Annotated in this window: 45 protein-coding genes and 2 pseudogenes; 39 read left to right on the plus strand and 8 right to left on the minus strand. The window is 45.0% G+C overall.

Annotation, left to right across the window (positions count from 1 at the left end; all coding sequences use genetic code 11):
- A pseudogene (locus tag AKG43_RS12765) lies at nucleotides 1-107 on the plus strand (IS1595 family transposase); the annotation flags it as partial.
- 229 nt (nucleotides 108-336) lie between these two features.
- Here AKG43_RS12765 and tssC read toward each other — a convergent pair.
- Together tssC and tssB are read right to left on the minus strand one after the other, a co-directional pair.
- Nucleotides 337-1,875 (minus strand): type VI secretion system contractile sheath large subunit, encoded by a 1,539-nt coding sequence (tssC, locus tag AKG43_RS07380; RefSeq protein WP_054599928.1) that lies wholly within the window; start codon nucleotides 1,873-1,875, stop codon nucleotides 337-339.
- 37 nt (nucleotides 1,876-1,912) lie between these two features.
- Nucleotides 1,913-2,413 carry a type VI secretion system contractile sheath small subunit gene (gene tssB, locus AKG43_RS07385; RefSeq protein WP_054599929.1) on the minus strand — a complete coding sequence of 167 codons (501 nt, stop codon included), beginning with the start codon at nucleotides 2,411-2,413 and terminating at the stop codon, nucleotides 1,913-1,915.
- Between the two features lie 156 nt (nucleotides 2,414-2,569).
- On the opposite strand from tssB, the gene tssK reads away from it, so the two are divergent.
- The 8 genes from tssK to AKG43_RS07425 all read left to right on the plus strand — a co-directional run bounded on the left by tssK (nucleotide 2,570) and on the right by AKG43_RS07425 (nucleotide 12,633).
- Nucleotides 2,570-3,973 (plus strand): type VI secretion system baseplate subunit TssK, encoded by a 1,404-nt coding sequence (gene tssK, locus AKG43_RS07390; RefSeq protein WP_231718130.1) that lies wholly within the window; start codon nucleotides 2,570-2,572, stop codon nucleotides 3,971-3,973.
- A gap of 17 nt (nucleotides 3,974-3,990) precedes the next feature.
- Nucleotides 3,991-4,650, plus strand: coding sequence for a DotU family type IV/VI secretion system protein (locus AKG43_RS07395; protein WP_054599931.1), 660 nt, complete (start codon nucleotides 3,991-3,993; stop codon nucleotides 4,648-4,650).
- Between the two features lie 13 nt (nucleotides 4,651-4,663).
- A complete protein-coding gene (locus AKG43_RS07400) occupies nucleotides 4,664-6,322 on the plus strand; it encodes an OmpA family protein (protein ID WP_054599932.1) in 1,659 nt (552 codons plus the stop codon).
- A 152-nt stretch (nucleotides 6,323-6,474) separates the two neighbouring features.
- Nucleotides 6,475-6,963, plus strand: a complete 489-nt coding sequence (locus AKG43_RS07405; protein ID WP_054599933.1) for an Hcp family type VI secretion system effector — start codon at nucleotides 6,475-6,477, stop codon at nucleotides 6,961-6,963.
- 61 nt (nucleotides 6,964-7,024) lie between these two features.
- Nucleotides 7,025-9,799 carry a type VI secretion system ATPase TssH gene (gene tssH, locus AKG43_RS07410; protein ID WP_054599934.1) on the plus strand — a complete coding sequence of 925 codons (2,775 nt, stop codon included), beginning with the start codon at nucleotides 7,025-7,027 and terminating at the stop codon, nucleotides 9,797-9,799.
- 387 nt (nucleotides 9,800-10,186) lie between these two features.
- On the plus strand, nucleotides 10,187-10,693 hold the full coding sequence (gene luxS / locus AKG43_RS07415; protein ID WP_054599935.1) for an S-ribosylhomocysteine lyase: 507 nt from the start codon (nucleotides 10,187-10,189) through the stop codon (nucleotides 10,691-10,693).
- Between the two features lie 465 nt (nucleotides 10,694-11,158).
- Nucleotides 11,159-11,635, plus strand: a complete 477-nt coding sequence (locus AKG43_RS07420) for a hypothetical protein (RefSeq protein WP_054599936.1) — start codon at nucleotides 11,159-11,161, stop codon at nucleotides 11,633-11,635.
- A gap of 158 nt (nucleotides 11,636-11,793) precedes the next feature.
- A complete protein-coding gene (locus AKG43_RS07425; protein ID WP_054599937.1) occupies nucleotides 11,794-12,633 on the plus strand; it encodes a hypothetical protein in 840 nt (279 codons plus the stop codon).
- 239 nt (nucleotides 12,634-12,872) lie between these two features.
- On the opposite strand, the gene rnhA is transcribed toward AKG43_RS07425, so the two are convergent.
- From rnhA to AKG43_RS07455, 6 genes are all read right to left on the minus strand, one after another.
- Complete coding sequence (gene rnhA / locus AKG43_RS07430) at nucleotides 12,873-13,313, minus strand: ribonuclease HI (RefSeq protein WP_054599964.1); 441 nt, start codon at nucleotides 13,311-13,313, stop codon at nucleotides 12,873-12,875.
- Nucleotides 13,314-13,415: 102 nt separating this feature from the next.
- The gene (locus tag AKG43_RS07435; protein ID WP_054599965.1) at nucleotides 13,416-13,787 is read right to left on the minus strand and encodes a VanZ family protein; all 372 of its coding nucleotides are present in this window, start codon (nucleotides 13,785-13,787) and stop codon (nucleotides 13,416-13,418) included.
- Between the two features lie 2 nt (nucleotides 13,788-13,789).
- Nucleotides 13,790-13,993, minus strand: a complete 204-nt coding sequence (locus tag AKG43_RS07440) for a hypothetical protein (RefSeq protein ID WP_054599938.1) — start codon at nucleotides 13,991-13,993, stop codon at nucleotides 13,790-13,792.
- An 886-nt stretch (nucleotides 13,994-14,879) separates the two neighbouring features.
- Nucleotides 14,880-16,208 (minus strand): DUF3482 domain-containing protein, encoded by a 1,329-nt coding sequence (locus tag AKG43_RS07445; protein WP_054599939.1) that lies wholly within the window; start codon nucleotides 16,206-16,208, stop codon nucleotides 14,880-14,882.
- Between the two features lie 81 nt (nucleotides 16,209-16,289).
- A complete protein-coding gene (locus AKG43_RS07450; protein WP_054599940.1) occupies nucleotides 16,290-16,967 on the minus strand; it encodes a hypothetical protein in 678 nt (225 codons plus the stop codon).
- A gap of 63 nt (nucleotides 16,968-17,030) precedes the next feature.
- Nucleotides 17,031-18,389, minus strand: coding sequence for a DUF2868 domain-containing protein (locus tag AKG43_RS07455; RefSeq protein WP_054599941.1), 1,359 nt, complete (start codon nucleotides 18,387-18,389; stop codon nucleotides 17,031-17,033).
- A gap of 126 nt (nucleotides 18,390-18,515) precedes the next feature.
- Between AKG43_RS07455 and AKG43_RS13655 the strand changes: the two are divergent.
- The 30 genes and pseudogenes from AKG43_RS13655 to AKG43_RS07595 form a co-directional block, all read left to right on the plus strand.
- Nucleotides 18,516-18,683: pseudogene (locus AKG43_RS13655) on the plus strand (lipoprotein signal peptidase); the annotation flags it as partial.
- Between the two features lie 702 nt (nucleotides 18,684-19,385).
- Nucleotides 19,386-20,108, plus strand: coding sequence for a lytic transglycosylase domain-containing protein (locus AKG43_RS07460; protein ID WP_231718131.1), 723 nt, complete (start codon nucleotides 19,386-19,388; stop codon nucleotides 20,106-20,108).
- A gap of 88 nt (nucleotides 20,109-20,196) precedes the next feature.
- Nucleotides 20,197-20,517, plus strand: a complete 321-nt coding sequence (locus tag AKG43_RS07465; protein WP_054599943.1) for a TrbC/VirB2 family protein — start codon at nucleotides 20,197-20,199, stop codon at nucleotides 20,515-20,517.
- 15 nt (nucleotides 20,518-20,532) lie between these two features.
- Complete coding sequence (locus tag AKG43_RS07470) at nucleotides 20,533-20,964, plus strand: VirB3 family type IV secretion system protein (protein ID WP_054599944.1); 432 nt, start codon at nucleotides 20,533-20,535, stop codon at nucleotides 20,962-20,964.
- A complete protein-coding gene (locus tag AKG43_RS07475) occupies nucleotides 20,876-23,272 on the plus strand; it encodes a conjugal transfer protein (RefSeq protein WP_054599945.1) in 2,397 nt (798 codons plus the stop codon). The genes AKG43_RS07470 and AKG43_RS07475 overlap by 89 nt, the downstream gene beginning before the upstream one ends.
- Before the next feature lie 82 nt (nucleotides 23,273-23,354).
- A complete protein-coding gene (locus AKG43_RS07480; RefSeq protein WP_054599946.1) occupies nucleotides 23,355-24,023 on the plus strand; it encodes a type IV secretion system protein in 669 nt (222 codons plus the stop codon).
- A gap of 9 nt (nucleotides 24,024-24,032) precedes the next feature.
- Nucleotides 24,033-24,251, plus strand: a complete 219-nt coding sequence (locus AKG43_RS12770) for a conjugal transfer protein TraH (protein WP_156300637.1) — start codon at nucleotides 24,033-24,035, stop codon at nucleotides 24,249-24,251.
- A gap of 60 nt (nucleotides 24,252-24,311) precedes the next feature.
- Nucleotides 24,312-25,283 (plus strand): type IV secretion system protein, encoded by a 972-nt coding sequence (locus AKG43_RS07485; RefSeq protein ID WP_054599947.1) that lies wholly within the window; start codon nucleotides 24,312-24,314, stop codon nucleotides 25,281-25,283.
- Nucleotides 25,284-25,301: 18 nt separating this feature from the next.
- The gene (locus tag AKG43_RS07490; protein ID WP_054599948.1) at nucleotides 25,302-25,772 is read left to right on the plus strand and encodes a hypothetical protein; all 471 of its coding nucleotides are present in this window, start codon (nucleotides 25,302-25,304) and stop codon (nucleotides 25,770-25,772) included.
- A 408-nt stretch (nucleotides 25,773-26,180) separates the two neighbouring features.
- Nucleotides 26,181-26,933: a virB8 family protein gene (locus tag AKG43_RS07495; RefSeq protein WP_197273134.1), complete on the plus strand. Its 753-nt coding sequence runs from the start codon at nucleotides 26,181-26,183 to the stop codon at nucleotides 26,931-26,933.
- Between the two features lie 9 nt (nucleotides 26,934-26,942).
- On the plus strand, nucleotides 26,943-27,776 hold the full coding sequence (gene virB9 / locus AKG43_RS07500) for a P-type conjugative transfer protein VirB9 (protein WP_054599949.1): 834 nt from the start codon (nucleotides 26,943-26,945) through the stop codon (nucleotides 27,774-27,776).
- Entirely contained in the window at nucleotides 27,773-29,014 is a 1,242-nt protein-coding gene (virB10, locus tag AKG43_RS07505) for a type IV secretion system protein VirB10 (protein ID WP_054599950.1), read from the plus strand. The genes virB9 and virB10 overlap by 4 nt, the downstream gene beginning before the upstream one ends.
- Before the next feature lie 90 nt (nucleotides 29,015-29,104).
- On the plus strand, nucleotides 29,105-30,199 hold the full coding sequence (locus AKG43_RS07510; RefSeq protein ID WP_369799570.1) for an ATPase, T2SS/T4P/T4SS family: 1,095 nt from the start codon (nucleotides 29,105-29,107) through the stop codon (nucleotides 30,197-30,199).
- Between the two features lie 57 nt (nucleotides 30,200-30,256).
- Complete coding sequence (locus AKG43_RS07515; protein WP_231718132.1) at nucleotides 30,257-31,036, plus strand: hypothetical protein; 780 nt, start codon at nucleotides 30,257-30,259, stop codon at nucleotides 31,034-31,036.
- Between the two features lie 2 nt (nucleotides 31,037-31,038).
- On the plus strand, nucleotides 31,039-31,407 hold the full coding sequence (locus tag AKG43_RS07520; protein WP_054599951.1) for a hypothetical protein: 369 nt from the start codon (nucleotides 31,039-31,041) through the stop codon (nucleotides 31,405-31,407).
- 422 nt (nucleotides 31,408-31,829) lie between these two features.
- On the plus strand, nucleotides 31,830-32,567 hold the full coding sequence (locus AKG43_RS07525; protein WP_054599952.1) for a DUF5131 family protein: 738 nt from the start codon (nucleotides 31,830-31,832) through the stop codon (nucleotides 32,565-32,567).
- A gap of 25 nt (nucleotides 32,568-32,592) precedes the next feature.
- Nucleotides 32,593-34,002, plus strand: a complete 1,410-nt coding sequence (gene tcmP / locus AKG43_RS07530) for a three-Cys-motif partner protein TcmP (protein ID WP_054599953.1) — start codon at nucleotides 32,593-32,595, stop codon at nucleotides 34,000-34,002.
- A gap of 87 nt (nucleotides 34,003-34,089) precedes the next feature.
- Nucleotides 34,090-34,485: a single-stranded DNA-binding protein gene (locus AKG43_RS12335; protein ID WP_082403019.1), complete on the plus strand. Its 396-nt coding sequence runs from the start codon at nucleotides 34,090-34,092 to the stop codon at nucleotides 34,483-34,485.
- 61 nt (nucleotides 34,486-34,546) lie between these two features.
- Entirely contained in the window at nucleotides 34,547-36,583 is a 2,037-nt protein-coding gene (locus AKG43_RS07540) for a type IV secretory system conjugative DNA transfer family protein (RefSeq protein ID WP_054599954.1), read from the plus strand.
- Between the two features lie 64 nt (nucleotides 36,584-36,647).
- Nucleotides 36,648-37,271 carry a hypothetical protein gene (locus AKG43_RS07545; RefSeq protein WP_054599955.1) on the plus strand — a complete coding sequence of 208 codons (624 nt, stop codon included), beginning with the start codon at nucleotides 36,648-36,650 and terminating at the stop codon, nucleotides 37,269-37,271.
- 22 nt (nucleotides 37,272-37,293) lie between these two features.
- Entirely contained in the window at nucleotides 37,294-39,747 is a 2,454-nt protein-coding gene (locus AKG43_RS07550; protein WP_054599956.1) for a UvrD-helicase domain-containing protein, read from the plus strand.
- Nucleotides 39,748-39,817: 70 nt separating this feature from the next.
- The gene (locus tag AKG43_RS07555) at nucleotides 39,818-42,829 is read left to right on the plus strand and encodes an LPD7 domain-containing protein (protein ID WP_054599970.1); all 3,012 of its coding nucleotides are present in this window, start codon (nucleotides 39,818-39,820) and stop codon (nucleotides 42,827-42,829) included.
- A gap of 113 nt (nucleotides 42,830-42,942) precedes the next feature.
- Nucleotides 42,943-43,143, plus strand: a complete 201-nt coding sequence (locus AKG43_RS07560; protein ID WP_004285818.1) for a hypothetical protein — start codon at nucleotides 42,943-42,945, stop codon at nucleotides 43,141-43,143.
- Nucleotides 43,130-43,405: a type II toxin-antitoxin system mRNA interferase toxin, RelE/StbE family gene (locus AKG43_RS07565; protein WP_054599957.1), complete on the plus strand. Its 276-nt coding sequence runs from the start codon at nucleotides 43,130-43,132 to the stop codon at nucleotides 43,403-43,405. Before AKG43_RS07560 ends, AKG43_RS07565 begins: the two co-directional genes overlap by 14 nt.
- Before the next feature lie 115 nt (nucleotides 43,406-43,520).
- Nucleotides 43,521-44,459 (plus strand): hypothetical protein, encoded by a 939-nt coding sequence (locus tag AKG43_RS07570; protein WP_054599958.1) that lies wholly within the window; start codon nucleotides 43,521-43,523, stop codon nucleotides 44,457-44,459.
- Between the two features lie 68 nt (nucleotides 44,460-44,527).
- Nucleotides 44,528-45,073 carry a plasmid mobilization relaxosome protein MobC gene (gene mobC / locus AKG43_RS07575; protein WP_054599959.1) on the plus strand — a complete coding sequence of 182 codons (546 nt, stop codon included), beginning with the start codon at nucleotides 44,528-44,530 and terminating at the stop codon, nucleotides 45,071-45,073.
- A 16-nt stretch (nucleotides 45,074-45,089) separates the two neighbouring features.
- On the plus strand, nucleotides 45,090-46,160 hold the full coding sequence (locus AKG43_RS07580) for a hypothetical protein (protein WP_054599960.1): 1,071 nt from the start codon (nucleotides 45,090-45,092) through the stop codon (nucleotides 46,158-46,160).
- A gap of 89 nt (nucleotides 46,161-46,249) precedes the next feature.
- On the plus strand, nucleotides 46,250-47,254 hold the full coding sequence (locus AKG43_RS07585; RefSeq protein WP_054599961.1) for a site-specific DNA-methyltransferase: 1,005 nt from the start codon (nucleotides 46,250-46,252) through the stop codon (nucleotides 47,252-47,254).
- A gap of 36 nt (nucleotides 47,255-47,290) precedes the next feature.
- On the plus strand, nucleotides 47,291-47,623 hold the full coding sequence (locus AKG43_RS07590) for a hypothetical protein (RefSeq protein WP_054599962.1): 333 nt from the start codon (nucleotides 47,291-47,293) through the stop codon (nucleotides 47,621-47,623).
- A 71-nt stretch (nucleotides 47,624-47,694) separates the two neighbouring features.
- Nucleotides 47,695-48,423 (plus strand): phage Gp37/Gp68 family protein, encoded by a 729-nt coding sequence (locus AKG43_RS07595; protein ID WP_054599963.1) that lies wholly within the window; start codon nucleotides 47,695-47,697, stop codon nucleotides 48,421-48,423.
- Nucleotides 48,424-48,609 lie beyond the last annotated feature (186 nt).

Raw genomic sequence — 48,609 nt, forward strand, 5'->3', positions numbered from 1 at the left:
TCGACCGAAAATCTTTTCCTCTGTTCTTGAAAGAATGTGAGTTTCGTTTTAACTTCGGGACACCAAAGCAGCAGTTAAAAACTTTGCGGCTTTGGTGTGGTGTTTAGGGCTAATCTACTTCAGCCCCTTAACTTTTACGACGGCGTTGCTTCGCCTTAGCTCAAAGAGAACGATGGTGTAAGCCGCTGAAGCGCGCCGACCGTACTGTCTGCGGCTTACTGCCTTGTATTAAAAATTAAGTGGATTAACTATAAGAATAAAAAGGCCGTCTGAATTTTCAGACGGCCTCGTATAAAAAAGCACTCTTCATCAGAGTGCTTTTTGCATAACCAAAACTTATTTCTTTTCTTTCGGCATTTGTGATACCAAAGACAAGTTCACATCCAAGCCCTCAATTTGGAAGTGCGGGCGGGCATACAAGCGCACTTTGAAGAAGCCCGGATTATCTTCGATATCTTCAACAATCACTTTGGCCTCTCTCAAGGGATGGGTAGCTTGCAATTCATCGCTCGGATCGGTCATTTCCGTTACCAAACCGCTAATCCAAGTGTTCAACTCCAATTCGAGCATGCGGCGGTCTTTAGTAGTGCCGATGTTTTCACGTTGAATCAGCTTCAGGTAGTGAGCCAGACGCGACAGCAAGAATACATACGGCAAGCGTGAGTTGATGCGGCTGTTGGCCGTTGCCTCTTTGGTTTCAAACAAAGCCGGTTTTTGTGCCGAGTTAGCAGAGAAGAAGCAGGCGTAATCACGGTTTTTATAGAATGAGAGCGGCACAAAGCCCAAGTTGGCAAATTCAAATTCACGCGTTTCGGGAATCAATACCTCAGTAGGAATTTTCACCTGATTTCCTGTGCCCAAGTCGTACATATGAATCGGCAAATCCTCAATCAAACCGCCTGCCTGCGGACCGCGAATCTGTACACACCAGCCATTGTTAATAAAGCTGCGAACCATATTGGCAGCAAAGGCGAAAGAAGCATTCGCCCACAGATAACGCTCGTGATCATTGCCTTTAACCTGCTCTTCATAATTAAAGCTGCGCACCGGCACTGTATCGCTGCCATAAGGCAAACGGGCGAGGAAGCGCGGCAAAGTCAAACCGATGTAGCGTGAATCTTCACTTTCGCGGAAGCTCTTCCATTTAATGTATTCGGCACGGTCAACATAACTGGCAATATCCTGAATCGCAGCCACTTCTTCCATATGCTCTTTACCGAAAAATTCCGCACCTACCGAACCGATAAAAGGCATGTGCGCAGAGGCTGAAACACGGGAAATATTGCGGAGCAACGCGATATCCTGCGGATTTCTGCCGAATTCGTAATTGGAAATAATGGCACCGATCGGTTCTCCGCCCGGCGTATCGTATTCCATCGTATAAGTATGGCGGTAAAGGCCGCTTTGTGAAATTTCTGGCGCATCTTCAAAGTCTTGCACCAAATCTTCTTTAGAAATATCCAGAATTTCGATTTTTACGTTGCGACGGAAATCGGTGCGGTCAACCAAAAATTTCAAACCGCGCCAACCCGATTCCACTTTCTGAAATTCTTCGTTATGCAGAATTTCATCTAATTGCCGGCTGATTTTTTCATCTATTCTAGAGATATGATAATCCAATAAACTACGGTCAAGACGTTCCACTTTTTGGGAAGAATCCTGCACCATTTTCAAAAATACGTTAACCGCCGCCGCAATCCTTTCATCGGCAGAAGATTCCGACATTTTCTCATTGCTTTGGAACTTCTCGATATCGATAACAGAATCAACGGTATTTAAATTGATTTTTTGGCAAAGTGTTTCGTAAATATTACCGCTTTGAATATTTTCAGTTTTTTCAACAACCGCTGTTTTAGCCTGCTGGACTTTTTGCATTTTATTTTCCTTGTTCAATATTCTCACGTTGCTGAAATTACTTATCAACCGGCGCGATTTTTTCCAACTCGTTACGCAGTTCTTTAGATAGCGATTCATCTTTCAAAATCGTTTCCAGCTCACGGCGGAAACCGGCGTCATCAAGCAAATTGGATTTCAAATCACGCAACAGGTTACGCATTGCCAGCAAAGCACGCAGTTCGGGAACGCTTCTGGCAATCTGTTCGGGATGGAAATCGTCCATCGAAGTGAAGTTCAGATCCACGTTCAAATCGCTGCCGTCGCCGGCCAAAGTGTTTTTAACGGCGATATTCACTTTCGGGTTGTAATCGGCAAGAACCGAATCAAAGTTGTTTTTGTTTACGTTAACTTTTTCACGCTCTGCAAGCGGGCGGTGATCCTGTCCGTTACTGTAATCGCCCGCTACCAATAATTTAAGAGGCAGTTCCACCTTCTTCTGCGCTCCGCCCGTATGCAAATCCAATTTGATATTAATCCGCGCAGGCGGTACTTCGTTTTGAAAACTCTTGCTACTCATGATCGTCGTTATCCTAAAGATTGTTGTTTAAATCATACAAAGATAAAACCTTGTACACGTTTTAAAAAACCATACCGCGGCAATGAATCAATATCCTATTCGCTCAGTTTTGAAAATATACCGCTAATTATTTATTTTGAGTATATGAGCTAAGATATGCTATTGTCCAGAAATGATGATTATCGGTTATTTTTTAGGAATAAAGCAGTCGTGAAAATTTACAAACCATTATGGGAAGAAGGCATATTATTGTCACCCCAGCATTTTCAACAACAAAATCAATATAATGATTTTGTAGCGGCTACTATGCTGAAAACAACAGGGGCGTTTAATTGGGGAGTTGTGCAGCAACATCTTGATCACAAAGCACTTGAAGTCGGAAAAATCAAAATCGATTTCATACAACTGTGCCTGCCCGACGGTATTGTTTTAGATACCCGTTTAAGCAACGATATTATTGAAGCCCGTCCTTTAGATATCATTCCGGAGTCGGCCAAAAATGTTTTGGTTTATCTGGCTGTTCCCATTTGGCAAAGCCACACCTCGAATTTGTCGGGCAAACAAGACACTGCAGGCGCACCACGCCGTTTCAAAAAATATTTTGAAACGGTTTCCGATTTATTTTCAGACGAAGAAGTGGAAATTGCCGTCGAGCAATACAACCTCCAAATCAGATTCGATTTTGAAGACAACGACAACTATATTTTATGCCCGGTTGCCAGATTGTCTAAAAACGAACACGGAAAATTCACTTTCGACAGCCGCTATGTTCCCCCTTCTGTGCTGCTTGAAAGCTCGCCTTATCTTGTTGAGCTTTTACAAAGGCTTAAGTCTTTATTATTTTCACGCATACACAGTTTGTCGGCACGTCGGAAAGCCCGTAGCGAAGATCTTGTAGATTTCTCCGTTTCCGATTCGACTTTGTTTTGGTTTTTGCACAGCCTCAACAGCGTGTATCCCGAAATATCGCATCTTGAACTGCATCCGAACCACCATCCCGAAGAGTTGTACAAGCTGATGAGCAGACTTTTAGGGATGTTGTACACCTTCCGCATCTCCGAATCCGTTGAAAACATAGACAACTACAACCACTTAAATTTATATAAAACTTTCAATAATTTAGAAATAAAAATTCGAGACTTGCTAGACGAAGTGATTCCATCCCCCGTTATTGAAATCAGTTTGGATCACTTCAAGCCGACGCAATGGAGAGCACAGATATTCGATAGCCGCATTGATGGTTCGGCAGAATTTTTCCTGTCTGCACACTCTGAAACCTTATCGTTCCTCGACCTTCAGAAACAATTGCCTTTAGTCAGCAAAGTCGGCGCACCTGATGATGTGGAAAGAGTTATCAACACCGCTGTGTTGGGCGTGCCTTTGCAATTGTTGAATCAAGCGCCGGCAGGCTTGCCGGTACGCATGGACAATGTTTATTTCCGATTGGATAAAAACCACCCTGCTTTCAAACGCATGTTGGAATCTCAAGCATTCAGCATCTATGTTCCGGCATCTGTTACCAATTTGCGTTTAAGTTTATATGCTGTTGTAAACCTTTGAGTGAAAGAAACCCATAAATGAATAATCAATTTTTAATCAGAAGCAGCCTGCGGGATACCGCGATTGCCGTTGCCACTCTCTCTTCCGGCGCCACACCCGAAACCGCAGCTACTTGGCACGAATATGGAAAAACATTGGTTGCGCAATTCAAAAACCATCTGCACGAGCATGGTTTTTCATCAGAAGAAATCGATGCCCTATCGTATGCCCAATGCGCCCTTCTGGATGAGATGGCATTAAAACACCTTCAAGGGCAAGACCGGGACGTTTGGGAAATGGAACCTTTGCAAGTCCACTTTTTCCAGTCTTATCACGCAGGGGATGTTTTGTGCGACAGAATCGAAAAATTATGCTCAGAAAAAACGCCCGACAGCAAAATTGCCGAAGGATATTTAAGTATTTTGAATTTAGGCTTCAGAGGCCGATATGTTTTAGATGAGCAGGAAGCGCAAAAGTGGCGCAACGAGTTAAGCCGTTTTGTGCCCAAGCCCGCTTATTCCGCCGATACTTCAGACGGCCACTTTTTCTATTCAGACTACAAAGGCACATTGCTGAAAAAAGGTTTCTCTTTCAATCCGGGTTGGGTATTTGCCTGTTTATTGGCTATTACCGTTGTAACGTATTTTATATACGATTTTTATTTGAGTAATTTAGCGCAACAAATCACAACCAAATAAGCATAACTGAAATATGGATTCAAACCGCTATACTTTTTTATCCTTGCTGCTGGCCTCCGGGCTGGCAGCTTTCTGCATCATCGTTTTTTATATCGACACCCATTGGTTGATAAAAAGCGTTGCCCTTTTACTAATCGTAATCGGCTGTGTATCGCTATGGTTTTTCAAAAGAAAAGAATTTCTTTCAAAAAACACGGGCTATCAAGGTGAATGGTTTGACATCCGCAACCAGATTAAGAACCTTGAGCAGACAGTTAAGTTTATTTTCATTTTGGATACCGACTTAACGGATAACAAAGTTAATGTTTCAGACGGCATCGCCTATATTCCAGTAAACAATTCGGAATATCTAAACAAAATAGCACTCGGATTAATGGATGAATACAAAAGCAAACCTCTTTTTTTGGGGTTGGCTCTGGTATGTCGTCCTGCAAAACATAGCGATATAACCCCTCTACTGAAAAACTGGCTGAGAAATATTCTTTTTCTGCAAAAAAACATTGATGCTTGCGTTCCTGTAAATCTGATTATCAATATGCCTGCAGATTTTTTAGGGGTGAATGAATTTTCAGAACCTGTGTGGTTTGCACAAAAATTAAACACGGGTATCCAAGAATCAAATCTGCCCAAGCAGTTTGAAAGCTTTCAACAACATTTGGCATCAGAATTTATCCATAATCACAATATTCTGAACAACCAACATTATATTCACCTGATCGAAGCACTTGATTGCTTAAAACAATATTTCAACCATCAGCATGATATAGGTTGGTCTTATATCGATGTACGCAGTATCGGCCTTGTTAACCGTTCAGACGCCACTCCGCATTCCCAATGGCATAAATTTATCTCAAACCGTACAGGCAAACTGAATATTCAATACTCAAATATCCGGAAGGTTTATCCATCCTATACGCTGCATTTACCCGAAAAAATTATCGGTCGGGATTCTTTCCATCAAACCAACTGGCTGCAAAAACTGTTATTCAAAATATCTTCAATCATAGTTGCCGCCATTTGTGTAGCCGTTATGTGTTCAGGCTATAACAATGCCGCTTTTCTTAAAGGAATACAGGCACACGTTAACGACTTTAAAAACAAAGAAAATCTTTCCGAATCCGAACGTCTGAAAGTAACCGATACCCTATATGCCGAGCTGAATATGCTTAAACGTTACCAAAACGAAGGAATTCCTACCCATTACGGTCTCGGCCTTTACCACGGTAACGACTTAATCATCAGCCTGGAAAAAATGCTTACCCCTTCCAAGCCTGCCACGCCGCAGCCCACGCCTAAGAAGGAACCGGTGGTATTGACGATTGACAGCCTTGCCCTCTTCGAATCAGGGCAATACGAATTAAAAGCCAATGCCAACAAAGCGTTAATCAAAGTGATCCGGGCAATTGAGGAGCAGCCTGATACACAAGTCATTATCGAAGGCCATACCGATAATGTCGGCAACCCGGCAGCCAACCAGAAATTATCCGAGCAACGTGCCGTTGCCGTGCGCGATTGGCTGGTTATTTCTTCCAATATCCCTGCCAGCCGCTTTGCAACCAAAGGTTACGGAGATACGAAACCTATAGCCGATAATGAAACCGAACACGGCAAAGCACAAAACAGACGGGTTGAAATCACCTTGATTCCCAACGAAATGATTAATCACAAATGACATCTGTCTTAAAAATATGACTTTCGTCTAAAAAATAAATTTAATATAGATAATTTCATTAGAATAAAGAAAGTTTACCAATATGCTTATTGGGCAAACTTTCTCCCTTTCAGGGAGTATCTTAACCTTCCTCATTACACAAGGAGTAATATATGGCAATTCCTGCTTATATGTGGCTGAAAGACGACGGTGGCTCTGCCATTAAGGGTTCTGTAGATGTAAACGGCCGTGAAAACAGCGTTGAAATCGTTGAATTCCAACACAACGTACGTATTCCTACTGATGCAAACACCGGCAAATTAACCGGCACCCGCGTACACGAGCCGATCGTTTTGTATAAAGAATACGATGCTTCTTCTCCCTACTTGTTTAAAGCGGTTACTACCGGCCAAACTTTAAAAGAAGTAGAGATCAAATGGTATCAAATCGACGAATCCGGCCAAGAGAAAGAGTATTTCAATACCAAGCTGGATAACGTTAAAGTGGTAGGTGTTGCACCTGTAATGTACAACATCAAAGATCCGCAACGCGAGCGCTACAACCACTTGGAGCGCGTAGAATTGCGTTACGAAAAAATCACTTGGACTTACAAAGACGGCAACATCATCCACTCTGACAGCTGGAACGAAAGCCGCGCTTAAGCCGCTAAAGTGCTGCCCACCGGCAGCACTTTTTATTAAACACATTAACTAGAGAATTATTATGTCTGCTCAGAATCAAGCCATGCTTCTCCGACGTTTGAACCATTACTGCCAACAGGCTATGGAAGCGGCGGCCAGTTTATGTCAAACCCGCGGTCATGCCGAAATTACCGTCGACCACCTATTTATCAAACTGTTGGAGCTGGATGAAGGCGATATTGTATCGATTCTCCGCCGCTATGAAATCAATTCAGACGGCATCTGGAATCCCCTTCTGGCAACCATGGACAAACTGCCCCGAAATGTGCGCGGCAACCCCAGCCTGTCCAAATCATTGGTTGCACTATTGTCTGATGCCTGGCTGCAGGCTTCTGATGACGGCAGCACAGAAATCCGTTCCTCACACCTTTACATTGCTTTATTAAAATCACCCTACCGCTTAATGAGCCAAGATGCCTGGCCGCTTTTCAGCATCACCGAAACACAGATAGGCCGTCTGAAAAACTGGCTGGACGAAGTTTCTACCGAAGGCATCCAACACACAAGCGATGCGGCGGAAAACGCCTCATCTGCAACAGCAGGCAATACCGAATCAGCCGCTTTTTCCGTTGCCCAAAACCACCAAAACGAAGCCTTGGCCAAATTTACCGTTAACCTTACCGAAAAAGCACAAAAAGGCGAGATAGACCCTATTTTCGGAAGAGAAACCGAAATCCGCCAGATGATCGACATTCTGCTGCGCCGCCGTAAAAACAATCCCATTTTGGTCGGCGAACCCGGTGTCGGCAAAACTGCATTGGTAGAAGGCTTGGCATTGAAAATTGCAGCCGACGAAGTGCCTGCCATTTTGAAAGACACTCAATTACTGGTATTGGATTTAGGCTTGCTGCAAGCCGGAGCCGGCGTGAAAGGCGAATTCGAACAACGCTTGAGAAACGTAATCGAAGCCGTTCAAAACGCTGAAAAATCAACATTGCTGTTTATTGACGAAGCACACACTTTAATTGGTGCGGGCAACAGCGCCGGCGGCGCCGACGCCGCCAACTTGCTCAAACCCGCATTGGCCAGAGGCGAATTGCGCACCATTGCCGCAACCACTTGGAGCGAATACAAACAGTATTTTGAAAAAGACGCCGCCCTAGAGCGCCGTTTCCAAATGGTTAAAGTGGACGAACCCGATGATGAATCGGCCTTTACCATGCTGCGCGGCTTGAAACAGCACTATGCCGCCTACCATAACGTACATATTCAAGATTCCGCCATCGTGGCAGCCGTTCAACTTTCCCGCAAATACATTACCGGCCGCCAACTGCCCGACAAAGCAGTTGATTTGTTGGATACGGCTTCTGCCCGTGTCCGCATGAGTTTGGACACCGTACCGCATCAGTTCAGCCTGATGGATGCCCAAGCCGCATCTTTGCAACGTGAAATTGAAGCGTTGAAAACCGATGATTTATTAAGCCAAGCAACCGAATCAGAGCAAGAAAAAATGGCTTTGGCCCAGCAAGAACTCGACGAACTAAATGCCAAAAAAGCAGCATTAACTGCACGTTATGAAGCAGAAAAACAGCTGGCCGATAAAGTGCAGGAATTAATCGCAAAAATCAAACACCCCGACACCGATGAATCCGCTCGCATTCACGCGAAAGACGAATTGCACGCAGCCCAAGCCGAATTGGAAAAAATGGCTTCAGACGGCCAAAGTTTAATATTTACCAGCGTTGACGAAAGCGTGATCGCCAACATCATCGCCGACTGGACCGGCGTGCCGACAGGCAGCATTCTCAAAGACGAACTGGCCAACCTGCTGCAATTGGAAAGCATCATGTCTAAGCGCGTGGTAGGCCAAGACGAAGCCGTCCACGCCATTGCGCAAAGCCTGCGCGCCGTTAAAGCCGGTTTGAAAACCAATGAATCCCCGTTGGGCGTATTCCTGCTTTCCGGCCCATCCGGTGTCGGCAAAACCGAAACCGCATTGGCATTGGCCGATGCTTTATTCGGCGGCGAAAAATCTCTCATTACCATCAATATGTCTGAATATCGGGAGGCTCATACCGTATCACAACTGAAAGGCTCTCCTCCCGGATATGTCGGTTACGGGCAAGGCGGCATCTTAACCGAAGCCGTCCGCCAAAAGCCTTACAGCGTGGTTTTATTGGACGAAATTGAAAAAGCCCATAAAGATATTCTCAACCTTTTCTATCAGGTGTTCGACAAAGGCATCATGCGGGACGGAGAAGGCAGGGAAATCGACTTCAAAAACACCGTTATTTTGATGACTTCAAACCTGGGTGCCGACGAACTGCTCCAGCTGCTCCAACCTGTTGAAGACGCTCCGGCAGGACAGCCCGAAACAGAAGGTTCATCCACTCCGGAATCTACCGAATCCGAACAAAAACAGCCCGAAATGCCGGAAGAAGACAGCAGCACGGAAACACCGGAATACACGCAGGCAGAACTCCAAGAAGCTATCCGCCCTATTTTGGTAGATCATTTCCAAGCCGCATTGCTGGCGCGGATGCAGGTTATACTGTACAGACCGTTGCAAACAGAAGCCTTGGCTGAAATCGTGCGTCTCAAGCTCAATAAAGTAGCGGCACATCTGCACGAACAACATCAAACCAAACTGGTGTACAGCGATGAATTTGTTCATCTGATTGCATCTTCCTGCACAATCAACGACAGCGGCGCCCGCAATATCGACCACCTGCTCAACCAGCAAGTGCTGCCGGTTATTGCACAAAGCTTCCTGCAATGGCAGCAAACCGTCGGCCACCCGCCCAAACAGGCAACATTGGCGGTAGCCAACGGCGAGATTGATGTATTGTTTGAATAACGATTGTTCAACTTCCCAAATGCTTGTGCCGGCTTTTACACAACGTCTCCAAAATGCTTCAAAAGATTGGATGTATTGTGAAAAAACCGGCACAAGCTTTTTCACTCGTTCATACAGCCGGACACCTTTGTAACATCTCCGTATGCGGATGCAGTTCGAAGCATAGCAGCGCAATAAACACATCATATTCGCAAATAATCTCAACTTGCTCCGTCGTTGCTGCATCTCCGACGGAGTTCTTGCAAAAGCCCCACCTTATCTGCCCGGCCATTCGTTTTCAGACGGCCTCACCCGCAAAAAAATGTTATGATTCTGCCAAACTCAATGCCTGCTGCCAGATACGCTTGTTGCAGGCTCGCGAAACCGATATTTGAAAAGGAAGTTACCATGCCATTGCTGGACAGTTTTAAAGTCGACCACACCCGTATGCACGCTCCGGCGGTGCGGGTAGCCAAAACCATGCGCACGCCCAAAGGCGACGATATTACCGTATATGATTTGCGTTTCTGCGTGCCTAACCGTGAGATATTGTCGGAAAAAGGCATACACACGTTGGAACATCTGTTTGCCGGATTCATGCGCGAACATTTAAACGGTGAAAACGTAGAAATTATCGACATTTCACCAATGGGCTGCCGTACCGGCTTTTACATGAGCCTGATCGGCACCCCCGATGAGGAACAAGTTGCCGCAGCTTGGCTTGCTTCTATGCAAGACGTTTTAAACGTGCAGAATCAAAACGAAATCCCCGAATTAAACGAATACCAATGCGGCACTTATCAAATGCATTCGCTGATTGAGGCACAAGACATTGCCAAAAATGTGTTGGAGCGCAAAATCAGCGTAAATAAAAGCGAAGATCTGATGCTGGACGAGCGTTTGCTCAATTCATAAACACCAAAGCAAACGATACCGTGCGCTTTTACGGCAACCGGTATCTTTAATCTTCTGCATCAAGGCCGTCTGAAACCATTCAGACGGCCTTGATGTATTGGCCACTGCCATACCCAACCAAAATTTTCCTATATAACCAAATCAACTCACTTTTACTCCAGCATTGTGGCACCTTGCCATTATAGTTAAGTAGATTGACTATACTTGTGTTGTCTGCTGCTTGCTGCCTAGTATCAAAAATAAGTTTATTCGCGATATGGGCTCTTTTCAAAACCCTATGATTTTTAATCCAAAAGCATAAAGCATAGCATTTCACTCAAGAATTTACTCAATTAATTCCCATTTAAAACATAAGCTTATAAAATATATTACTAATAATAACAATTATCATTTGCAAGACAGCATTTTTTCCGTATAATGCACATCAACGGTTCAGCACATGAACAGATGCAAAAGGAGAAAGAAATGCCTGAAAGTATTTTTAAGCAGATTTCTCTCGATATTCTGAGATTGCACCAAAAAGCTGTGCGTTCACTGCTGGCAACACAATGTAGCGACTGTCCGGAAATCCATAGCGCAGTGTTTATCACGCTAAACGGCAGATATTACGTTTGGCTTGAACACAACCCGCAAAACGAACCCGATACCGGCATTCTGCTCATTGAAACCGAAGACGCCTCTACCCGCTTAAGCTGGATCACTTCAGCCCGTACCGTAGAGCAAAAAGACAAACTGCACCAACGCGTTACCGCAGCACTACAACGACATTTGCGTGCAACCAAAGAAACATTTATCCAAGCTGCAAACAGCCGCCTGATCGAACTTACCCCCCGTCAAGGCCGCTTAACTACAGCAGATAATCGGGATTATACGCTTTCGCCTTCCGACTTAATGAAGGCTTTATATCCGGCAAAACAAACAATAGAAGAATTTGCCCTGTAAAAGTTTTGGTAGTGGTTTGTGTTCCTTTTGCGCCCCCTAGTGGGGCGGTTTTTTTGGTTCACGATTCCGCGCAACAAACTTTATTGAAACAAAACATAACGCTTTTAAAAACAGCCATACCGATTTACAATCGGTAAAAATATTCCAAAAGAATAAAAATGGCTCGTTTTTACAATATCGCACTTCTTTGCTGTGCTTTTCTGCCAGGTATCCGCACCGCTTCAGCCGAACCAATGCACAACCGCATCCAATTTTCTGTGGGTGCAGAAAATTACCTAGAAACCTATCGAGAATACAGACACGGCTCCCAACGCATTATGCAGCAGCGCGGCAAGTTATGGTCTGTTTCGGCAGGCATGGCATACCCGTTCAACCGTTACCATAGCGCAAACCTGAATGCCCGTTATGCCCAAGGCAAGTCGGATTATACTGGAGGCATAACGGCCAATCATGAAACGTCCGCCACACCTTACGGCTCTGTTTCCTACCATAATACGCCCCGCAAAGCCTACCATATACAAGCCGCTTACCAATACCGTTACCCGATTGGTGAAAAAACATCGCTTTTGTTGGAAACAGGCTTAGGTTACCGTGTACTTAAAGACTTACCCCGCAAACAAAACGAACACGATTACGACCGCCAAAACCAAACCGTTTACGCCCGCGCAGCGGCCGGCCTGCACATTAAGCTGCCACGCTCGTTAGAACTCACACCGTTGGTGGCGTACCATCATGTACTTCACAGCCGACAACACAGCTACAACAACCGCTTTAACGTCACATTAAAACAAAAAAACGGCAAAGGTTTCGAAGCAACCCTGCCTTTATCGAAGCGTTTTTCTGATCAATCCGCAGTAAGCATCGGCCCGTTTTACCGGGGATGGAAAATATTTGATTCCGATACCGGCTACATTCGCAACGGCAACCAAACCCTTTCCGTTATCGAGCCCAAAAACTATACACACGAAGCAGGGTTAAGACTGGAATACCACTTTTAAACCGAAAGCTTTATGAAAATAGCTTTATACAGTCAATAAGTTGGAGCTGGCAGAAATACCCGTCCTGTGATATTTATTGTAAAGACATAAAAACTGCTTAGCCAAAACCATTAAAAAAGATACACATAAAAATGCGTATCTTTTTTTAGTTCGGTAAAAATATTCTATAAAGGGGAAAACAGCCTTCGCGCGGCTGCATTAAACCGAAAAGGGTTTTCCCCAAAATTTTCAGACGGCCTCTAGCCTGTGTATAACCCAACTCCCCTATTGGCCAACTCATCCGCCCGTTCGTTTTCTGCATGACTGGCATGCCCTTTCACCCAAGTCCAACTGACATGATGCCGGCCGACCAAACCGTCCAATTCCCGCCACAAATCCTCGTTTTTTACCGGCTGCTTCGAAGCCGTTTTCCAGCCGTTTTTCTTCCAACCGTAAATCCAACTCTCCATGCCGTTTTTCACATATTGCGAATCCGTACAAATCTGCACATTGCAAGGCCGCTTCAATGCTTTCAGCCCTTCGATAACAGCGGTTAACTCCATTCGGTTATTGGTTGTTTCCGCCTCGCCCCCGAACAATTCTTTCTCATGATCACCATAACGCATCAACACGCCCCAACCGCCCGCACCCGGATTGCCCTTACATGCGCCGTCCGTATAAAGATAAACCGTTTTTTCCATATCAATCTGCTTTACTTTTGATTGAGCCATCATATCACAGGCCGTCTGAAAAGCTTTTTTCAGACGGCCTCAATACTGCCTAAGCACTTGTTATTAAAGTCGTTAAGACTTCAAGAGCTTGGCCTCTCTCACTTTACTTGCCAGCCACAAAGCCGCCGCCACTCCGAAAACATCTGCCAAAACATCCGCCAAACTGCCTTCTCTGGTTGTTGTCCACACAGCTTGCGCCACTTCGCTTCCCACCGCAAACAGCATAGCCAAAACAAATAACATCCGATAAGGAATCGGTTCGCCTTCTGCAATAAAAGCCTTTGCACACAACCAAGTTTGGGCAAAAAAGAGGGCGAAATGCGCTACTTTGTCAAAATGGCGGAACGGCGGCGCACCGCCCGAATCACGCAACAGCAAAAAATACACCCCGGCAAAAAACCACAACACGGCAAAAACAGTATAACGGTTGGCAGGCAGCCTAATCATTAACTCTCCTCATCCAGCCACGTTTGGCATTGCGCAGCCAAACGGGCAAATTTACCCCCACGTTTGGTTAACACATCGCGCCAAGTCTCAACTTCTTGAATTGAAGGCGCTTCATCCAAACTACATTCATACAAAAAGAAATCCAATGTTTCGGCAACAGCTGCCGGAGCTTCGGTGCTCATTAGTTCCAAAAGTGGCGTCATATTTCACAATAAGAATAAAAAGCAGATTGAACCGGCTGAAAATCCGCATGTTTTTTTCAAAAGAGCCGTTCTGATTGTCAAAGCAGATATTCTATAACGAACTCAATCAAACAAAATCGAATCTTCAACATGCAACCGCTTAAATCTGCCTGAAATAATACAACGAAAAAAGATAAAAAAATGCACACAATCGTAAGATTGTGTGCCAAGTCTACAAAGGAGAAATAGAGGAGAAACTATCAGCTGACTACTCAAATCAGCCAACGTCGCGAATTATGCCCAAGCATTTGAGCTGCGTCAATATTTTTATTTATATAATTTATCAATTCAGCCATTAAAATTATTTATAAGACTCTATTTTTCTGCAGCTTTGAAACCAATCATAGGGTATCGGATCATCTTAATATCAGAAATATCTTACATGTTCGCAAACGAATAAAAACGATGAATATAAATCCTGCTTTTTTTTAGAAACAACAAACCAAATCTGCCAAACAACCTTCAACATGTTTTATCTCAACCGTTGGGTTACGATGGCTACATTCATAAAAACTGCTTCGCAACCTAAACTGCTATCAAAGCATATTATATTAAGTGCATGATTTATATAAAAATATAAAATCATTTATCCTATAAAACCTTCAGGCAAAAAAATGCGCATAGCCCGTTAGGGTATGCGCCAAGTCTACAAAGGAGAAATAGAGGAGAAAACATCAAGCTGCACAAAGCAACCTGATGTGCGTATTATGCCAAGCCTTAAATTTGAAGTCAAACAAAATTTTCAAAATATTTTCGCCATCAACCAAAAAAGCAACAAACACCGTTCGTTTTATGTTCGGTTATGTTCCTTTATCCAAAAATCATACACTGCAAAGCGCATAACCTCTCATAACCTAGCTGCAAGCTGCTTTGCCGCTTCCTCACGTTCGCGCCTGCTTTGCTCCGGCAAATGCGTATTCAAAGAAGACCACTTCGGCTGGCTTCTGGCTTTATTCAATTCAGACGGCAGTTTGGAAGGCTGCCACGGCGTTTTGCCGCTCAGCATCTGAATCCGGGCTTGCGCCGCATGGCCGCGTTTTTGCAGCGCGTTGAGCAAATCCAAAGCGCGGGCGGCCAGCAATGTGATGGTTTCGGGGTCGATATGCAGCGTTTGGATACCGGATAATTTATCGCTGATGGTTTGCATGTTCGGCAGCACACCGCCGAGCACGCCGCCGATGGCTGTGCCCAAACCGAGCGAACCGCCGAGCGTTACCATGTCCACACCCAAGCCGATTAACGCGCCCGTGGCCGCGCCCGTGCCTGTGCGGATGCCGTATTCTTTGAGCAAATCCGCGTCAAACGGGTCTTGGCGGAATTCTTTCAACGCCCATTCGCCCGTGTCGATTTCGCTGTGGTAAAAACGGTAGGTTTGGAACAACTGCTGCTGAAGCTGGCGCTCCAACTGGCGCACGGCGGCTTGCATGGTTTGCAATACCGGCTCGGGGTTGTCGTCTTCGTCGATTTCCTGTTTATACGCGGCGACATCAAGCAGAAAATGGGCGATATCGTGTTTGGCATCGCTGTCGAGTTTCTGCCATTCGCGGCGGCGCATCCCCATCAAGCGGTCGAGCGTATCGCGTTCGGGCAGCATGGTGGCGAGGTTATCCCACAAGCGGATTTCGCCTTCAAAATCAAAGGCGACAGTATCGAAACCGCTGTAAACATGCAGCCCGCGCCGTGCCAGCATGGTTGTCCATTCGCTTAAATCCTGCCCTTCGATAAAGTTGAACACCGGCATCACGGGTTTGGCACACCACGAAAGCACGGTCAGCTCGTCTTTATATTTGTTCAACACCGGCTCGCGCGCATCCACCACATACAAAGCCATATCGCTCTGCAAAAGCTGGCGCAGCACTTTGGCTTCCTGATTGAAATCGCCCGCCGCTTCGGGGCTGTCGAGAAACTGCTGCAAACGCTCGATGCCGTCTGAACGGCCGGAAGTATTGGCTTCCAACCAATCCAGCACACCGCCCGCATCTTCCAAACCGGGCGTGTCGTAGAGGTAAACCAGCGTATTGCTGCCGTCGCTAATCGCCGCCTCTTCCACATGGCGCGTGGTGGCGGGCGCGTTTTTTACTTCGCCGAACTGACTGTCGCGCAGCAAGGTACGCAGTAGAGAGGTTTTACCGGTGTTGGTGTGGCCGACGACGGCTAGGGATAGGGGATTTTGCATAACTATTTAATTATATGAATTTATTACTATGCTAATTTGAACAATTTAAATAACAATAGATCAAGTATTGTTATCAGCAAGTCAAATATCCAATACAACATCTGCCAAAATTTCAGCGTGAGCAAACAACAACATTTCAACTTCTTGAATAGAAGTGTCACAAGCAATCGCCACCTCTTTCAATAGTTTTAAATAATTGTAATAAACATCTTTAGATGGCATTGACTGATATTGCTCCCGATTGTTTTTTTTCATAAGTTTAAATTTATCAGATGCTTCTACTATTTTTGTATTGAGACTGGGTAAAACTGGAAAAAACTTGGATTTATATCCCCCTTGCAATAATAATGCATTCAATGAAAAAGCGACTCTAGAGTCAAATATTGCGTAGGTTCGAGGTTCTACAATACTCAGAACTTTAGACCAAGATGAAATACCTGTTATTCCTTTTCGTTTGATTAAGTCTTGTGGTTCTAACTCCGCATAGCCACTTATCGTATTTTTATCATTTGTACGAATACCACCCCAATTTTTAACATACCATTTTGCCAACTTTTCCCTTTTCTCCAAAGAAGAAACTTTCCAATGCTCATGTAGTTGCTGACGTAATTGAAGATTTTTCTTAGCTAAATCCCAATTCTGATCTATGTTTATATGCACTCCCTCTGGCAAACTATCAAGTCGAAATTTATCCCAAGTGTAATCCCTGCTCAAATTATCTAATTGGCTTATAACATATTCATTCACGATGCAAAACATGCAGTATCCTTTCAAATTTACAAATAAAAGCCATTACATATAAATTATTGAATAATTTATATTTCATACATCAAATACATTTTGACTTATCTCCAACCGCTCCCGCTGGCTAACCCTAGCCGGATCCAACCACGGCAAACTGCGTTCGGTTAGGGCTGCGTGCCATTGGCTTAAATAGTCTTCGAGGCCGTCTGAAAAGTCTTGTTCCACCAGCAACTGCACTACTGCCCCGCCTTGTGCGGCTTCGGCCAGAGCGGTGATTTGGCGCAGGATGCCGCGATCGGGCACGCTGCGGGCGCGGATGCCGATCAGCAGTTGTGCGGGCTGTGTCTGCAATTCGTTTTTTAAGACGGCCACGGCATCGCGGCTGTCGGCGGTGCCTTTGTCGAGCCAATCTTGTCCTAAGATGTGTTTGAACCATGTTTTGTCGGGCCATTCGGCATCGAGCATCACGGCCCATTTGGGGGATTGGTTAAGGCTGATTTTGGGGGCGACGGCGGTAACGGTTTCGCTTTGGGTGTCGGCATCAACAACGCGCTTCTGCCATTGTTGGATAATTTGTTGGTAATAGGGTTTTTCAAGCGGCAGCGGACTTTGGGTGCGGCGGGAAAGGATTTTGCACACGAGCCATGCGGCGAAGCGCGGCAGCAGGCCGTAGCAGATGATGCTGCCGATTAAGAGGCCGCCCCATTGTCGGGAGGCGGTGATGTCGTTGTTCAGACGGCTGTTTAAGACGGCCTCGGTATCGGGCACGGGAAAGCCGAGTTTGGCGGGCAGCCATGATAAAACCTGCACGGCTTTGACGAAGGTGCCGTCGCTCAACAGGGTGCTTTCCCAATTGAAGGTGTATTGGCGCACGGTGAGCAAAAGTACGACGGCGGCGAGCATGCCGAGCAGGGTCGCCAGCCACAAGCGGTGGGTGGTTTGGCCGATCAGCCAGCGGGTGGCAGGTTTGCTCCATTCGTCGCTATACAGGCGCAGGATGGCTTGGTTGACGGGGTCTTTACCGCGTATCCACATAGCAGGGTTAGCGAAAAAACCGTTGGGTTTGAAGCGCATGCTCACAGCGGCAAGCCACACCAGCAGCATCAGGGTGTGCAAACCGAGCACGCCTGCCAACACGAAAAAGAAGTTCAGCCCCGATTGCTGCATCAGGGTAACGGTGCCGGCAAATCCGCTCACCAGCCAAAACACGGTAGCCGCCAGCAGCAGCCATGCAAACAGGCTGCGGATGCGGGCAAGGCTGTCTTGCAGCTTGTGGTCACTGTCAATAATTTCGGCGCGGCGGTTGAGTTTGGTTTCGGGATTGCCTTCGGCATGGCGCAAGGCTTCGGTGATGGGTTGCGGGTCGGCAGGGAAAATGTAGCTGCGTTCCTGAAGCAGGCGCACGAGTTCGGTAAGCTGGCGGTGTGGGTTGAGCATAGAAAATGAAGAGGCTGTTTGAAAATAAGGCGTTATTTTAGCATAGGCCGCTTTTCAGACGGCCTGAGACCTTTGCAAAAGCTCTAGAACGTGCCTTTTCAGGCAAGCGGCACGGAGAATAGAGACATATCATATATAGATAGGCTGAGACCTTTGCAAAACCCCCATCTGCGGCGCATTTCTTCGTTGTGCGCTGCTCGCTCGTTTGCCTATCTATATGATATGTCTGCACTCGCTGTGCTGCTACGCCTTGAACTACATCCACATCTGAGGGTTTTGCAAAGGTCTCAGGCTGGGCACAGCATAGAAATGCCTATAGATAGGAGTTTTATAGAGGTCTCAGGCTACGATTCCCAATTAAATACATTTGTTATCTATGTTTCGGATTTTATCAGCCGGCTTTCAAATTGCTTATTTGACGATCGTTTAGCGGCATTCGTTGGCAAATACGCAAAATTGTACCAACTAAAATCGGTTGATTGAAATCGGCTTAAAGAACAAGACAAGGTGAAAACAGGGGGAAGCCTTTTAAATATAGCAAATAAACTTATTTTTAATATCAAGGTAGCAAACCGCAGACAGTACAAGTAGTACGAAACCGATTCTGTTGCCGCTTCAGCGGCTTACACAATCGTTCTCTTTGAGCTAAGGCGCAATAACGCCGTAGCAGAAATAAAGTTTATTGCTATATAAAGGTCTTGGTTGATTGGATTGGATTGGATAGTATCAGACAAAAAAATAACCGCCTAAAAGCGGTATGTGGTGCCCGGAGCCGGAATCGAACCGGCACGACCTGTTTAGGGTCGACGGATTTTAAGTCCGAGCAATAAATTATAACCAATTGTTTTAAAAGATAGTGAAGCCTGCAAATACAGTCACAAACAGTAAATTAAATAGATATTCAGTCACAAATTTGTCACAGCTAAAAAACGAAAACTTAAGCCTACCTATCGTAAAGGGTATGTTTAAATTTTCGTTTTTATTTTGAATGTAGCTATGGAAAAGCGTAAACAAACTAATGTTTATATATCATTTAGCGGGATGCCGTCTGAAGTATTTCAGACGGCTTTTTTTACCCTTCACAAAGGAGTATCTAAATTGAAACGAAATAAAACTATTTTCGTATTGGCGACAGCATTCTGTTCCGCCATCTGTACCGCAGCACCGTATCCGCAATATCAACATTTAGTAGAAAAACATGCGGCGGCGCAAGGTTTAGACGCAAATCTAGTATGGGCGGTTATGGCTCGTGAAAGCGGTGGTCGCTGGAATGCAACTTCCCACAAAAACGCCCGCGGCTTGCTGCAAGTCATCCCGCCGACGGCAGCCCGAATGGGGGTAAACCCTAAGTATCTATATAACCCGGAACATAACATCATCGCTGGGACACGTTACTTACGATTTTTGAGCAACCGGTATAACGGCAATATCGATTTAATACTTGCCGGTTATAACGCCGGCGAGGGAGCCGTGGATAAGTACAAAGGTATCCCTCCATACAGGGAGACACAAAATTATGTGCGCTTGGTTCGTAACCGATACGCGCAATTGAGCGGCAACCCTGCTTATGCCGCAGGCCGTAAAGAGCCGATAAAAGTAGCCTATAAACCAAAAGCAGAAGTTATTTCAACGAATCGTACTACGGCTCCAGTTAAAGCTGCTGTTTACACTCAATCTCAGAAACAGTATGCGTCTTGGGACGTATTTCAAGAGTTTTAATATTACCTTTTAGGTATTTCTTAGTTCCGGCTTTATGCCGGTTTTTTTGTTTATGCTGCAAGCGTGCGGCTTTTAGGGAGTTAATTTGATGAAATTAATCAATCGAAATCAAAACAGCAATTATACAAAAATTTTAATGGCAGCTTTTATGACTGTTGCCGCTAAATCTGCCTTAGCAGCCGGCGGGCTGGCCTCCGTAGAAGGTGGCCTGAAAGAGTTTATTACCGGCTTCTATGGCATTGTAGGTATTCTCGCCGGCCTTGCTTTGCTTTGCGCCTTTTTATGGGGCAAGTTAGGTAAAAAACATTGGTCTGATGTATTAGAGGCTTGTGCTTGGATTGTAGGATGTGCGGCCTCTTTAGCAATTGCCAAAGCGTTGTGGGATTGGGGCAAGAGCGTCACATTGTAATAACTGAGGTGCCCTATGCAGAATCTACCTGACATCAACATAGACACCGAGTACAACACCTATGAAGGTTTGTCACGGCAAGCTACGGTTTGGGGTATTCCGATGATACCGGCGATTACTATCGTCGGTATTTTCGTTTTAATCGCCCTGTTTACTATGCAGTTTTTGGACTTGAAAGCGTTTGCCATACTTTTGATGGCTGTCCCATTTTTGGTTTTCTTAAAGCTGATGACCCAAAGAGATGACCAAGCCATCAATATTATAGCTTTGGAGCTTTATTGGCTGTTCCAACGCCGTAATGCAAATTTGTTTGGCGACACTTTCACTGTGGTACCAACGAAATTTGGAAGAGAGCGTAATGATTATTACCGATTTGTTAGAGAGGACACTGACGAAGCAGCAATCGCAGCAAGATTATTTGCCCCGGTTCAGTCGTCACGTGGCTGAAAATATTGTTCACTTTGAAGACGGCCGCTTGGGATTCGTTTTGAGAATGGACGGTATTCCGTTTGAAGGTGTGGACGATAAGCACCTGATTGCATCGTTTAGTGAATTAAAGCGGCTGTTTAATACGGTTGGCAAACAATATGGAAACCGCTTAGGTATTTGGACAACTGTACAACGGCAGCGTATCAATTTAAACCGTGAATATAAATTCGATACCAAATTCTGTAAAAATTTTGCCGAACATTATATTGAGCAATTTAACAAAGCCGATTATTACGAAAACCTGTTTTACATTTCAGTCATTTTGAAGTACGACACATTTTCAGACGGCCTGGAAGAAATTAAGGATTTGCTGGAAATAATGGCCAAAGGTCTGAATAGCTATGACCCGCATATTTTAGGCACATATGAAAATGAGAATGGCATCATTTTTTCAGAAGTGTATCAATTTTTCGGAACTTTGATAAATGGCGGCATTCGGGAAGACATACCGCTTTCTGCCAGCGCAGCTTATACAGTAGTCCCATCGGCCAGCGTTCATTTTGGTTCTGACATTATGGAAATCCGTAATGCTGAGAGCCGAAAGTTTGCCACTTGCTACGATTTAAAAGAATTCGGTATCAGCAAAATCATGGTATTGGTAAACACCCTATCTATTCCTTGCGAATATACACTGACGCAAATATTTGTGTACACCAATAATGCTGAAATGCAGACGGAAATCAACAAACAGGTTAATGCGCTGGAAAGTGTACAAGACCAAGCTGTTGATCAACAGGATGAATTGAAGCAAGGTAAAGGTGAATTGGCTGCCGGGCGCATGATGTTTGGCGATTACACCGCTACTCTCGTGGTTTACGGCAAAACGCCAAAAGAGGCTCGTGATAACGGTTCCACGGTATTTACCGAATTTTTAACATCAGGCGGTTTCCGTTTTGTGCCGGCCACATTGTCTATGCCTGCCACATTTTACAGCCAAGTATTAGGCTACAAAATCCGCCCACGGAAAATTCCTAAAACCACTACCAATCTAGCTACGGTATTTGGAATGCACAATTATTCTCAAGGAAAGTCTTGGGGTAATCCAATTGGAGACGGCTCTCCGGTCATGCCGCTAAAAACCCTGTCCAATACATTATTCAATTTGAGCTTGCATTACAGCAAAATGGATGTGAACAGTCTAGGGCAAAAAGTTGCAGGCCATACTCTTATTTTAGGTGCAACCGGTACAGGTAAAACGGCATTGGAATCAGTAATTTTATCCTTTCTGACCCGTTTCAATCCCTACATGTTTGTTTTGGATTTGGACCGTGGTATGGAAATTCTGATCCGGGCTTTCCGGGGAACATACTTTGCGGTAGAAGAAGGCGTACCCAGCGGATTAAATCCTTTCCAATTACCTGACTTACCGCAACATCGCATGTTCTTGTATGGATTGGTTGAATTATGCGCGGGCGGTGCGGACGCACAAGAGAAGCAGCAAATCAAAATGGCGGTGGATACCTTGTATGAAATAGATTTCAACAAGCGTAATTTCAGCCGGCTGATGGAAAACCTGCCGCCGGTGTACAGTCCAAATTCTTTGCGTACACGCTTATCCAAGTGGTGCCGTTGTGAAGACGGACAGTATGCTTGGTGTCTTGATAACGACACCAATGCTTTCAATCCTGAAGAGTTCTATCGGATTGGCTTGGATGTGACGTGCATTTTGCAACCCAACTACGAACCGACTGGGCCGGTTTTGTCTTATCTGTTTTACTTGAAGGAAATGATGTCGGAACGTGTGGCGAAGCAAGGCAGCCTATTGGTTTCCGTGGTTGCAGAGTTTTGGCATGCTGCAAGATATGATTTGACTGCGGGTATGATGTTTAAGACATTAAAAACAGGCAGGAAGATGGGCGAGTTCATGATTATGGATTCACAATCGCCGGAAGATGCCATTGCGTGCGATATATTCCCTGCCATCATTCAGCAAACACCGACAAAAATATTCCTGCCCAACCCCGAAGGGGAGTATGAGGGCAGTTACCAACGCTGTGGTCTAAGTAGAAAGGAGTTTGAACAATTAATGACCAAGCCGAAAGAAAGCCGAACTTTCTTGGTTAAACAGAGCAAACAGTCGGTATTTTGCACTATGGATCTGCATAATTTTGACGACGAAATGGCGGTATTGTCCGGCACTTCTGAAAACGTCGCTATTCTTCACGAAGTTATGCAGGAATGCGGTAGTGAAGAGCCTGATGTTTGGCTTGAACCATTCTATCAAGCTGTCCGGCAACGTATCAGTAAGCATGTGCCGCAGCAGTAACCCGAAACCACCTGAGAGATTCAGGTGGTTTTGTTTTATGGCCGCTTAAAGCGGCTTTTATTTATCCTAAAGAGAGGTAATTATGAAGATTCAAAAATTAAAAAAAACCGGTGCTGCTGTTTTGGTATCAGTAGGGTTAATGGCTGCTACAATACCCACGGCCTCTGCTGGTGGTATTTTGGTATTCGATGGGGCTAATTTGGCTCAAGCTGCTCAGCAAGTTATTCAACTGAAGGAACAGATTGATAACCAAGTGAAGCAAATTACTGAGTTGAAAAACCAAGTAAAAGCCATTACCGGCAATCGTAACCTCGGTAACATCTTAAAAACCGAAGCTATGGAACAACTGCCTGATGAATGGCGTTCTGTGTATAACGAAGCGATGAAAGCTAAGAATGGGAACTTTAAAGATTTGCTGGGTTCCAACGGATATAATCGGAATGCCGATAATGACCGTTTGGTGAAGCATTTCGATCTCACGTTAAAAGCCATCAAAGATTCTGAAGTGCGTTTTAAAAACATTAAGGAATTAATGAATCGGGTCAATACAACCCAAGACGCAAAGGCTGCTGCTGACTTACAAAACCGAATTGCTTTGGAAAATTCATACATTCAACAAAACCAAACCCAACTGGATATGTTGGAGCGGTTTATGGCACTGGATGAAAAGGTTCAGGTTAAGAAACGGCAAGCTCGTGATCGTTGCATTCTTCAGAATAGAATTGATGGAGCAACAAGGTCTTGTACATAAAGGTCTAATATGAAGTTATCTTTCTTTTTGACAGTATTATCAATTTTAGTTTTAAATGCTTGTGGAGAAACTGAGCAATCTGCACCTGATAAAGCTATGCCGAGGATTACCAAAGAGCAATGGGATAAATCAGAAATTAATAAAATGCGTGATCGCTGTATTCTCCAAAATCGCATAGATGGTACGAATATTGACTGTCATAAGAAATATCCTAAAAATTCAGGATAATTTTATATTAAGAACCCAGCCGCCGTTTAATACGGCGGCTTTGCTTTTTAGGAGCAAGCAATGACGTTTTTCAGCGAAATCGCCAAGATTTTTGGTGCCGATTTAGGCCAGAATCTACTTCAGAAAAGCGGTAATCTAATTAGTGAAATCAGTCCATTATTTCAAGCTGCATTTGCCTGTTATGTATTGTTGGTCATTGTTTCATATCATGGACAAAACAGTGCAGAAAGTATGGTTGATTTTGTAAAAAGAGCCGTCGGATGGGTGGTTATAATCGGACTATCTTTTTCTCCTGCTTTATTTATGAAGCTAGCCAATATTATCTATCAACTTCCTGATCAGTTGGCTTCTTCATTTGTTGGGGGATATAAAGTTGATGCTTCAGCAATGGATACTAGCTGGGGAGAGTTGATGAAGCTATCTGATGAGATTTCTAAAATACACTTTGACTATAATTGGTATGAAATACCTGCTCATTTAGCTATTTTTTTCAAAGTAAATTTAGTAGTGGTCATTTTTGGAGCAATCATTATTGGGGTAGCTTTTGCATATTACATGGTAGCTAAAATTTCATTGGCTTTAGTATTAATGTTAGGGCCATTTTTTTTAGGATGTCTGCTGTTTCCTTCAACACGCCAATACGGTATCAACTGGATCGGTTCCTGCTTGAACTACATTATTACTACCTGTATGTTTGTTTTACTCACAATGGTTCAAATGCAAGCGTTTGATGTGGCCGTAAAAGAGTTTTTAACTGGTGACCATTTTCAGGATGCAATGTCAGCACAAGTTATGGCGCCAATATTTTTATTACAAGCGATTGTGTTTTTGGTGGTGGCTTTCTACATCCCTAATATAGCCTCTTCCTTAACCGGTGGTGCCGCTGTTCAGGGGGCTGCTCGACAATTAGGACAGATGGCTAGAGCAGGTGGTGTGGCCGGTCGGGTTGCCGGTAGAACAATTGATGCTGTCGCTGGTGCAGCCGGCCGTCGTACCGGAGGAACCATCGCATCGAACAGACGTCCATCTTAATACAAGGGAGTGTTGATAATGATTGCTCGCATTTCATGGTTGGGCTATGTCCAATATATCGTTATCGGTATTTTGCTTTACTTGTTTGCCGTTTCTTCTGTATTTTCTTTAATCTCTGCCGGCTTCGGTTACGCTCTTGGCGAAAACAAAACAATAGCCAATATCGTGTTTTTCACTCTTACGTTGCTTTATCTCGTGGGATTTGGTTACATACTTTATCGAACCCGCCAATGTAAAGCCTTTGTAGATGAAGAGGGAGTTTGGTTTTACTGTGGGCTTTTCCCCTGGACACGCGGCATTCGCGGAGTAAGGTGGGAGAATTTTGATCAGGCTCAATTCCGGCCAGGCATGTTCAGTTGGCTGTTTTGTACTTATACTGTTTATCTTAATGACCGTTACGGCCGAACCGTAGTGATAAAGAACCTGTTTAACGGCAGGGAGTGGAGTGGACGGGTAAATGATACAGTGTTCGGTCAGTTAAAAGAATAGGAGGTTATCATGCGTTATATTGTCACATTTCTGCTTGCTATGGCTTGCGCTATGGTAGTAAGGTTTTTCCCCGATTGGTATTACGCACCTGCATTTGGCCTGTTGAGCGGTTTTTTCGGATTGGTATTTTTCGGTATGATTTTTGCACCACTTGCGCCGCCTTCCTCTGACTATGACGATCGTCCTGCACCCATTTACCGAAATGGACATCGAATAAACTGATTCTTTGATTATCACTTTGATGCCTGCCTGATTTTATCCGGCAGGCATTTCTTATTTAGAAAGGCAGTCTGATGAAAAAAACATTACTCGTCTTAGCCACTGTTGCATTTGTTTTCGGGTGTTCCACGAAAGCACCTAAACCTTCCGGCACCCCTTTTCCGATTAATAAAACTTTAGAGGTTAAAAATGCTAGGTAAATTCTTCTCAAAAAAACCGAAAACCGCTGCGGAACGCAAAAAAGCGGCAGAAAAAAAACGGGAGCAAAGTGTTAATAAACAAACAGATCAAATGATGCAAATGTCTGCTGATTTTGAAAAATCAAAGGTTGAATCTGCGCTGTCCCAAGCCAAAAGCTGGAAAAAAGGCTTTTTTGGAAGTTTGGCCGTAAGCACTTTGGCCGTGGGTGCTGTTATGGGACTTACTCCGTTGAAAGAGGCGGTGCCGTTTGTACAGCGGGTAAACGATACAACAGGTGCGGTGGATATCATCACCACGGTTAAAAATAAAGAAATGCACTATGACGAAGTGATCAATAAATATTGGCTGTCACAATATGTGCGTTATCGTGAAAGTTATGATTGGGATTTGATTCAGGCAACTTATGATGCCACTACGCTGATGAGTTCACCGGCAGTTAAATCTGAGTTTACGGCTTTCTATAACCAACCCAATGCCCCGCATAAGGTGCTTAAGCAAAACTTTAAGATAGTATCCAAGGTTACTAATATTGCTTTCGTTGGCGATATGGCTCAAGTACGCTTTACCAAGCAGACCTTACCTGCGTCCGGTCAAAGCACTGATCCTATCCCTCCGCAAAAAATGATTGCCACCATTGGTTTTAAATTCACATCGACACCAATGTCTGAAGAGGATCGCACCATTAATCCTTTGGGTTTTGAAGTAACCAGCTACCGTGTTGACCCTGAAACAACACAGTAAGGATAGTGTATGAAAAATACTTTGATAATTGCCGGACTGGTGTCCGGCTTTGTTTTGGCTCCGGTACATGCGGCTCAAATGCCTAGAAGTGCCGGTTTTGATGAACGTATACAGTATGTAAACCATAATCCCGACAATGTGGTGCTGGTTAAAACAAAAGTCGGTGAGGCAACCTTGATTCAATTACAGGAAGGAGAAACCGTATTACAAGATCCGACTTCAGGTTTGGGTATGGGTTTTGGTAAAGCATGGGGGCTGGGCATCCGCGGCAACAACCTGTTTTTAAAACCGACTGCCGTAAAGCCTGACACGAATCTGCTGATTACCACCAATAAGAAACGTACTTATGCTTTTCATATCGTGTCGGTAAAAGCAAAGCAAAAGCCAACCTACATCTTGCGATTCAACTACCCTGGAGAAGAGCGGTTTAAGCGACAACAACAGAATGAACGTATGGCTGAGGCAGCAGCTATTGTTCGGGCAAGTAAAGCTAAGAAGCGCAAGTTTTCTGACTACAACAGAAAATATTGGGGTGTCGGCGATAAAAATTTGGCTCCAACAGAAATTTTTGATGACGGCCGCTTTACCTATTTACGTTATGACAATGCAAAATCATTGCCAGCAGTATTTAAAGAAAATGCCGATGGTACTGAGGCTGCGGTAAATAGCCATACCGAAGGGGACACTTTGGTTGTCCATGAAACGTCTGCCAAATTTATTCTGCGTTTGGGACGTTCTGTTTTGGGTATTGAAAACCGAGGTTTTGATGCCGAAGGTACTTTCAATATTACCGGAACCAACCAAAGAAATACTGTCCGCCTGAGAAAGGGAGTTAACAAATGACAAGAGATTATACCAACCCTGATGAAAACAACCGCCCTACTTTGCAGGAACAGGTAGGGGATAACAGTATCGAACGCGGCATACCGACTGAATTGAACGTCCGTAAAAAGAAAACGGTTATGAACATCGTATTATTCGGTATAGGTCTGTTTCTTGCAGCATTGATAGTATTCAAGATTTGGGGATTTTTCAGCAACGACAATGCCGAAGCTGTTGCCCCCAAAGTTGAAGAAAATGTTGTCACAAAAGGCAACAAAAACTTTAAGGCCGATAAAGATGAAATCGAAACAATTCCTGAAGAGCCTGTGGCAGCCAGTGAACCTGAGAACAAGCAGGCATCCGCAGTCGAAATCACACCTTCACCTGCTCCCGGCGATTTAACACCCCCAGCGCCATCGGAACCGGTAGAGCCGCCGAAAGACGAGCGATTGGATGCGAGTTTGACACCAAGCGGTGTGGAAAGTATGAATGGCGTAGGTGCGTCCCTGACAGAAGGAAACGGTTCTTCCACGGGCTCGAGTTCATTTGATGGCAGCAGCAGTCTGACGGCTGCATCAGGATCGGGCGGTGGCAACCGTCTCACCGAAAGATTACAAAGCGGCGTTTACCGTGCCGGCGTAGCCGAAAATCGCGGTGATACAACTTATCTACTGGCAAGAGGTACAGGCATACCGTGTGTGACCACAACGAAAATCGTGACGACCCACCCGGGCTTAACACGCTGCCAAGTAGAAAAAGACGTTTATTCTGCCAACGGCAAAACATTATTGGTTGAACGAGGAGCAACCATTATCGGCGAGCAAACAGCCGCTTTGACCCACGGGCAGGCTCGTGTATTTGCCTTATGGAGTGAACTGGAAACACCTGCGGGTGTCCGTGTGAAGTTGGACAGCCCCGGCGGTGATCCGTTGGGTGCATCAGGTCATCCTGCAAAAGTGAACTATCATTTTTGGCAACGTTTTGGCGGCGCCATCATGATCAGTATGATTAATGATATAGGCACCGGCCTAAACAACCGCCAAAATCGTGCCAGCGGCAATAACAACAATATCACTTATGAAAATACCAGCGATGCGGCTCAAGAGATGGCAACTGAGGCCCTTAAGAACAGCATCAATATCCCGCCTACCGGTTTTGTTCAACAAGGTACGCAGATTATGGTATTTGTCGCGCGTGATATTGATTTCAGTGATGTGTACGAAAACATTACTGTAAATAACGCCTATGCCGGCTATTAATCAATCCCCTTATGGACCGCCTCAATAGAGGCGGTTTCTTTATTGAAACGGAGTTACCTGTTTCGATAAATACGTTTTTAAAGAAAGGTTATGATGTCTTACGACCGTTCTACCACATCTAGAGAATTGCTTCGCAACTTGGGCATTACGGAATACCTGAATACACCCGGAGTTACAGAAGTGCTAATCAACCGCCCCGGTGAAGTGTTTTTGGAAGACAGTTCGGGATTTCGTCTTATAGAAAGATCGGATTTACACTTGGATGTGTTGGTGAAATTGGCCAACACGCTGTGTAACTACAATCAAAAGCACATCACATTTGAGAATCCCATTCATTCGGTTACTTTGCCCGATGGCGAGCGCGGTCATATTATGATTGCTCCATCATGTGAAGCGGGAACAGCCGTTTTTGCTTTCCGCAAGCCGTCTGACAGCCGCTTCAGTTTGAGTGATTATATTGATACAGGCCGTCTGAATGGCTTCAATGATGTTTCAGTACATGGTGTACCTGAAAAAATGGCATCAGAAATAGAGATAGACAGCAGCCATGTTCGTGATGTCTGTGACAAGATGAAGCTGCCTTATGATGTAAAGTTGGCCGATTGGCAGTATCAGATGTTGGAGCATAAGGCCAACGGAAATCTGACAGAATTTTTTAAACTTGCCATAAAGCACAAATGCAATATCTGTATGGTTGGCGGTACCGGTTCGGGGAAAACCACATTTACCAAGACACTTGCGGATTTAATCGATCCTGAAACCCGTATCGCAACAATTGAAGATACGCATGAGTTAGGTTTACCGAATCACCCAAATCATGTTCACCTTTTTTACAGCGCACATATAACGGCGAAGATGATTATTGCCGCTTGTATGCGTCTCAAGCCGGACCGTATATTTTTGACCGAGCTTCGTGGCGACGAAGCATGGGATTACTTGTCTGCTCTCAACACTGGGCACCCCGGCGGCCTGACTTCTGTTCACGCCAACGATGCACGTAGCGTCCACTATCGTATCGCTCAGTTGGCCAAAGAATCAAAAACAGGTCAAACAATGGATTATCAGTACATTTTAAATACGGTTCGCTCAACCATTGACGTAATCTGTTACTTTGAAAAAACCCGCATGACTGAGTTGTATTACGATCCGGTTGAGAAATTCTATGCCATGAGCGGTCGCTTGTAATTTTGTCAACACGCACAAAATCTTATATCATTATTGGGAGTTTTAGAAAGGTCTCAAATGGCTGTTGCAGCTACTATCGCACCTAGTGCAATCCAACGGCTTTCCCTTGCATTGGAAAAGCCGGATCCATCCTTTTTGTTGATTTCCGGTTTGGAACGCGATGCCAAGTCTTTATTGTCAACGCCAAATGACGCAGCTGGGTACATGATACTGGGTATGCTTGATGCCATTAACAACCGGAAAGCGGAATTTGACAAGCATTTTGATTTTATTTCGGCATACGGAAAACCGACATTGGCAGATTTTTTCCGTGTGAACGGATTAAATCGAATGGGATTTTTCGATGAGGCTACGGAATACCTCAAGCAGATGTTTGATTCGGCAAACAATACAGATGATCCTGGCTATCTGAAACCTTTGGCTTACATGGGTATGATTTACGGATTTGTTGATGATGCCGGTTACGTTATCGAACGTTTGAAACGGATGGAATCGTTGGAGCCAAACTACCAAGATGACTTGGAGAGAATTTATCTGCTGTTGAAAGATACCGAAGTTTCTCAATCTGCAATGGTTCAGGCTATTTTAGCCGCCAAGAAACTTCTTGCAGAAAAAGGTTTGCAGATCCCAACCTACTCTTTTGGTTATTCAGTGGAATACGATATTTTTATTGAGTTAAAAATGCTCTGTTTTGAAACCGATGTAGAACGGCTCGCCGAAGCAGATGAATCCCTATCCCGCCTATTAGTGGATATGGAAGAATCTGTTGATAAAAATCTGATTAATTTCAATATTTCGTGCCGCCCTTATAATCCGAGTTACGGCATAGGCAGTTGATTATGATTGACCCAAAAGATTTTGTAGATAGTGCAAAAGCTATGATAGGTGAAACTGAAATAGGCAACCGTAATGCAGTCAGTCGGATGTATTACGGTGTTTATCATACAGGTTTGCAGTTTGCTTTTAATTGTTTGGGATTTACATATACATCTGGTTATTCCATGCACAAGCAGCTTATTGATTTTTTCAAGCAGCAAAACCGAAGAGACTTAAAGGTTATCGGTCGTCAGATGGAAAAACTGAGAAATGCTAGAAATGAAGCTGATTATACGCTTGAGACCTATGTTTCTCCTGAAGATGCCAAACTTGATTTAAGAATGGCGTTTCAGACTATTTCGCAAATCCAACAGTTACAAGAGCGTCCCTAATACTAATATCTTATGTTGCTAAAGGCTGTCTGAAAATTTCAGACGGCCTTTGCTTTGAAAGGATTAAAAATGCCATATATCAACAAAGTTGAAGTAATGGGCAACTTGTAGTTTGATAACTACTCAGTATTCAGCCTGTTATGTGGCTTGTATGTTGTAGCGATATTTTACAAACAATACCCGAAAATAAAAAAACCGTCGGTATCACTATTCCTTGTTCATTGTATTGACAGCATGAAAGACGCAAGTACCCAAAAGTTATTTTTGATGGCTTTGTGTTTCCATCGTTGTTGCTGCAATAACGTATTCTTGGGGATTACATATTAACAGGCCATATTAGGTACTCTATAATGCATAACTGCCATTATTCTTTCTATCTATTTCAACCATCATAGTAAATTACAGTATTTGGACAATATTTTATGGCAACAACAAAAATTGAGTGGACTGAAAAAACTTGGAATCCGACTGTCGGATGTACCAAAATTTCACCAGGATGCAAAAACTGTTATGCAGAAGGGATGGCTTGCCGTTTAAAAGCTATGCGTACTCCAGGCTACGAAAATGGTTTTAAACTTACACTCTTACCTGATAGATTAGGAGATCCACTCAAAAGGAAAAAGCCCACCATTTATTTTGTTAATTCTATGTCTGATTTGTTCCACGAAGATGTTCCTTTCAGTTTCATTGAACAAGTATTTTCTACCATTGAACAGTGCCATTGGCATACCTTTCAAATACTAACTAAGCGTGCTGATCGTTTAGCTGAATTTTTTAAGACACACAACCCTCCAAAAAATGCCTGGATTGGAGTATCTGTTGAAGATAAAAAATATGGTATTCCTCGTATTGATTTATTGAGAACAATACAGGCTTCAATTAGATTTCTTTCAATAGAACCACTTCTAGAAGATTTAGGAGAGCTTGACTTGCGTAATATTCATTGGGTTATTGTTGGTGGTGAATCAGGCCCCAAAGCTAGACCTATGAAGACTGAATGGGTAGAATCTATTCAAGAACAGTGTGTTAAAGCACAAGTTGCGTTTTTCTTTAAGCAATGGGGAGGATGGGGAGCCGATGGAGTAAAAAGGGCTAAAAAACTGAATGGTCGTATTTTAAAAGGGCAAATATGGGAAGAAATGCCTCATATTTCTATTTAATATAAATATTTTACATAGAACAAATATGCCAAACAACTACCATAACACAAATGAGTTATTTCCCGAATTGGAAATAAACGATAAGAGAAATAACTCAAAACGTAAGACAACAAAGAAAAAAAGCAAATATTCATGGAATGAGTTTAGGCAAGGTAAATATCCTGAATTAAATAAACATAGCATAGTAAAACACGAGTTGATTTCGGATTATGTTACTTGGTACATTGAAACACTAATGTATAAGCAGATAATCCCCGAAATGTCTTTTACATTTGTAGATGCTTTTGCTGGCGGTGGAAAATATATGTCAGACGAAAATCTTCTTATGCAAACAGGTCGCTCATTTCATTACGGCTCCCCTATATCGATCTTGTATGCAGTAGAGGCTGCGAGAGTTTCTATAAATCAAGGTAGAGAAAAGACTCGTAGGGTGCATGCTGAATATATTTTTCTTGATAACGATCAATCTGCTATTGATAGTCTTACATATGAATTAGGAGAGTTTAAAAAAAATGCTAATGTACAGCATGAAGATAATATTATTTATTCTCCAGCTGTAAGGGAGTACAAAGATTTTTTTTATAAGTCTTTAATTCCAACACTAGAACGTTTTCCTAAGAAAAGAATACTGTTATTTCTTGATCAATATGCTTATAAAGATGTGGATTACAGCGGTCTGGCTAAAATATTTACCAAATATGACAATGTAGAAGTGATTGTCAATTTTAATTTTACTACCCTAATAAACTATCTATCAGATACAAAAGGCAACAGAACAGCTTTAGGAAATATAGGTTTATTAAACCATATACCAATAGAACGCATTACTCAAATGATGAAATCTGATAAGAGGCATGGGTATAGAAGCGTTCAAAGCTTGTTAGGTAATGCTATAAAAACACAATCTCAAGCAAAATTTGCTACCCTGTTTTATATTTCTCCTGAGCAAAAAAATAATGAGAAGGTATTATCTTATTGGCTTGTACACTTATCAAATCAATTTAGGGCACATGATAATATGAAGCATTTACATTATAAATATGCAAATTTTTGTTTTCATGACTTAACTCCTGGCATATTTAATTTAGGATATGATGTAAATTTAGATAATGATTACACCCCTTCACAAAGATTTAATTTTTCTCAAGATAGTAAACAAGAGTCAATTTCTAATATTATGGACTTTTTGGCGAGAGAAGTATATTCACAAGGGTACAGAAGATCTGAAACTATCTCTCAGTTAACAAATAGACTGACTTCCCGTTCAACGGGAACTGAATCAGATACCCACCAAGCCATATCAAAATTAACGGCAGATAAGAATTTTATTGTTTGCAATAAAAATGGGACTATTAGAAAAAATTCTGTTAAGAAACTCAATCCTGATGATTCTTTAATGCTTAACCCTAACCGACCAATAAATTTTCTACCGTAAACGTACTACCAACTGAACATTAAGGCCACTTCCAATCTGAGAAAGGTGGCCTATTATTTTAACTTGCAATGTAGGAGATATTGAAGGATGCCAAATATAAACAAAATCGAAGTAATGGGCAACTTGGCCAAAGACCCAGTGTTACGTTACATGCCCAACGGTACGCCTACAACCAAAATCACTGTGGCCGTTGCCGAAAAATGGACAGATAAAAAAATGAAGGAACTTAAAGAACATGTTGAATGGTTCCAAGTTTTGCTGTATGACCGTCTCGCCGAAGTCGTCTGCCAGTATATGAAAAAAGGCGATTGCATACAGGTGTACGGTAAATTGCGGACACGCCCATATACCGATTCAAGCGGTATCGAGCGCAATGTAACTGAAGTAATCGCCAACGAAATGCAGATTATTCATACAACCAACCGTCATACACAATCCGGTAATGATGTCTCGCAGAATGGTGGCATTTACAACATGATGTAAGCTGAGGTTGTTTTTCAGGCCGTCTGAAATTTTCAGACGGCCTTTGCTTTGGAGTTCCGATATGAAGAAATATTTGGTAGCGGCTCTATTATTCAGCCTTGTGATGGCCGTGGCCGTCTGCGGAGGTTTGTATATCGGAGCCATGCTTTATACACAATGGCTGGAATTAAAAACCGACCCGTCGGTATCTCTGCTTATCAAATATTGGCAGCATATAGAACAATTACCTGAAAACATGATTTTGTGGCTGTATGTTTCTTCTATTGCCGCAGCTATCCTGCCGGTTTTTGTTTTAGTTGTAGTGTTGACAACAGTGTTTTCCCGCCCTCAAAAGGAACTGCACGGTTCGGCGCGTTTTGCCAACCTTCGGGAAATAAAGAAGACCGGGCTGCTGAGAAACGATTTTGAAGATTCAGATCCACCCGATTTGCTTATAGGCAAGTATCAAGGCGAATACCTGCGGTGGGCAAACGACGGATTTGTGTATTTGGCCGCGCGAACCCGGGGCGGTAAGGGTGTCGGCTTTGTTGTCCCGAACTGCTTACATTACCGGCACAGCATGGCCGTCAATGACCCGAAAAAAGAAAACTTCCTGATCACGGCTGGATTCCGCGCCCGCTGCGGCCACAAGGTGTTTTTCTTCAATCCTTCGGGCACCATGCCCTATCATGATCGCGATCCATCTGCACCGTTGATCAGTCACCGTTGGAACCCGCTGACTTATGTGCGCCGAAACCCGATTAATACCTACAAGGATGCACTGGCGGTGGCTGCGGTATTCTACCCGTTACCGACGGAAGACCGCGGAAGCGCAAAGTTTTTCCAGCAGGAGGCGCAAAAACTATTCGTCGGCCTGTTGCTTTATATGATCGAGACCGAACAGGAGCGGGATTTAAGCCAGCCGGAAAACAAAACCACGATGGCCAACCTGTTTCGGCTTACTGCCCCTACTGACGGCAAGACCCTGCAAGAGTGGATACGGGCAGAGTTTGAATTGCGGGCAGCGCAGCCGGAGACAACACAACTCAGCAGTAACTGCCGAACACTGTTGATGGGCTTCGCTAATGGTAACGCAAAGACCAGCGGTGATGTTTTGTCCACTATGACCGCGCCGCTGGCGATTTTTTTGGATCCAGCGGTTGAAGCGGCCACCGGCGGCGATGATTTTTACCTAGACAACGTGCGCCGTGAACTCACCACGATTTATTTAGGCATTTCGCCGGAAGAAATCAAAGTTTACGGCACGCTGCTGAATCTGTTTTTCAGTCAGTTGTGCGATGTCAACGTGCGGCAAGGGCTGCCAAAGGACAATAAGGCACTTAAATACCAGTGCCTTTTGATGTTGGATGAATTTACGGCACTCGGCCGCATTCCGGCGATCGAAGAAGGTGTCGGTTACTTGGCCGGTTACGGTATCCGCCCAACCATTGTATTTCAGACACCCGGACAAGTTGAGAAGGTTTACGGCAGAACCGGCCGTCAAACGTTTTTCAGTAACTTCACTTGCCGCTTGGTGTTTGCCCCGCGTGAACAGGATGAGGCTGAAGAACTCAGCAAGCTGATCGGTTACTATACCTACAAAGCCAAGTCGTCCTCGCGCTCACGAGGCAAAAACAGCAGTAGCAGCAGTAACAGTGTGAGCGATCAAAAACGCGCGGTCATGAATCCCGACGAGCTCAAAATCATGCCCGATAGTGATGTGATTATCAACATGACCGGTATCCGGCCTATCTATGCCGACAAAATCATCTACCACGAAGATCCGATTTTGCGTGAGCGTGCCAATCTACCGGTTCCCCATGTGCCTGAATTGCAAGTCACCCTTACTCGAAAGCAACCGCCACAAGTAGTTACTCCTGATTATGTCTCGCCTGAAGATATGGCGAGCTTCAAGTGGGAGGAAGCAGCCAACAACGAAGAGATTGCCCGTGCGCTGATTAAGGCACTGATTCCGCCGGACAGCAAACCGGAGTTCGTGGCCGAAGTGGTACCGGTCATCATCCAAAACTGGGGTGAAGGCAGAATGTCCATCGTGTCGGAAATCCTGAAAAACACTTCGACAGGCAGCAATAAGCAACATCCGCCGAAAGCGGCTTAATTAACCGTAATAAACAGGCCGTCTGAAAATTTCAGACGGTCATTTTCATTTTTGGAGAGCAGTTATGTATAAATTAATTTTAATCACAGGTGCTGATGAATGTAAGAGAAACCGTGTTATCACAAACAAACAAAATACGAGCCATCATGAAATACGCTGTGTTCTGCCCCAAGCCGACAAATTGATGTTACAGGATGTTGAAAGCAGTTGGCCGATTGATTTGTATATTAGTGCTGACGACAAGTCTTCTATCTCTCCAGATATCCTTGAAAAAGTTACCGAAGAGATATTTTTAGAAGAAAAAAATGGACGTTTGTTTGCAGTGACAACCGAAAAGGCCGGTATTACTAGAGAGGAGATTAACGGTAACGGTTTACCAAGTTGGACACCTATAATAAATACATGTGTAATTATCATCGGCAATACAGATGCGACCAAATCTATTATTCCGCCTGAAGTCACCCGTTTTGATGGTTGTGATTCTGCTTTTACTTTCGGTATATTATTATCCACAAGAGAATTACACAATCCTGCTGCACACAGTCCTGCTGAAATTGCTTGGAGAATAGACAAGCTTTTTCCGGAGCGTATAGGCAATATACTTTATGACCCCAAAACTCGTACAGGGGCTGCTTCCTATCGAGGCTCCCCCCCAGAAGTGGGGATGATACGGTTATTACCGGAGTAATATAAAAATATGGGAGAGAATTTTGGAGCCAGATGACGAAATTATCAGCGAATTGTCCATGCTTTTTCCTAACAGCCAGTCTAGTTGGGTAAGATTTTCAACAAAGTTCAAAAAAAAGCATTTTATAGACGTATTAAAAGAAACATATCGCTTGGGTTACGAACAAGGCAATAAAAATGTACTTGAAAGTCCAAGAGAATCAAGAGAACTAAATATTTCTTTCAATAAACCGAATGATTATGTTGAACTCGAACCTGATACAGCTATTTATGGTCCCGAGAAATTTCCTGTTACCAAGAAACTGGTAGAGGAAATGAAGGGAGATACTCAAAAAGCCGTTGATGCTGGCTTAGTCTCCATGCCAACCGAAGAGCAATGGGAAATGATATTGTCGGATCATCCAGCTTCAAATGTTACAGCCGGAGCCGGCTCCGGGAAATCTACCACATTGGTTTTGCGGGTCATTTTTATGATTTGCTATTTAAATATCAACATTAATGAAGTAAAAATTATTTCCTTTACAAGAGCATCTTGTGATGAGTTGAGAGAAAAAATAAAAAAAGTATTAACGTTTCCAATTTGGGAGAAAAAGAGTTCTCTAAACGATGTTGATATGGATAAGCTTCTGAAAGATTTGGTAAAGACCTTTCATGCCTCTCTTGCTTCAGTAGCAAAAAGACAGTACAAGAGCTTTGATTTTTTTGAATTTCTAAAAAATAAATCATTAGAGAGTGACATTCTCACACAAGATGATTGTGAGAATTTCTTTCTTACTAATGTAGATGGTGTACAAAAAGAAAAGTTGCTTGAGGTATATCGTAGCTGCTTTACTGAAATAGAAAAGTTTCGTAATGCGATCATGCAACTCTTTCATATATCTATATCCAATAAGAAATTTAAATTAAGTAAAACAAGTAATAGTAAGCCGTATGGGGAATATGTGATTAAGACCGCCGCAAACCGCGATCTACAAATCACTAATTTGGTAAACAGCTATTGGATTGATGATATTCAAAAGAGTGGTATAGATTTAAAACTTAAACCTGAACAAATATTTACCGAAAATGGCAATTCTTTTTACTGTAATGCTGTCATCAAGATCAAAGACCAATCCGTACCGATTTTTTTCAGTTTAAATGGAAAAAAAGATGATCAAGAGCTTGTTTATAACCAAAATGATCAGCCTGATAAGTTATCTTTAAAAAATGCTCTAATTGTCAAAAGAAATCTTATATTGAACTTCATTACATCTGATTACTATCACATAGAAGATGTAAAAGATTTGAAGAACTTACAATTTCTCCTTTTATATGGAGAAGAAGTGTTATCACCTAATATTAAAGCGCCTCGTTTCAATATCCAATTGGATGGGGAGCTAAATGAGAGCCCGATTGAAGAGTTGCTCTTTGCTCAAGCATCTTTTATTCAGAATTTGGGTATGGAGGTTCAAATTCCGATAAACCATATATCAAATAAGCGATTATTCAAAAAATCAGACGCAGAGTTCCACTTTGCGACCGCATTACAATATTTTATGCCTCACTTTGAGGAGTTTATCGGCAATCACAAAGTAATCACTTTCAATAGACTATTTCTTAATGGTGCAAATCAACCGGAGACTCTGCCCTCCACTAATCAACTTTTAAAGTTCAGGCATTTATTAATTGATGAGTTTCAGGATATTTCACCTCAAATTGTAAAGTGGATTCTAGCCATTCATCGTAAATTAGCTGACATCAATATTGATCCGTCCATTATGGCTATTGGGGATGACTGGCAGTCAATATATGGTTGGCGTGGGAGTGCTCCCGAACTGTTTATCCATTTTGAAGAGCATTTCCCTATTTCTTCTCAATTAGAAAGCCGTCCTGCGAAATATAAAATGATGAAAAATTTTCGTTCAGTAGAACCAATACTGAAAGATGCTGAAAAAATTCTACGGGATATAAGAGTCAAAGTTGACAAGCAAGCTGAAGCAGTAAGGCAAAATGATATAGGGTGCAAAGGTATAGAGATTGTTAATAATATTGATTTCAAAAAAACAAATGATATTCAGAAAGTTGTAAATAGAATTATTTTAGAATATCAATGGGCTTCTTCACTTGATAAATCAGACAAAAACAAAGTACTGGTTATGGCGCGAACCAGAAAAGTGTTGGATGCCGTGAAAAAGGAATTGAATAAAAAGATGAGAAACATTCGCGATATAAAGTTTTTTACGTTTCACCAATCGAAAGGCTTGCAGGCTGAAGTTGCAATTTTATGTGGTGATTGCAGGTATGATTTGAATCACAAATTCAGAAATGCGGTGTATGAATCTTGCAAAATTTTTTCTCAGACCTACGATCAGGCAGCCAAAGATGAAGCATTCCGCCTTGCCTATGTTGCAACCACCCGTGGTATTCGACGTACCATTTGGTTTATTGAGGAATTCTATCAAGATGGAGCAGCCATCCAATTGAAGAGACCCAACTAAATTTTTAATTTCAAACACATAATCCGCCATTAATTGAATGTTGATGGCGGTTTTCTTTTGGAGAAAAGTTATGAGCAACTACGACGACATCCGAAATGCACTAACTTATATCGATTCACACGATCGTGAAACTTGGATACAGGTTGGCGCGGCACTGAAAGACGAGCTGGGAGAGGAAGGTTTTAACCTGTGGGACAGCTGGTCTCAAGGAGCGGATAACTATAATGCCCGTGATGCTAAAACAGCTTGGAAATCATTCAAACCCGGGCTGGTACACATTGGCTCTCTGTTTTATCACGCCCGTGCCAACGGCTACCGCCCCGACAAGCCTTACACGCCGCTGCCTCCCGAAGAGCAGGCACGGATTCGGGCGGAGCGGGAAGCAACCCGCTTGGCCGAAGAACAAGCCCGTGCCGAACGCCGGGAACAGGTCAAACATCTTGCCCAACGGATTTGGGCGGGTGCTACACCCGCCGACATCAGCCATCCCTACTTGGCGGCCAAAGGCATTACCGGTGCGGCCGCTATTGCCGGGCTGCGCCAAAACCTGTATCAGGGCGACAATAATCTGTTGGTACCGGTGTATTTCAACCGCGAGATTGTCAACGTTCAGTCCATCAATCAGGACGGCGGCAAGCGGTTTTTGGCCGACGGCCAAGTACAAGGCGGTTTTGCGGTGGTGGGCGACGCCGCCAACACCCAAAACGGCATTGTGATTGCCGAAGGTTTCGCAACGGCCGCAAGTATCCACCAAGCTACGGGTAAAACCGTTATCGTGGCATTCAATGCGGGTAATATGCCCGAAATATCGGAGCGGCTTGCCCAAAACCTGCCCAAAGACGTGCCGGTTGTGTTTGCGGTGGACAACGACGCATCCCAAACCGGCATGAAAAAGGCTTTACAGGCGGCAGCATATTTTGAAGGCCGCGCCCAAGTAGTCGAGCCTGAATTTACGATGGCGCAAATCCGCCGGTATCAGCTGGAGAACGGCGCTGACTACAAAGGCCGCCCCAAGCTGCCGAGCGATTTTAACGACTTGCACCATTTGGCCGGAATTGATGCCGTGCGTGAAAAAATGGATTCGGCTTTCAGACGGCCTGAAGCGGCACCCGCTGTCGCGCCGGAAGTCGGACAACCGCGCCCCGCCGCCGCACCCGCCATGACAGATGAAGAGTGGGCAGCCGTAGTTGCCGAAGAAGCCCGCTTATCGGGCTATTCCGCGCCGCCGCCCGCCGAACCGCCACACCAAGCCGCCCAAACTGAGGCGGCTTCTGTTTTACAGGAGCAGGAGATGAACAGTAACGAACATGATGCAATTGGGACGGAAACCGCAGCGGAAAAGCCGTCTGAAAACGCCGCCCTGTCGGAAAACACCATCGAATACGCTACGCTGCGCCGGGGCAAAGAACCCGAACCCTATCAGGGTGTGGATCCCGATCACGTTTTCGGCAGAGGCCGTACCGCCGACGGGGTATCCGGCCATTCGTATTATGAAGGCGATTTCAAGCATTATGAAATGTATGATCCGCGCACCGATACCCAGTATTTGCAGGATACACCGGAAAAAATCCAAGCCGATTTGGATAAAGCGGGCGATATAGGCGAGTATGAAGGCGTAACCCACGACGGTGAATTGATTACATTCCGTAAAACAGAAGCGGGCTGGGAATCGCCCCTTCCGGGTAACGTCCCGGAGAAAAACGAAGGGATACCCGAACATGATGCCGCATCAGTCAAAAAGCCCGTGACTGATTTGAATTACCGTATCCCGCCGGAAAGCATTGAGAGCCGTTACGTTGTTGCCGGTGGCAAATATTTGTCGGCAGCCAACCACACTACCGTGATGTTCACGGATGCGGGTAAAAAAATCAGCACCGCCAAAACCGATATGCAAACCATCAACGATATGCTCGAGGTGGCCAAAGCCAAAGGCTGGGACAGCATCAAAATCAGCGGCAGCCAAGAGTTTAAATCCATGATGTATGTGGCGGCTGAAAGCCGGGGTATCCGCACCACCGGATACCGCCCCAAACCCGAAGACCTGGCCTTGTTGGAGCGGATGCGGCAGGAGCGTTCGTTGAATGCCATCGAACCGCAGCCCGAACGCGCACCGGCAATAGAGCCGGTAAAGGAAAAGGTTGCGCCCGCCCCATATCCCGGCGATAAACGGCAAAAGCCGTCTGAAACCCAAGCGGGGGAAGCGGCCAAAACCGCAGCGGCCGCAGAAGTGGGAGAGCGGATTGTGGACGTCGGCACGGCTCATTACCGCCACAACCCTAAAGAGCAACTCAGTCCGTATATCGTGTTGGAGCGCGAGGGCAAGGAACGCACCGTTTGGGGCGTGGATATTCCCGATGCAATGGCACGCAGCGGAGCCGAAGTCGGCGACCGCATCCACTTGCACAAGTTGGGTAAACAACCGGTTGAGATTGAAGTAGCTGTCCGTGATGAAAACGGGCAAGTTACCGGTACCGAGAAAAAAGAAGTTGAGCGCAATCTTTTCAGAATGGAGATCGTGCAAGACAACCGGCAGCAGCAGGAGAAAGAAACGCCGGCTAAAGGCGAGCAAAAGGTGTCCGCCAAGCCCGATGTGGAGATGCTGTCGAAGGCAGATAAGATGATGGCGCAGAATGAATTGCCGTCTGACGCTACGATCAATTCTTCCCCTGCCGCCGATACACAGCTAGGCGTTCCCGTGCAAGCCGTCGGGCAGTCCGAAATCCGCTCCGAAGTGGTTATACAGGCAAACCGTATGAAAACGGCTGCTTTGGAGACAAACTATCTGTCGGCCAAAGCGGTTTACGCGGATAAGGCAGCCAAGTTGTCTAAAGCGAACAAACAGCACCTGCAATGGCACGAGCGAAATGTTCTAGACACCATCCGCGGCCTGAAAGGTGATGCCCGCACGTTGGCACTTACGAACTATTACGAGCATACGGCCAAACAGATGAGCGGTTCCAAGCTGAAACTGCCCAAGCCGATTAAGCAGCCCGCCCATCAGCAATCGCCGACCAACCAAACAACCGAACGCAACCAACAGCATGAACGTTCGCAAGGTAAAGAAATGGAAATTGAGCGTTAATGCTGCTCCTTTGAGATAAGGCCGTCTGAAATTTCAGACGGCCTTATCCGTTGACAAAACAAAGCCGTATCAGGCACGATAGCCCTATCCAATCTTTTGAAAGAGGTTCCGCGATGGCAGAAACCGCATTGAAACTTGATCCGAGACTTTCGGAATTCGATTCCCCGAACGAAGCCGATTCTTACCTGCAATGGCTTGAAAACAAGGTCGAGTCCGCCCGTGCTGCTTCCACAGTCAGCCATGAAGAAGCATTGGCGCACTTTGAGCAGCAACGGATGAAGAGACTGGAACGCCTGAAAAATGCACATCATTGAATGGTCGGCAGGCGCATTGTCTGATGTTGACGATATTCTCGACTTTATTTTTGCAGACAATCCTCATGCAGCCGTTGAAATGGATTTGCTGATACATGATTCGGTTCAGCATTTGTCCACTCTGCCGTATATAGGCAGAAAAGGTCGCGTGGCCGATACCAGAGAATATGTGATACACCCCAATTACTTGATTATTTACGAAGTATCCCCAAGCCGTGTGAAAATCCTGTCGGTACTTCATGTACGGAAAGAATATCCGTAACCTTATATTTTGTTTATCGCCTATGGCCGTCTGAAATTTCAGACGGCCATATTCACATTTGGACCATACCGCCCGGACATCGCAGTTCGGGCTTATTTTGTTTCGGAGTAAGTACATGGAGAACGAAAGCAAACCCGCCAGCAGTAAACGCATGGAGATTTTGCAGCAGTCTTTGGCCAAAAAGCAGACTGCTTTCGACAACAAATTGCAGGCGCATTTCGACGACGTGCAGTCTGCAAACGGCCAACCGCTTAACGACAAGCGCAACGGCCAAGCGACCATGAACCGTTGGGAACGACAGAACGAGAGTTTGCGCACTCTTCAAAAAAGCATCGAAAAAACAGAGGCGGCCATTGAGCGGGAGCAGCGGAAAATTGATTATGTCGCACGCACCCCGATTCCCGAATTTTTAAAGCCTATGTTGGAAGCGGGAGAAATTACGCAATGGCGCAAGTATCCCAACCGCTTTTTCGTGCCGGGAGTGGAAAAAGCCCGTATTGTGTGGCACGAAGACAAACAGGAGTTCGGTTACAGTCATTTGCAAGGCGTTAAAGGGGAACAATACGCCAAATTCCGCGATACCTATAATCATATCCGTGCCCTGCATAAGCAGGAACGCGAAAAAACGCTGAAAACAAACAGTATGGAAAACCCCGCTCAAGATACCGTTGCCGATAAAGCATGGCAATCTGCTTCGCCGGACAATGTTTCAGACGGTCTCTTTACAGAGCCATCTGAAAAAAGTTTAAGTAGCTCAATGAGGCCGTCTGAAACCGTTCAGACGGCCTTTTCCAATGGCGTGTCGGAGCAAAGTCCGCAAGGCAGCTTGAATGTACTCAAACACCAATACCTGATGCAGACGGCCACGTTGTCAACGGCAGACAAACAGCACCGCACCGTTTTGGAACATGCGTTGGAAAAAACCATATTCGGCCTGCCTGTCGATATTCAGATGCAGGCAAGGATTAATTTCTACCGGTCGCATGTGCAGGATACCGCCAAGAAATATGAGACCACGGCGGAGCGGCAACCTGAAACCGGTATTGAGCGGTGATTCTGAATAGCGTTTGTAGATTAGCCTGCATCTATACGCGATGCAGGCTTTTTCGGGATGTATGATTTATGAATGAAACAGCTAACCAAGCGAAATCAATACCTGTCAGGGTGTTTGGTCTAAAAGAACACGAATTACAATCTCTTCGCGAAGTGGCCTTTAAACGTTTCGGGAAAGCCAGTGTATCTTTATTGGCCAAAAAACTGTTGCAGGCGGAGTTGGAAGCCGCCGCCGAACCCGATCCGGTACAACTGCCGCCGCCCAAATGTAAAAAGCGCATCACCCTGCGCCTACCGGATAAAGACCGCGCCTATCTTGAAGCGGCAGCGGATACACGTCGCGGCTCCATCAATGATGTCGTCAGAGATATTATCCAATCCCATATCTCGCATCATCCGATTTTGTCGGCATTTGAAGCCGACGTGCTGTCGCAGTCTAACTACCAGTTGGTCATGATAGGCCGCAATCTCAACCAAATCGCCCGCCGCCTGAATGCGGGCGAAAACGTATCTTTGAGCAGCCAACAGATTGCCGAACTGAAAAAGTTCATTGATGCCCACGTCGGCAAGGTAAACCATGTGCTGCAAACCAACCGCCGCAGGAAGCGGGAGTAGCCGGAAAGGAGTGATGATGACATTGCACCGTAAAATAGACGATTGGTTCTTGGGGTATAAAACCCGGGCGATTAAAGCCAAAAAAGACGGCGGGCTGTATTTCGGCAACGGAAAGCGCAATCCCGCCAAGCCGTTGAAGCCCGGCAGCGGTTTGGCCAACTTGCGCGCCGCCGCCCTCAAACATCCCGAAGTAATGGTTAAAATCCCGAAGCGGCTCAGTAACAACTCCAAAGGTATGAAAGGTGTTCGTAACCATTTGGATTATGTTTCGAGAAACGGCGAAGTGCCGCTGGAAACGCAATCCGGCGAAAAGCTGATCGGCAAAAGCGCGGTCATGGATTTTGCAGACGACTGGCGGAAGCTCGGCATTCCCGAAGAAAGCAAGCATAAGGAAGCACTTAATATTGTGCTATCCATGCCCGAAGGCACGCCGCCGGACGCGGTGTTGAATGCCGCCCGCAACTTCGCCGCCGAACAATTTGCCGGGCATCAATATGTGTTCGGGCTGCACCACGACAGCCACGATCCCGACGAACCGAAACACCCCCACGTCCATTTATGCGTGTTGATACGCGACGAGTTCGGGCAGCGGCTCAATCCTCGCAAAGCCGATTTGTTCGAGTGGCGTGTCCGTTTTGCCGAAAAGTTACGCGAAGAAGGAGTGATGTGCGCGGCCACCAAGCGCATACACCGGGGAAAAGTCCAAAAACCGGAAAACAGCCTGCTGCGTGCCATGCGGCAGCGTGGTGTGTTGTCCAATGTGGCAAGACAACAGGCCGTCGAATTGATAGAAGCCTTGAAAAACAATGACCGCCCCAAGCATCCGTATCTAAAAGAAACCATGCAGACGCGCGGCATTATCCTGGAACAATACGGTCTGATAGCCAAAGAGCTTTACAAGATGGGGCATAAAAGCGAAGCGCGGATCATCAGCAAACTGGCCAAAGAAGTGGCCGGGCAATCGTTTGATACCAAAGCGCAAAACCAGTACGACACCGTTAAAGGTATTCAGCCTGCACACTATAAGCAGCAACAGCAATCCCAAAAATACGATAACAAAAACCAAGATAAAGACATATCACGGTAATTTGCACATTAGCGTTTTTTAGAGAGATGTTTCCTACTCGGAAACATCTTTTGTTTTTCAGACGGTTTTTGGTATGAAAGGTCTACTTAATGACAGCTTACACCCAATCTGACAACGGCCGCCTGTTTACCGGCGACTGCCGCCTAGTGCTGCCCCGGCTGACCCGACAAGGCGTGAAAGTTCAAACCTGTATCACATCTCCACCTTATTACGGCCTGCGTGATTACGGTTGTGACGGACAAATCGGCTTGGAGCCGACGGTAAACGAGTATGTCGGCAACTTGGTGGAAGTGTTCCGCATGGTGCGCGATGTATTGGCCGATGACGGAACCTTATGGCTCAACCTCGGCGACAGTTATGCAGGCAGCGGCAAAGGCCGTAATGCCGACGGCAGCCCGTTTAGCGGATATCAAGATTCGTTTCAGACAAACGCCCAACTGACAGGCCGTCTGAAAAGCACACCGCTGTCAGACGGCCTCAAAGCCAAAGACCTGATCGGCATTCCGTGGCGTGTCGCCCTCGCTTTGCAGGCAGACGGCTGGTATCTGCGCCAAGACATCATTTGGCATAAAACCAACCCGATGCCCGAATCCGTTACCGACCGCTGCGTCCGCTCACACGAATATCTCTTCTTGTTATCCAAAAACAATCGTTACTACTTCGATCATGAAGCGATCCGGGAGCCATCGGACAGTTACGGACGCCCCGGTGCAAACCGACAAAATGATTTCCGCCGGACGAAAGGCAAATATACGGCAACGCCGAATCCCGGCCAGCGTGCGACCCAACACCGCAGTAACCGTGAGCATACGCCTGCACGGCCGCTGCGTAACAAACGCAGCGTATGGCCGGTATCCACCGTCGCCGCCCGGCACGACCATTTGGCGGCTTTCCCGCCGAAGCTGGTTGAGCCGTGTATTTTGGCCGGTTCCCGTCCGGGCGATTGGGTGCTGGACCCGTTTTCGGGGAGCGGTACCGTAGCGGAAACGGCCAACCGTTTGGGGCGAAAGTGGATAGGTATCGAACTGAATCCCGCTTTTGCCGAATTGCATCAAGAACGGACGGCACAAATGGCAATCGGATGGGCATTGTGACACATACGGGCGGCAATATTTTTCTGGAGGTTTGATATGGCTTTTTACATTGAATCCGGTTGCGCCCTTCACGAATACGAAGACCTTGATTCCGCTTTACGGGATTTTTGCGCCCATGAACATTTGGGCGCGCGTCTCTACTTCATCAATGATGCGGGGGAAAAGGAATATTGGTTTTGGGATTTTTGGCATCGGTACGGCTGTTTTCAGACGGCCTGTTTTGATGCCGACGGCCTTTTCCCGTCCGATTATCAGCAAGTGAATTGCGAGAGTGATTTGGACAACGGCTGTAAGGATGAACCGAGTGGTGCGGATTTTCCGTGCTTTGAAAGCGGTTCTGAGCAAGATTGTCAAGAAATCCCGTTTTAATTACCGCCGATATAGATAAGCCGCCTATCACGGCCAATCTGTCTCGGACACTCGTACTTAAAGAGGTTTATATGGCTGACAGCAATATCGAATGGACGGAGCGTACATGGAATCCCATAACCGGCTGTACCAAAGTATCGCCCGGATGCAAAAACTGTTACGCCGAATCAATGGCGAAGCGTTTACAGTCCATGAACACGCCCGGTTATGAAAACGGTTTTGTCCTTACCCTGATGGAAGGCCGTCTGAAAGAACCCGCCGACAGAAAAAAGCCGGCGGTTTATTTTGTGAACTCCATGTCCGACACGTTTCACGAAAACGTACCGTTTTCTTACATCGACCGTATTTTTGAAACCGTCCGGCAGACACCGCAACACACTTATCAGGTGCTGACCAAGCGGGCGGAAAGAATGGCGGAATACTTCGCTACGCGAACCGTTCCTGAAAATGTATGGCTAGGCGTATCGGTAGAAGACAGGCGTTACGGCCTGCCCCGGATCGAACTGCTTAGGAATATTCCGGCAACCGTCCGCTTTATTTCCTGCGAACCGCTGTTGGAAGATTTGGGGCCTTTAAACCTTACAAACATCGAGTGGGTTATCGTCGGCGGGGAATCCGGCTCCAAAGCAAGACGGATGCAGCCTGTTTGGGTGGATAACATCCGACGGCAATGCAAGGTTGCCGGAACCGCTTTTTTCTTCAAACAATGGGGCAGCTGGGGAGCAGACGGCATAAAGCGCAGTAAACATGCCAACTTCTCTAATGCTGACGGTAGGAAGAAAGAATATTTGACCATTTGAATTTTTTGAGGGAATAAAAAACTACCACATTGCAGTTGCACATGTTTCAGCAGGCATGACAGCAATAGTTTAATAGGCTTTAAATAAACCATTAGTAAGTATATTGGTATTTGCTTTCAGATTTTGAAAGTAATGACTTTTTTAACAAAGCAATTTAAAATAACTTATATATATGTCTCTTATACA

It is taken from the genome of Neisseria sp. 74A18 (genome assembly GCF_001308005.1).
GTDB lineage: Bacteria > Pseudomonadota > Gammaproteobacteria > Burkholderiales > Neisseriaceae > Neisseria > Neisseria dumasiana.

Coding starts and splice junctions, on each gene's coding strand:
- tssC (WP_054599928.1), bottom strand. CDS start 1,875: ATGCAAAAAGTCCAGCAGGCTAAAACAGCGGTTGTTGAAAAAACTGAA.
- tssB (WP_054599929.1), bottom strand. CDS start 2,413: ATGAGTAGCAAGAGTTTTCAAAACGAAGTACCGCCTGCGCGGATTAAT.
- tssK (WP_231718130.1), top strand. CDS start 2,570: ATGCTATTGTCCAGAAATGATGATTATCGGTTATTTTTTAGGAATAAA.
- AKG43_RS07395 (WP_054599931.1), top strand. CDS start 3,991: ATGAATAATCAATTTTTAATCAGAAGCAGCCTGCGGGATACCGCGATT.
- AKG43_RS07400 (WP_054599932.1), top strand. CDS start 4,664: ATGGATTCAAACCGCTATACTTTTTTATCCTTGCTGCTGGCCTCCGGG.
- AKG43_RS07405 (WP_054599933.1), top strand. CDS start 6,475: ATGGCAATTCCTGCTTATATGTGGCTGAAAGACGACGGTGGCTCTGCC.
- tssH (WP_054599934.1), top strand. CDS start 7,025: ATGTCTGCTCAGAATCAAGCCATGCTTCTCCGACGTTTGAACCATTAC.
- luxS (WP_054599935.1), top strand. CDS start 10,187: ATGCCATTGCTGGACAGTTTTAAAGTCGACCACACCCGTATGCACGCT.
- AKG43_RS07420 (WP_054599936.1), top strand. CDS start 11,159: ATGCCTGAAAGTATTTTTAAGCAGATTTCTCTCGATATTCTGAGATTG.
- AKG43_RS07425 (WP_054599937.1), top strand. CDS start 11,794: ATGGCTCGTTTTTACAATATCGCACTTCTTTGCTGTGCTTTTCTGCCA.
- rnhA (WP_054599964.1), bottom strand. CDS start 13,313: ATGGAAAAAACGGTTTATCTTTATACGGACGGCGCATGTAAGGGCAAT.
- AKG43_RS07440 (WP_054599938.1), bottom strand. CDS start 13,993: ATGACGCCACTTTTGGAACTAATGAGCACCGAAGCTCCGGCAGCTGTT.
- AKG43_RS07445 (WP_054599939.1), bottom strand. CDS start 16,208: ATGCAAAATCCCCTATCCCTAGCCGTCGTCGGCCACACCAACACCGGT.
- AKG43_RS07450 (WP_054599940.1), bottom strand. CDS start 16,967: ATGTTTTGCATCGTGAATGAATATGTTATAAGCCAATTAGATAATTTG.
- AKG43_RS07455 (WP_054599941.1), bottom strand. CDS start 18,389: ATGCTCAACCCACACCGCCAGCTTACCGAACTCGTGCGCCTGCTTCAG.
- AKG43_RS07460 (WP_231718131.1), top strand. CDS start 19,386: ATGGAAAAGCGTAAACAAACTAATGTTTATATATCATTTAGCGGGATG.
- AKG43_RS07465 (WP_054599943.1), top strand. CDS start 20,197: ATGAAATTAATCAATCGAAATCAAAACAGCAATTATACAAAAATTTTA.
- AKG43_RS07470 (WP_054599944.1), top strand. CDS start 20,533: ATGCAGAATCTACCTGACATCAACATAGACACCGAGTACAACACCTAT.
- AKG43_RS07475 (WP_054599945.1), top strand. CDS start 20,876: ATGATTATTACCGATTTGTTAGAGAGGACACTGACGAAGCAGCAATCG.
- AKG43_RS07480 (WP_054599946.1), top strand. CDS start 23,355: ATGAAGATTCAAAAATTAAAAAAAACCGGTGCTGCTGTTTTGGTATCA.
- AKG43_RS12770 (WP_156300637.1), top strand. CDS start 24,033: ATGAAGTTATCTTTCTTTTTGACAGTATTATCAATTTTAGTTTTAAAT.
- AKG43_RS07485 (WP_054599947.1), top strand. CDS start 24,312: ATGACGTTTTTCAGCGAAATCGCCAAGATTTTTGGTGCCGATTTAGGC.
- AKG43_RS07490 (WP_054599948.1), top strand. CDS start 25,302: ATGATTGCTCGCATTTCATGGTTGGGCTATGTCCAATATATCGTTATC.
- AKG43_RS07495 (WP_197273134.1), top strand. CDS start 26,181: ATGCTAGGTAAATTCTTCTCAAAAAAACCGAAAACCGCTGCGGAACGC.
- virB9 (WP_054599949.1), top strand. CDS start 26,943: ATGAAAAATACTTTGATAATTGCCGGACTGGTGTCCGGCTTTGTTTTG.
- virB10 (WP_054599950.1), top strand. CDS start 27,773: ATGACAAGAGATTATACCAACCCTGATGAAAACAACCGCCCTACTTTG.
- AKG43_RS07510 (WP_369799570.1), top strand. CDS start 29,105: ATGATGTCTTACGACCGTTCTACCACATCTAGAGAATTGCTTCGCAAC.
- AKG43_RS07515 (WP_231718132.1), top strand. CDS start 30,257: ATGGCTGTTGCAGCTACTATCGCACCTAGTGCAATCCAACGGCTTTCC.
- AKG43_RS07520 (WP_054599951.1), top strand. CDS start 31,039: ATGATTGACCCAAAAGATTTTGTAGATAGTGCAAAAGCTATGATAGGT.
- AKG43_RS07525 (WP_054599952.1), top strand. CDS start 31,830: ATGGCAACAACAAAAATTGAGTGGACTGAAAAAACTTGGAATCCGACT.
- tcmP (WP_054599953.1), top strand. CDS start 32,593: ATGCCAAACAACTACCATAACACAAATGAGTTATTTCCCGAATTGGAA.
- AKG43_RS12335 (WP_082403019.1), top strand. CDS start 34,090: ATGCCAAATATAAACAAAATCGAAGTAATGGGCAACTTGGCCAAAGAC.
- AKG43_RS07540 (WP_054599954.1), top strand. CDS start 34,547: ATGAAGAAATATTTGGTAGCGGCTCTATTATTCAGCCTTGTGATGGCC.
- AKG43_RS07545 (WP_054599955.1), top strand. CDS start 36,648: ATGTATAAATTAATTTTAATCACAGGTGCTGATGAATGTAAGAGAAAC.
- AKG43_RS07555 (WP_054599970.1), top strand. CDS start 39,818: ATGAGCAACTACGACGACATCCGAAATGCACTAACTTATATCGATTCA.
- AKG43_RS07560 (WP_004285818.1), top strand. CDS start 42,943: ATGGCAGAAACCGCATTGAAACTTGATCCGAGACTTTCGGAATTCGAT.
- AKG43_RS07565 (WP_054599957.1), top strand. CDS start 43,130: ATGCACATCATTGAATGGTCGGCAGGCGCATTGTCTGATGTTGACGAT.
- AKG43_RS07570 (WP_054599958.1), top strand. CDS start 43,521: ATGGAGAACGAAAGCAAACCCGCCAGCAGTAAACGCATGGAGATTTTG.
- mobC (WP_054599959.1), top strand. CDS start 44,528: ATGAATGAAACAGCTAACCAAGCGAAATCAATACCTGTCAGGGTGTTT.
- AKG43_RS07580 (WP_054599960.1), top strand. CDS start 45,090: ATGACATTGCACCGTAAAATAGACGATTGGTTCTTGGGGTATAAAACC.
- AKG43_RS07585 (WP_054599961.1), top strand. CDS start 46,250: ATGACAGCTTACACCCAATCTGACAACGGCCGCCTGTTTACCGGCGAC.
- AKG43_RS07590 (WP_054599962.1), top strand. CDS start 47,291: ATGGCTTTTTACATTGAATCCGGTTGCGCCCTTCACGAATACGAAGAC.
- AKG43_RS07595 (WP_054599963.1), top strand. CDS start 47,695: ATGGCTGACAGCAATATCGAATGGACGGAGCGTACATGGAATCCCATA.